The following is a 56,150-nucleotide window of genomic DNA, read 5'->3' on the forward strand; positions in this document are numbered from 1 at the left end:
TCTGTACTGATGCGAACAGTCAGAATCGGGCATTTAGTCCCACCACCCCTTCAAGTCTAACCATACAAGCGGGCTTGACCCGCGATGGCGCACGCCCGCTCCCGCGCTGTTCTCTTCCTGCAGAGGATCCGTTTGCTGACGATCACGCAAATATCCTTTGCTCATCGACTACCTCACATCGCTTCGTCACAGGTGCGACAATATTGCCGTCACATTAAGTGACTTCCCCGCACCTACCCTGCGTCAAGGCTTAGGTTCGGGGCAATCCTGGCACCCGGACCGAGCGATGCCAGCGTACCGTGCTGCGCATTTCTGGACTTTCACCGTCCTATTACTTGAGGTTAGAAGCAAGATGGCCAAGGCCGCCGATGTCGTTGTGCAATGCCTGGAAAACGAAGGTGTCGAGTATGTGTTCGGCATTCCTGGTGAGGAAAACCTCGACCTGCTCGAGTCCCTGCGCAAGTCGAAGATCAAGCTGGTACTGACCCGCCACGAACAGTCCGCGGGCTTCATGGCCGCCACCTATGGCCGCCTGACCGGCAAGACCGGCGTCAGCCTGTCGACCCTCGGCCCTGGCGCGACCAACCTGGTGACCGCCAGCGCCTACGCCTACCTGGGCGGCATGCCGATGATGATGATCACCGGCCAGAAGCCGATCAAGAAGTCCAAGCAAGGCCGCTTCCAGATCATCGACGTGTGCGGCATGATGGACCCCATCACCAAGTACACCCACCAGTTCGCTTCGGCCGACAACATCCCTGCGCGCATGCGTGAAGCCTTCCGCCTGGCCGAGGAAGAAAAACCGGGCGCCGTGCACCTGGAACTGCCGGAAGACATCGCCGCCGAGCAGACCGACGCCCTGCCGATCCCGCGCAGCCTGCACCGTCGCCCGCTGGCCGAGCACGTGGCCATCGAAGCCGCTGTGCAGAAGCTGCAGAACGCCCGCAACCCGATCCTGGTGATCGGCGCCGGCGCCAACCGCAAGATGACCGCCAAGGTCCTCAAGCAACTGATCGACAAGACCGGCATCCCGTTCATCACCACCCAGATGGGTAAAGGTGTGGTCGACGAGCGCCACCCGCGCTTCCTGGGCAACGCCGCGCTGTCCTCCGGCGATTTTGTACATCGTGCGGTTGAAGCCGCCGACCTGATCGTCAACATCGGCCACGACGTGATCGAGAAGCCACCGTTCTTCATGGTCCGTGGCGGTACCGAAGTGATCCACGTGAGCTTCCGTTCGGCCGAGGTGGATGCCGTGTACTTCCCGCAGGTGGAAGTGATCGGCGACATCGCCAACGCCGTGTGGCAGATCAGCGAAGCGCTGACCGACACCAGCCACTGGGACTTCACCCGCCTGATGGCCATCCGCGAAGCCAACGAGGCGCAGATCGCCGAAGGCGCTGACGACAACCGCTTCCCGGTCTACCCGCAGCGCATGGTTGCCGACATCCGCCGCGCCCTGCCGTCCGAAGGCATCGTCGCCCTGGACAACGGCATCTACAAGATCTGGTTCGCCCGCAACTACAAGGCGCACAAACCCAACACCGTGCTGCTGGACAACGCCCTGGCGACCATGGGCGCCGGCCTGCCATCGGCCATGGCATCGCACCTGGTCTACCCGGATCGCCCGGTGATCTCGGTCTGCGGCGACGGCGGCTTCATGATGAACAGCCAGGAGCTGGAAACGGCAGTTCGCTTAGGGATGCACATCACCGTGGTCATCCTGCGTGACGACGGCTACGGCATGATCCGCTGGAAGCAGGCCAACATGGGCTTCACCGATTTCGGCCTGGACTACGGCAACCCGGACTTCGTCAAATACGCCGAAGCCTACGGTGCCAATGGCCACCGCGTGGAGAGCGCCGAAGGCTTCCTGCCGCTGCTCGAACACTGCATCAAGACCCCGGGCGTGCACGTGATCGACTGCCCGGTCGACTACAGCGAGAACGACCGCATCCTCAACAGCGAGCTGCGTGAGCGCGCGCTGGCGGTCTAAACCGTAGCACCCTCATCGCGGGGCAATCCTGCTCCCACGTTGTGCAAGAACAACGTGGGAGCGGGCTTGCCCCGCGATCGTTTTATTGGCGCGGTGAATGTCTGCGTCGCTTTTCCCATGTGTTAGGGTGCACCCATATTTTGTTTCCTCAGGACTCCTACCCCATGCTCCCCCCGCTCAGCGAAAAAGAACTCGACCGCCTCGAAGACCTGCTGATCACCTACGGCAACGATTATTCGGTACTCAACCTCGCCGAGCTCAACGGTTTCTTCACTGCTCTGGCCAGCTCCCCCAGCAAGGTCAACCCTGAGCAGTGGCTGCCTTCTGTCGCCGGTGGCAAGGTGCCCAAGTTCAAGAAGCCTGCCCATGAAGAAGCGTATACCGCGCTGATGCTGCGTTATGCCAGCCAGGTGGCCGAAGAGTTGGCCACCGACCTCGAGGGCTTCGAACCGATGTTCGAAGAGGGCGAGAGTGAAGAGGGCCCGGCGATCATTCTCGAGGAGTGGTGCTTCGGCTACATGCGCGGCACGCAAGTGGCCGAGTGGAGCGAGCTGCCGCCAGAGCAGGATCGTCTGCTCAAGGCCATTTCGCTGCATGGGCTGGAAGACAACTTCGAGCTGCTCGACTCGATGAGCTTCGATGAGCGCCAGGCCTGTGTACCGCTGGTGGTCGAGGCGGCGCGGGGGTTGTACCAGTACCAGAAACAGCACCGGCATTGAGATCGTAACCGCAGGCGCGTGGGAGCGGCGATGCGGCGACCAGACGTGCCCCGCGATTGTGATTATTCCACTTGCCGAAATACTGGATTGCTCCCAGCACTGATTCTGCTGCCGGTCGATCCAGTGCAGCATGTCCTCCAGCAGCGCCACTCCCGGCGCTGACCTGGAGCCCCGCACATGCCAAGCCCGATCAAGCTCTACAACTTCCCCAAGTCCGGCCACGCCCACCGTATCGAGCTGATGTTGTCACTGCTCGAACTGCCTACCGAGCTGGTGTTCGTCGACCTGGCCAAGGGTGAGCACAAGCAGCCCGAGTTCCTCGCCATCAACCCCTTCGGCCAGGTGCCGGTGATCGATGACAACGGCATCGTCATCGCCGACTCCAACGCCATCCTTGTCTATCTGGCCAAGGCCTATGGCGGCAAGCGTTGGTTGCCCGAAGATCCGCTCGGCGCCGCCCGTGTGCAGCGCTGGTTGTCGGTGGCCGCAGGCCCGCTGGCCTTCGGCCCGGCCGCCGCCCGCCTGGTGACTGTATTCGGTGCCTCGTTCAACACAGACGAAGTTATTGGCCGCGCCCACACCCTGCTCAAGGTGATCGACGCCGAACTGGCCAAGGGCCCGTTCCTGGTTGGTGACCAGGCGACCATCGCCGATATCGCCAACTACTCGTACATCGCCCACGCCCCCGAGGGCAACGTGTCGCTGGAGCCGTACGCCAATGTGCGCGCCTGGCTGGCCCGGATCGAGGCGCTGCCGGGCTTCGTGCCGATGCCACGCACCGTCATCGGTTTACAGACCACGCTCTGAACCCAGAGGAATGCCGCCATGCGATCGCCCTGGCATGCAGGTGAAAAACGGCTGCAGGAGCAAGTCGGTGTTGCAGAGCGCATGGAGGTGTTCGGCCAGAAGGTCATCCGCGACTTCATGCCCGACCAGCACCGGGCTTTCTATCACCAGTTGCCGTTCCTGGTGGCCGCTGCCGTGGATGCCGCTGGCACCCCTTGGGCGACGCTGCTCGAAGGCCCGGAAGGCTTCGTCAGCTCGCCCGATCCCCGGCAACTGCTGATCGGCACCGCGCCTGCCGCTGATGACCCAGCCACGCCGGGCCTGGTGGATGGCGGTGCCATTGGCTTGCTGGGGATCGAGCTGCATACCCGGCGACGCAACCGGCTCAATGGCCTGATCCGTCGAGCAGGCAACGGTCAGCTGGAGGTGGTGGTCGAGCAGTCGTTCGGCAACTGCCCCCAGTACATCCAGCTGCGCGAATACACCCGCGTCGACGAATCGCCGCAGGCACGTCGGGATTCATCGGCACTCGATGCCGCGTCCCGCGCCATGATCGAAAACGCCGACACCTTCTTTGTCGCCAGCTACGTCGAGCAGGAAAGCGGCCAACGTGCCGTGGACGTGTCTCACCGCGGTGGCCGCCCTGGTTTCGTCAGGGTCGAAGGCAATCGCCTGACCATTCCGGACTATGCCGGCAACCTGCATTTCAACACCCTCGGCAACCTGCTGGTCAACCCGGTTGCCGGTCTGTTGTTCGTCGACTTCACCTCGGGCGATGTGCTGCAGGTTTCAGGGCGAACCGAGGTGATTCTCGACAGCCCGCTGATCAGCGCTTTCGAGGGGGCCGAGAGGATCTGGACCCTGGACATCGAGCAGGTGGTGATTCGCCCGGCTGCCGTGTCGTTGCGCTGGGCCTTCCAGGAGTACGCGCCCACCAGCCTGATGACCGGTACCTGGAGTGAAGCCCAAGAGCGCCTGCAACAGCGTGAGCGCCAGCGCCAATGGCTGACCTGGCGCGTGCTGCGTGTCGAGCAGGAAAGCCGCGATATTCGTTCGTTCTACCTGCAACCCGAGGAGGGTACGGCGGTGGACTTCGCACCCGGCCAGCATATTCCCGTGCGCTTGCAGGTTGATGGAGAGGCACCGCTGATCCGCACCTACAGCCTGTCCAGCGCACCGTCCGATGGCCATCTGCGCATCAGCGTCAAGGCGCAGGGGCCTGCCTCACGCTACCTGCACCAGCAACTGAAGGTGGGCGACCCTTTGCAGGTGCGCCTGCCCATGGGCAGCTTCACCCTCGATCACACCAGCGACCGCCCCCTCGTGCTGGTCGGGGCGGGCGTCGGCATCACCCCGTTGATCGCCATGCTGCGCGAACAATTGGCCTTGGGGCTGGGGCGGCGCATCTACCTGTTCCACGGTAGCCGTACGCTGGCCGACCTGCCGTTCCAGCACGAGCTTGCCGAACTCCAACAACACGCCGGTGGCCTGCTGAGCATTCACCGCGCCCTGAGCCTGCCCGAACCCCAAGCCGTGCAGGGCCGCGACTATGCGTTCGCCAGCCGCCTGGGCATCGAGCAGATCAAGGCCACGCTGCCATTGGACGACTACGACTTCTACCTGTGTGGCCCGGCCAGCTTCACCCAGGATCTCTACGAGGGGCTGCGCACGGTGCATGTCCCCGATGCCCGCATCCACGCCGAAGCCTTCGGCCCTTCGACCCTGCGCCGCCATACCGACGACAACCAGCCCACGCTGCAACAACCGCCGCCCGCCAGCGAACCGGTGCCGGTGTACTTCGCCAGCTCCGCCAAGGAGGCACGCTGGGCGCCCGGTGGCGGCACCTTACTGGAGCTGGCGGAGAGTCGTGGCCTGTCGCCGGACTTCAGTTGCCGCGGTGGCTCCTGCGGCACCTGCAAGACCAAGCTGGTCAGCGGCCAGGTCCACTACCCGAACCCACCCGCCGAGCTGCCCGAGGCCGGTAGCGTGCTGATCTGCTGCGCCATTCCGGCCCAGGCCGAGGACGGTGTGCAAGCCGTGGTGCTGGAGCTCTAGCGTGCGCACAGGGATAATCGCCCCACGACAACGCGTGGGGCGCGGCATGGACCAGATCCACCTGATGAAAGTGTTCGTGGCCGTCGGCGAGCTGGAAAGCTTCGCCGCCGCCGCCCGCCGCCTGGCCATCTCGCCAGCGGCGGTAACCCGCGCCGTCAGCGCCCTGGAGGAGCAGCTCGGGGTCAAGCTGCTGCTGCGCACCACTCGCAGCGTGCGCCTGACCGAGGCCGGCGGGCGCTATCTGGAAGACACCCGGCATATCCTCGCCAGCATTATCGAAGCCAACGAAGCCGCCGCCGGCATCAATGCCTCGCCCAAGGGCGACCTGGCGGTGACCGCGCCGATCCTGTTCGGCAAGAAGTTCGTCATGCCCTGCATCGTGCGCTACCTGCAGCAGTACCCCGAGGTGGACGTCTCGGCGTTCTTCCTCGACCGCGTGGTGAACCTGGTGGAGGAGGGCATGGACGTGGCCGTGCGCATCGGCCAGTTGCCCGACTCGGGCCTGAAGGCGCTACGGGTGGGCAAGATGCGCCGGTTGCTGTGCGCCTCGCCCGAGTACCTGGAGCGTCATGGCACGCCGCGACACCCCTCGGAGTTGCAGAAGCACGAGGTCATTGCCGCCGGGACGCTGTCACCTCGCACCGACTGGCGCTTCGGCGCCATCGACGACCCGACGCTGATCCGCATGAAGCCGCGCCTGACCGTGACCAGCAACGACGCCGCCATCGCCGCGGCCACTGCCGGGCTCGGGATCGCCCGGCTGCTGTCGTACCAGGTGGCGGATGAGGTCGCGGCCGGGCGCTTGCAGGTGATCCTGGCCGAGTACGAGGAAGCGCCCTGGCCGATCCATATCCTGCATCGCGAGAGCAAGTACGGCTCGACCAAGGTGCGCACCTTCATCGACATGCTGGCCGAGCATCTGCGCAGCCATGCGCACCTGAGCTGACCGAGTGGCCTGTCGGCTCAGCTCAGACAAGGCACCTTCGCCTGCCGCGCACACGCCGCCAGTACCTTCAAACCGCCCATCACCTCCGGCGTAATCACCCGCCCAAGGCACACCCGCAACCCCGTGCCACATTCCCCATCGGCAAAGAACATCCCGCTGTCGCCCACCTTGCATCCGCGCTCGGCGGCAAGCTCTCGCAATACCGCCATATCCGTCCCTTCCGGCAATTCGAGCCAGTGGATGAATCCTCCAGCAGGCGCTACATACCGCGTCCCCGGCGCAAACTCCGAGCGCACCAGCGTCTCCATCACCTCGGCCTGCGCCGCCAGCCGCCCACGCAGCTTCGCGCAGTGCGCCTCCATGTACCCGCGCCCGATGAACTCGTCCAGCACGCGCTGGGCCAGGCTCGACACCGCCAGGTTGCGCGAAAACAGCTGGGCCAGGATCGCGTCCCGATAACGCCCGGCCACGCACCAGCCCACCCGGTAGCCCGGCGCCACGGTCTTGGAGAACGACGAGCAGTAGATCGTCTGCCCGGTCGCGTCGTAGTGCTTGATCGCCTTCGGGCGCTGCGCTTCGTCCACCAGGTCGAAGAAGATGTCGTCCTCGATGATCGGCACATCCGCCGCTTGCGCCAGGCGCGAAAGCTCGGTCCGCGCGGCGTCGGGCATGATGAAGCCGCGAGGGTTCTGCAGCGTCGGGTTGAGGAAGACCACATCGACCTTCTTGCGTTTCAGCGCCCATGCCAGGTGGTCGAGGTCCATGCCGCTGCATGCGTGGGTACGTATGGGCAGGGCGCGCATCCCCAGGCGTTCGATGGTCTGCAGGATGCCGTAGTAGGTGGGGGTCTCGATGGCCACCGTGGCGCCCGGCCGGGCCACGGCCTCGAGGGCCAGCTCCAGGGCCACGGTGTCGCCCGAGGTCACCAGGATTTCATCCGGGCCGCAGGCCACGCCGCGCTGCAGCATCAGCCCGGCGATACGTCGGCGCAGCGAGGCCAGGCCAGGCGGGGCGATCAACCCAGCCAGCGGCTGATCGGCCTTGCTGGCCAGGGTCGTCAGGCATTTGTTCAGCAGCACTTGGGGCGTGAGTTCGTCATGCAGCACCGCCGAGCTCAACGACAACCCGCCGTTGCTGGCGGCCTGGGCGAGCATGGCGACCACCGCGTGGTTGACGTTGACGCTGACACTGGCGAGGTCAAAGCCCTGCACCTGGGCCGCGCCTTTGGCGACGAAGTACCCCACCCGGGGCGTGGCCTGCACATAGGCATTGGCTTCCAACTCGGCGAGTGCCCGTTGCACCGTGGCCAGGCTGCTGTCGAACAGCCGCGCCAGCTCGCGCACCGAGGGCAGTTGCGTGCCGGTGGGCCATTCGCCGCTGTCGATCTGGCGCAGCAGCCAGGTGTTGACGGTGTGCCAGCGTTTGTCGGGCTTGGGGGTGCTGTCCATGGGGGCCTTGTGTCGTGTCAGGCGGGGGCTTCGGAAAGGTAGAGCAAAACCACGCCGGTTGCAGCCACGATGACGATGTTCAGCAGCACCAGGGCAAAGCCGAAGCGGATCAGCCCATGTTCTTCTTCGCGGTTGGCCCCGGCCAGCCCGATGATCAGCGACAGGATCGACAGCGAGCCCAGCGCGCCATGCCCGGCGGCGCTGTTGACCATCGCCGCCAGCCACGGGCCGTGGACCGTGGACAGCGCCGCGATGGAGGGCATCACCAGCGTGTTGCCGCCGACATTGGAGCCGGTGACATAGCCAGCCAACCCCGCCAGCAGCGACACCGTCGAGGCCAGCGACACCCCGGACAGCGCCTGCAACGCCCGCTGTGCCTCGACCAGGAAGCCGGCCTTGACCATCACCTGGGACAGCAGCAGGAACAGGAAGATCGTCGCCACCGGGAACCGCGCCCGAGTGGCCAGCGCCTGCCACGGGAAGCCCGCGCCCTGGCGGCCGACCATCATCAGCACCACCAGCAGCAAGGCCAGCCCCGGCGACGCCAGCGGCTTCCACGACACATTGGCGCCGTGCACCACCCACATCCCGTCCCAGCCCGACAACAGGAACAACGCCCGCGACGCGATAATCACCGCCAACAGGGCCAGGTAAGGCCATGCCGCCTGCGGCCAGCGCACTAGTGCCCCGCGCCGCGCCCAGGAGATACCCAGGCCGACCGCGGCCACTGCAAGCCCGGCCAGCACACCCGAGGCCTCCGGCCCGATCCAGCGGTTGACTGCATACAGCACTGTGCTGAACAGCAGCGAGATCAATCCCAGCCCGAGCCATGCCCGTACACTGCGAACACCCGCCAGGCCCAACGCCACGGCGGCCAGGCAGAGGAACACAGGAGCGCTCACCAACGCCGAATGGCTGCCCAGCTCCTGCGCCGGCACATGCGCCAGCAACGCGCCGATCACCGTCGCCAGCCCAAGCGTGCCCCAAGGCATCACCACCATGCCGGCCAGCGCCATCTTCATGCCGACCTGGCGCGAGAACAGCCCCATCAACAACGGCACGGTAGCGATCAGCGATACGCCGAATCCGGTCATCGCCTCCAGCAGCGGCGCCAGGCCCAGCACGATGAAGATCACCTGCATCGGCGGCGTCCAGCCCAGCTCGCGCACCCAGGCACCAATCGCCTGCGGCGCGCCGGCCCGCTCGACCAGGATGACGAAGGCCAGGCCCGGGACGATCACACAGGCGGTACTGAGGAACAGGATCAGCGTGTCTTGCAGGATCGCGCCGGACACCGCCGTCGACAGCGGCTGCGCGGCGCCCAGGCCCCACAGCAGCAAGACACCGGCCACGCCGGCCAGCGCGGCCTGTACGGGCGGACGGCGCAGCAGCAGGATCAGGGCGATCACCAGGCCTATGGGGGACATTTGCAGCAGCAGGGCAGCCATGATGCGGGTTCCTTTAGCCATCCGGGGGAGTGTGGAAGGGATGGTGGAATGAAGGACTAGGCAGCGACAGATACAGGGGGTGGGGTTTTTTCAATACAACCCCAGGGCTTGTGGCGATGGAGCCACCTGTTTGCACCTCCTCTAACGCCAATGCCTGGATTTCTGGGCACTGAGTGCGATATTGGTCGTTAATGCCTGCAATCCGAGGCATTAGGTGGATCGAGCATTCTGGTTACATGCCACATGCACGCAGCGTGGTTATCTGGCCAGACCTGCCAGCACCTTCTCCAGTTTCAGCACCGCCTCCCTCATCTCAGCGGGCGTCAGTGCCGCAAACCCCATCAGCAAGCCGGCATCGTTCCTCGGCACCGCGTACAAGCTGCCCAGCCCCAACAGATCGATTCCCGCTCCGCGTGCCGCCCTGACCACTGCGTCTTCCGCCAAGTTTTGAATGAAGTGGCAGGGCATCTGCAGCCCACCTACCGGCACTTGCGGGCGCAGGAACGCCCCCAGGTGCCGCTGCACCAGATCTGCCAGCACGTCGCGCCGCTCGGCATAGAGGCTGCGCATGACCCGTACATGGGCGTTGAAGTGTCCGTCCTCCATGAACCTGGCCAGGGTCAGCTGGGCGATGGATGCGTTGTGGCCATCCTGCAGCGTTCGCGCAGCGGTCATTGGCGCGACGAGCTGGGGCGGCAGCAGCAGGTAGCCGATGCGCAGCCCGGCGCCCAGCGACTTGGTGAAGGTGCCGATGTACAGCGTGCGCGCATGCGAATCCAAGCCCTGCACACAGGCGGTGGGGCGGCCGGCATAGTGGAACTCGCTGTCGTAGTCGTCCTCGATGATCCACGCCCGTTGCTGGCGGGCCCATTCGATGGCCAGCAGGCGCCGGTCCAGCGACAGGGTGGCGCCGGTCGGGTATTGGTGCGAGGGCGTGAGGAACAGCGCCCGGGCATCCGGCGCTAGCTGGGCCATGCCGTCCACCTGCAGGCCGTGCGCGTCGACCGGCACCGGCACGCCTTGCAGCCCGGCGGCGCTGATGGCCTTGCGGGTGCCTTGGTACAGCGGGTCCTCGACCAGCACCCGGTCGCCTGCGTCCATGAGTACCTGAGCGCACAGGCCCAGGGCCTGCTGCGAGCTGGTGAGGATCAGGATGCGGTCGGCGGATGCCTGCGCGCCGCGTTCGAGGTTGAGGTAGTCGGCGATTGCACTGCGCAAGGCGAACATGCCCTGTGGCTCGCTGTGTTCCAGGGCGCGAGTGCCGTATTCCTTGTACACCTGCCGCTCCAGCTTCTCCCAGACGGCCAGGGGGAAACGCCGGGTTTCTGCCACGCCCGGGGCGAAGGGGCGGGGTGATTGGAAGTTGTGAACGCCACCGCTGTGCAATAGCGCTTCACCTCGGCGGCTCAACTGCACCGTGGCCTCGCTTTGTGCCGGCCGCTGGCGCTTGCGCGACGGCAGGCAGCGGGCCCGTTGCGACACGAAGCTGCCGCTGCCCACGCGCCGCTCGATAAAGCCCTCGGCGTGCAACTGGCTGTAGGCCGACTCCACGGTATCCCGCGAGACGCCCAGGGAACTTGCCAGCGACCGCGACGCCGGCAGCGGCTTGCCGACCGGCAGGGCACCCTCGAGGATCAACTGGCGGATGGCCCGCTGGATGCGCACATGCCGCGCCAGTGCCCCATGGGCGGGATCCGTTAGCCAGGCTTTTACCGATTCCAGCTGGGCGTGTTTGAACATTGGCCTGGTCCTTGGCGCGTGGATATGAAAGGTGCCTGCCTATCCTGGGCCGGATCGCGTCCCTGAAAATGGTCTGGTAACTACCGAATAATTGGCAGGTAAAAACCAGCCATTTATCCGCTATAAAACCCAGGTCCGCAAGCAATCACCAAGGAAGGCAAGCGCTGCGGACAGGCCGGCCCCCTCACTCATTCAGCTGTGTTGTCCAAAAGGGGTTTGAAGAATGACCACCACCCAACTGCCCGTTTTCGTACGCGAAGTGAAGCAAACCGACCTGCAGCCATGGTCCGACTACTGGGCGCAATACCAGGCCTTCTATCAAGTGGACCTGGGCCCAACCATCACCGATCGTACCTGGGCGCGCTTCTTCGACCCGGCCGAGCCCATGCACTGCGCCGTGGCCACGGATGGCGAGCAAATCTTCGGCTTCGTTCACTACGTGTTCCACCGCTCGACCTGGGGGCGAAATGATTTCTGTTACCTGGAAGACCTGTTCGTGTCGCCAAGGGCGCGGGGGAGGATGATCGGTAAGCGGCTGATCGAGTTCGTCCAGGACCAGGCCCGGCAGCACCGGTGCGACCGGTTGTACTGGCATACCCAGGAGACCAACAAGACTGCGCAGCGGTTGTATGACTGGATTGCCGAGAAGCCGGGGGTGATCGAGTACCGGATGTCGTTGGATGTTGCTCACTAAGTCCATAGTGAGCAGATGAGGGCGTGGGAGTGGAAGGGGGGCACCGGCTTCGGGGTGTAGGTCCCTGTGGCGCACAGCCGCTCCCATGCCCAGGCATCAGAAATTCCCATTCGAAATCTGCCCGAGTCTTACGGTGCTGTCAGACCATTCAGAAAGATGAATCCCTTCCTGGCAGAGGAATACTTAATCCAATATTTTGTGCCTTAACTGCCATCTATTCAGATAACACACATGAATTTGGATTTAAGTCTTACCAAACCCAGTGAACTCATGAGGGCGCTGTGCGAGCGCTTGCGCACCGAGCGGCTCGCTCAACAGATGTCGCAAGCGGAAGTGGCTGCTCGGGCTGGCGTCGGCACCAATACTGTGTCCAACCTTGAAACGGGACGTAATGTCGGTTTTGAGAACCTGATCCGAGTGGCGATGGTTCTAGGCCGAAGAAAAGAGCTTGAGGCGCTGTTTTTGCCGAGGGTGGAGTGCATAGCCGACATTGCTCGCTACGAGCTCGGTGCCAAGCGCCAGCGCATCCGGAAGAAGTCAGGGCAGGGTTGAACAGGGCTGCATGGCAGCCCTTTCAGTGCATCGCAGGGTTCAATCGCCAACCCCATGTAACCTCAATGCCCGCTGCGCACATTCCTTCCAGCTCAGCTTGCGCCGCTCGGGCACCACCACGGGCAACTCCGCCGCCATCACCAACGGCATATCCCGCATCCGTACCCAAGGCTCACTCTGCCAATACAACAGGCTCGCCGTATGCCCACCCGGCCAGCACATCCTGCCCAGGCGCGGCAGGTCTTCCAGCGCCGAGTCCTGCCCATCGCGCAGCACCGCCACCACCTCATGGGTCAGCCAGTGGCGCAGGTGGCGGTTTTCCGGAATGTGATGATGGGCGAGGAGGGTATAGGCCCCGGACTCGCTGACCATGGTGGTTTCGCCGTACTGGCCGTAGCGCAGCAGCTGCACGGTGCGATGCTGGTCCGGGTCGAGCTTGCGGATGCAGTGTTCGTCGAGGAAGCGCCCGGTCATCCGACCGAGTTCGTGGGCGCAGAACCAGGCTTGGGATTCGAGCCAGAGAGTGTGGAGGGGGCGGTTGTGGCGGGTGAAGAGGGTGGAGGAGTAGTGAGTCATGATGGGCTATCCAAGTCAGGGAGAGCCGTTTCTAACGGGAACGGAATTCCGCCATGTGAGCGTTCTTAGCGCTCAAACAAACTACCGTGGTTTTCTCTGGTTAAGTAGAGATACCTATGTAGGAGGTTTCTTGATTTTGAGGCTCGAGAAATAAAAAAGGCTGCCCAAGGGCAGCCTTTCTGGAAAGCTGGACGATCAATCCCAGCTCAGAGCACCACCTGTCTGGTACTCGATAACCCGAGTCTCAAAGAAGTTCTTCTCTTTCTTCAAGTCCATGATCTCGCTCATCCAAGGGAAGGGGTTGGTAGTCCCCGGATACTCTTCCTTCAGACCAATCTGGGTCAGTCGACGGTTGGCAATGAACTTGAGGTAATCCTCCATCATCGCCGCGTTCATGCCCAGCACGCCGCGTGGCATGGTGTCACGGGCGTATTCGATCTCCAGCTGGGTACCCTGCAGGATCATCTGGGTAGCCTCTTCCTTCATCGCGGCATCCCACAGGTGCGGGTTCTCGATCTTGATCTGGTTGATCACGTCGATGCCGAAGTTCAGGTGCATGGACTCATCACGCAGGATGTACTGGAACTGCTCGGCGACGCCGGTCATCTTGTTGCGGCGGCCCATGGACAGAATCTGGGTGAAGCCGCAGTAGAAGAAGATGCCTTCCAGTACGCAGTAGTAAGCGATCAGGTTGCGCAGCAGCTCTTTGTCGGTCTCGACCGTGCCGGTGTTGAACTCCGGGTCCGAGATGGCGCGGGTGTACTTCAGGCCCCAGGCGGCTTTCTTCGCGACCGATGGGATCTCGTGGTACATGTTGAAGATCTCGCCTTCATCCATGCCCAGCGACTCGATGCAGTACTGGTAGGCGTGGGTGTGGATCGCCTCTTCGAAGGCCTGGCGCAGGATGTACTGGCGGCACTCCGGGTTGGTGATCAGGCGGTACACGGCCAGGGCCAGGTTGTTGGCAACCAGGGAGTCGGCGGTGGAGAAGAAGCCGAGGTTGCGCATCACGATGCGGCGCTCGTCTTCGGTCAGGCCGTCCATGCTCTTCCACAGGGCGATGTCGGCGGTCATGTTGACCTCTTGCGGCATCCAGTGGTTGGCGCAGCCGTCGAGGTACTTCTGCCAGGCCCAGTCGTACTTGAACGGGACCAGCTGGTTGAGGTCGGCGCGGCAGTTGATCATGCGCTTTTCGTCAACGGCGACGCGGGCCGAGGAGCCTTCCAGCTCGGCCAGGCCTTCGGCGATGTCCAGGGCGTCCAGGGCAGCCTTGGCGCGCTTGACCGCGTCGGAGTCGGCGGCGGTGGCGGCGCGGGCTTCCAGGGCGGCGGCACCGCCGGCGCTGTCGAGCTTGTCCAGGGTGGTGGTGGCAGCGGCCTGTGCGGCGGTGTTGCCTTTGGCGGCGACTTCGCCGTCTTCTTTGTCGAATTCGTCCCAGCTCAGCATGGTGAGATCTCCTGCTTGAGGGCCATCAATGAGTATGGCCGGTGGATCTTGGTTGCGGTGCGGTGCACGCAAATCTGGAGTGCCCGGGGAGGGCTGACCGGGGCGTTGGGCCCCGGCTTGTTATGTCTGGCTGTGGGGAGGTGCTGGCAGTGCCGGCCTCATCGCTGGCAAGCCAGCTCCCACAGGGTTCTGCGCCGTGGCGCAGAAAAGAGGCTACCCGGGGGTAGCCTCTGCGAAGGCCTTATTGGCAGGCTTCGCAATCCGGCTCGTCGATGGCGCAGGCCTTCGGTACCGGGGCTGGGCCCGCGGCCTGGACCGGGGCGCTGTCGCCGCCGCTCGACACGGCGTTGAGCTTGCCGGTGTTGATGGTCGACTTCTCGGTGCTGGTCGCGGCCAGGGCACGGAGGTAGTAGGTGGTCTTCAGACCACGGTACCAGGCCATGCGGTAGGTCACGTCGAGCTTCTTGCCCGAAGCGCCGGCGATGTACAGGTTCAGCGACTGGGCCTGGTCGATCCACTTCTGGCGACGCGAGGCGGCATCGACGATCCACTTGGTCTCGACTTCGAACGCGGTGGCGTACAGGTCTTTCAGCTCTTGCGGGATACGCTCGATCTGCTGCACGGAACCATCGTAGTACTTCAGGTCGTTGATCATCACCGAGTCCCACAGGCCGCGGGCCTTCAGGTCGCGGACCAGGTACGGGTTGATCACGGTGAACTCGCCCGACAGGTTCGATTTCACGTACAGGTTCTGGTAGGTCGGCTCGATGGACTGCGATACGCCGGTGATGTTGGCGATGGTCGCGGTCGGCGCGATGGCCATGATGTTCGAGTTACGAATACCTTTTTGTACGCGCTCGCGCACCGGTGCCCAGTCCAGGCTCTCGGTCAGGTCGACGTCGATGTACTTCTGGCCACGGGCCTCGATCAGGATCTGTTGCGAATCCAGCGGCAGGATGCCCTTGGACCACAGCGAACCCTGGAAGGTCTCGTAGGCGCCGCGCTCGTCGGCCAGGTCGCAGGAAGCCTGGATCGCGTAGTAGCTGACCGCTTCCATCGACTTGTCGGCGAACTCGACGGCAGCATCGGAGCCGTACGGGATGTGCTGCAGGTACAGCGCGTCCTGGAAGCCCATGATGCCCAGGCCGACCGGGCGGTGCTTGAAGTTCGAGTTACGCGCTTGTGGCACCGAGTAGTAGTTGATATCGATCACGTTGTCGAGCATGCGCACGGCGGTGTTCACGGTGCGTTGCAGCTTGGCGGTGTCCAGCTTGCCATCGACGATGTGGTTCGGCAGGTTGATCGAGCCCAGGTTGCAGACCGCGATCTCGTCCTTGTTGGTGTTCAGGGTGATCTCGGTGCACAGGTTCGAGCTGTGGACCACGCCCACGTGCTGCTGCGGGCTGCGCAGGTTGCACGGGTCCTTGAAGGTCAGCCACGGGTGGCCGGTCTCGAACAGCATCGACAGCATCTTGCGCCACAGGTCTTTGGCCTGGATGGTCTTGAACACCTTGATCTTGTTGTACTCGGTCAGGGCTTCGTAGTACTCGTAGCGCTCTTCGAAGGCCTTGCCGGTCAGGTCGTGCAGATCAGGCACTTCCGATGGCGAGAACAGGGTCCACTTGCCGTCATCGAAGACGCGCTTCATGAACAGGTCGGGGATCCAGTTGGCGGTGTTCATGTCGTGGGTACGACGACGGTCATCACCGGTGTTCTTGCGCAGCTCGATGAACTCTTCGATATCGAGGTGCCAGGTTTCCAGGTAGGCACACACGGCGCCCTTGCGCTTGCCACCCTGGTTCACGGCGACGGCGGTGTCGTTGACCACTTTCAGGAACGGCACGACGCCTTGCGACTTGCCGTTGGTGCCCTTGATGTACGAGCCCAGGGCGCGCACCGGAGTCCAGTCGTTACCCAGGCCACCGGCGAATTTCGACAGCATGGCGTTGTCGTGGATCGCGTGGTAGATGCCCGACAGGTCGTCCGGCACGGTGGTCAGGTAGCAGCTCGACAGCTGCGGACGCAGGGTGCCGGCGTTGAACAGGGTCGGGGTCGAGGCCATGTAGTCGAAGGACGACAACAGGTTGTAGAACTCGATCGCACGGGCTTCTTTGTCTTTCTCTTCCAGCGCCAGGCCCATGGCCACACGCATGAAGAACACCTGCGGCAGCTCGAAGCGCACGCCATCCTTGTGGATGAAGTAGCGGTCGTACAGGGTCTGCAGGCCCAGGTAGGTGAACTGCTGGTCGCGCTCGTGGTTGATCGCCTTGCCCATGCGCTCCAGGTCGTAACCTTTCAGCGCCGGGTCGAGCAGTTCGAACTCGACGCCTTTCTCGACGTAGGCCGGCAGGGCCTTGGCGTACAGGTCGGCCATCTCGTGGTGGGTGGCGCTGTCGGCGACGTTCAGGAAGCCCAGGCCTTCGGCACGCAGGGTGTCCATCAGCAGGCGGGCGGTGACGAACGAGTAGTTCGGCTCGCGCTCGACCAGGGTACGGGCGGTCATCACCAGGGCGGTGTTGACGTCCTTCAGGGCGACGCCGTCGTACAGGTTCTTCAGGGTTTCGCGCTGGATCAGCTCGCCATCGACTTCGGCCAGGCCTTCGCAGGCTTCGCTGATGATGGTGTTCAGGCGCGCCATGTCCAGCGGCGCCAGGCTGCCGTCGGCCAGGGTGATGCGGATGCTTGGGTGCGGCTCGACCACGCTGTCGGCGTTGGAGCGGGTAGCACGCTCCTTGGCACGCTGGTCGCGGTAGATGACGTAGTCACGGGCGACTTTCTGCTCGCCGGCGCGCATCAGGGCCAGTTCGACCTGGTCCTGGATTTCTTCGATGTGGATGGTGCCACCCGATGGCATGCGACGCTTGAACGTGGCGGTGACCTGCTCGGTCAGGCGCGCGACGGTGTCGTGGATGCGCGACGAGGCGGCAGCGGTGCCGCCTTCAACTGCGAGGAACGCCTTGGTGATGGCAACGGTGATCTTGTCGTCGGTGTAGGGGACGACAGTGCCGTTACGCTTGATCACGCGCAGTTGGCCAGGGGCGGTGGCGGCCAGATCCTGGTTCGAATCGGCGGCCTGAGGCGCCTTGGCCTGCGGGTTCTCGCGAGTTGTGTCGGTTTGCATGGGTGGGTGTCTCCACAGTTTCTAGTTTGTTCAGGCGCCGTTGTCGGGCGCCACCGTTCCGTCCACTTGCTCGATGGCCCGGGCGGGGATGCGCGTGAAGCACACGCATCCGCCCGCTCGGGCTTACCGACTTCGGGACAGACTCAGGAATTAGGGGCAGTAACCTGCCGCTCCCTGGCCGAAGTCAAAGGTTCTGGGCGTACCCAAAATCTGTTGCTGATGAGTGCGGGCCTTGCCTGCAACACTCATACCCGAACAAGGCCGTCTGCGGCTTGCCTCGGTCGCCCTCCGCAGGAGCGGTTTGGCTGTTGAAATCACCTTAAGTTCAGCCAGAAAATTCGCTTGAATTTGCCTGTTGACTTGTGTTTGTGATTTTGCGCAAAACCCAATATCTAGTGGTTCGCTGCGATGGGGATACAAGATAATGCGGTCCAGGGGGCTTTGCAAGGTCGGCGCCTGTGGATAACTTGTGGGTACTTTGTGAGTCATCCGTGGGTATTCGCTGTAGGCCTTGTCCCAAGAGGTTTGCACGATTTTTTGCCTGTGCTACGCCGCCGCGAAGATTTTTTAGGGCGCGCACCCTATCACAAAAAACGGTTCAGTCGAGGGCTGTTTGCGGTGGTTGGCAGGGGTGGGGGCGGGACGTAGTATCCGGGGCTGATGTTGCGCTTTGGTGAAGGCGGATTTGCTCTGCAATCAAAGGGTTGTGCTGGCCCCGCGATAAGGCCGGCACGGATAACACAAGGCCAGACAATAAACAGAAGAAGGGGAGGCCATGGACCAACCAATCAATCGCATCCTGATCGTCGAGGACGACCAGCGCCTGGCCGAACTGACTGCCGAATACCTCCAGGCCAACGGCTTCGAAGTGGCGGTGGAGGGCGACGGTGGCCGCGCCGCGCGGCGCATCATCGACAGCCAGCCGGACCTGGTGATCCTCGACCTGATGCTGCCCGGCGAAGACGGCCTGAGCATCTGCCGCCGCGTGCGCGGCCAGTACGCCGGCCCCATCCTCATGCTCACTGCCCGCAGCGACGAGCTCGACCAGATCCAGGGCCTGGACCTGGGCGCCGACGACTACGTGTGCAAACCGGTGCGCCCGCGCGTGCTGCTGGCGCGTATCAATGCCCTGCTGCGCCGCAGCGACGCCCCGGAGCGCCGCCAGGACCTGACCTTCGGGCCCCTGCATATAGACAGCCGCCAGCGCGAGGCGCGCCTGCACGGCCAGCTGGTCGACCTGACCGGCGCCGAATTCGACCTGCTCTGGCTGCTGGCCAGTAACGCCGGACGCGTGCTGTCCCGCGAGGAGATCTTCACCTCGCTGCGCGGCGTCGGCTACGACGGCCAGGATCGCTCCATCGATGTGCGCATCTCCAAGATCCGCCCCAAGATCGGCGACGACCCGATCACCCCGCGGTTGATCAAGACCCTGCGCAGCAAGGGCTACCTGTTCGTCGGCGAGGCGCCATGAACTCGATCTTCCTGCGCATCTATGGCGGCATGCTCGCGGTGCTGGTGCTGGTGGCCGTGCTCGGTGTGCTGAGCCTGCACCTGCTCAACGAAATCCGCGCCGGCCAGCACCGCGAGCGCCTGGCCCAGGGCACCTTCAGCCTGATGGCCGACAACCTGGCGCAGCAGAACGCGGTGGAGCGCACCCGTTCGCTGGTGATCTGGGAGCGCCTGCTCGGCGTGCCGCTGGACCTGCAACCGCTGTCGGCCTTTACCCTCGACGGCGGGCAGCGGGCACGGCTGTACCGTGACCTGGTGGTGGTGGAGAAGACCGGCCCGCATGCCGCCCGGGTGCTGCGCCGGGTTGGCCACGAGGACCTGCTGCTGGTGGCCGAGGTCAAGCAGATCAGCGAGCAGCTGGCCCGCGCCACCCTTTATCTGTTGGCCGACGAACTGGTGCGCTACCCGGTGACCGAGCAGCAGGCGCGCCTGGCGCAGCTGCGGCAGAGCAAGGGCTTCGGTTTCGACATCGCCTTGCAGCGCATCGAGCGCGCCGCCCTGGACGACGACCAGCGCCGCCGGGTGGAGGAGGGCGATACGGTGATGGCCCTGGGCAGGGACGGCGATTCGATCCGCGTGTTCTCGGGGTTGTCCGGTTCGCCCTGGGTGCTGGAGATCGGCCCGTTGTATCAGCTCAACCCCTATCCGCCGCAGTTGCTGATCCTCATCGCCTTTCTCGGCCTGTGCCTGATCGGCCTGGTGGTCTACCTGCTGGTGCGCCAGCTGGAGCGGCGAGTGTCGGGCCTGGAGGTGGCGGCCACGCGCATCGCCCAGGGCAGCCTCGACACCCGGGTGCCGGCCGGCGATGCCGACTCGGTGGGGCGTCTGGCCGAGGCCTTCAACGGCATGGCCGAGCACCTGCAGCGTTCATTGACCATGCAGCGCGAGCTGGTGCGGGCGGTGTCCCACGAGCTGCGCACGCCGGTGGCGCGGCTGCGCTTCGGCCTGGAGATGATCGAGAGCGCCGGCAGCGACGAGGCCCGGGCCAAGCACCTGGCGGGCATGGACGGCGATATCCAGGATCTGGACAAGCTGGTCGACGAGATGCTGACCTACGCCCGCCTGGAGCAGGGCGCGCCGGCCTTGCATTTCCAGGTGGTGGACCTGGACGAGCTGCTGGCGCGGGTGATCGAGGAGCTGGCACCGCTGCGCGCCGAGGTGCGGGTGGTGCGTGGCGTATGCCACGGGCTCGACGGTGGCGACGCCCGGGTCGAGGCCGAGCCGCGCTACCTGCACCGGGCCCTGCAGAACCTGGTGCGCAATGCCATGCGCCATGCCGAGTCCGAAGTGCGCGTGAGCTATCACCTGGGGCAGCAACGTTGCCGCATCGATGTGGAGGACGACGGGCCCGGGATTCCCGAGGGCGTGTGGCACCGCATCTTCACCCCCTTCACCCGCCTCGACGACAGCCGCACCCGGGCCTCGGGCGGGCATGGCCTGGGGCTGTCGATCGTGCGGCGGATCATCTACTGGCACGGCGGCCGCGCCCTGGTCGGGCACAGCGAGCAGTTGGGCGGGGCGTGTTTCAGCCTGAGCTGGCCGCGGGAGCAGCCACGCGACTAAACGCTGATCAGACTGAGCAGGTGGCCGTCCTGCAGGCAGAACTGGCCATCCAGCTCGACGCCGTGGTGCCATTCGGCCGACAGGTCGGTGAGCAGGCGCAGGCGCGCGTGGCCGTCGGCGGACCATTCCAGCAGTTCGGCGTGCTCGAAATAGAAGCGCTTTTTCGTCAGTGGGTAGAGCGTCTTGAACAGGCTTTCCTTGAGCGAGAAGGTCAGGGTCACGGCCAGGGCCTGTTGGCTGCGGTCCAGGCGTTCCAGTTCCGCAGGGGTGAGGATCTCCCCGGCCAGGCGTTCGGCGCGGTCCTCGCCGAGCAGGGTTTCCTGGTCAAGCCCGAGGCCGCGGCATTGGCCGTCAGCGGCGACCACGGCGGCGGCCCAGCCCTGGCCGTGGGTGATCGAGCCGTGGATGCCGGCGGGCCAGATCGGCGAGCGGTCTTCGTGGGTAGCGGGCGCGTAGTCGCGGCCATCCAGATGTTGCAGGGCTGCCCGGGCGCAGACTCGGCCAGCCAGGTACTCGGCCTGGCGCTTGGCCACCGAGCGTTGCAGGCTGGCAGTCTGTTCGATGCCGGCGCGCTGGAAGTCGTCCGGCGCGAGTTTGGCCGGGTCGAAGGCGCAACTGACCAGCACCGCGCCGGGGACCGGGCGCGGCAGGGGCCAATGGTGCTCGAGCGGGGCGCAGCAGTTGGGGAGTCTGTTCATGGTCGGTATTGTGCCAGCCGTGATCGCTGGCGCAAATCACCGGAACGTCATCGCGGGCAAGCCCTTCAGTCAAACGCCGTCTTGAGGAACGCCTGCATATCCTTCCATGAGCTCTCGTCAGCTGCCTTGTCATAGCCGATATCCGGCCCGCCATGCTCGCCATGGCTCAACCGGTCGGCATCCGGGTTGGTGAAGCCATGCTTGGCCCCCGGGATCCCGACGAACTTGTAGTCGGCCTTGGCCGCATCCATCTCCGCCTTGAACGCCGCCACCTGCTGCGGGGTGACCATGCTGTCGGCCTCGCCATGCTCCACAAGGATCTTGGCCCGGATCACCCCCGGCTTGGCCGGCGTCTGGGTCACCAGCGCGCCATGGAAGCTCACCACGCCGTCGAGCTTCTCACCGCGGCGCGCCGCGTCCAGCACCACCTTGCCGCCAAAGCAGTAGCCGATGGCCGCCAGCTGGTGCTTGTTGGTGTTGGGCTGGATCTTCAGCAGCTCCAGCCCGGCATCGAAGCGCCGGGCGGCGGCCGCTGGGTCCTTCATCGCCGCGGCCATGAACGCTTGGGCATCCTGCGGGTGCTCGGTGTTCTTGCCGTCGCCGTACATGTCGATGGCCAGGGCGTTGTAGCCCAGCGCCGCGAGGTCGCGGGCGCGGCGCTTGGCGTAGTCGTTCAGCCCCCACCATTCATGCACCACCACCACGCCCGGGCGCTTGCCCTTGATGGCGTCGTCGTAGGCGTAGTAGCCGATCAGCGCGGTGCCGTCGGCGTCCTGGTAGCGGATCTCGCGGGTCTGCACCGCCGCCTGGGCGAGGGTGGCGCCGCACAACAGGGCCAGTGCAAGCAGGGTACGCATGGTCGAGCTCCTTGTTCGGTTCGTTCAGCCCAGGTTCAGGCCGGGTTCAGCAGGGGTTCAGGGCGCCCTCCCTACTCTAGTCCCCAGACAGAAACAACGCATCCAACCCGGAGTACCTGAACCATGAAAACGCTCAATACCCTGATCGCCGCCATGGCGGTTTGCGCCGCCGGCCTCACCACCGCCGCCCAGGCCGATGACAATTTCGCCAGCCTGACCTACGGCCAGACCAGCGACAAAGTGCGCAAGTCCGGCCTGTTGCAACGCAACACCGACGGCCTGAACGCCGACGGCATCATCGGCAAGGACAGCACCTGGGGCGTGCGCCTGGGCAAGATCAACGACCAGGGCCGCTACTACATGACCTACGACAACGTCTCGGGCGATCACAGCGGCGTCAAGCTGCGCCAGGAAAACCTGCTCGGCAGCTACGACCTGTTCCTGCCGGTGGGCGATACCACCAAGCTGTTCGGTGGCGGCACCCTGGGCATGACCAAGCTGACCCAGGACTCGCCGGGCGCCAGCCGCGACACCGACTACGGCTATGCCGTGGGCCTGCAGGCCGGCGTGATCCAGGAAATCACCGACAAGGCCTCGGTGGAGATGGGCTACCGTTACCTGCGCAGCAACGCCGCCACCGAGATCGGCGCCCACGGCGGGCCGAAGGACGGCACCCTGCGCCTGACCAGCAGCGCACAGACCTACCTGGCGGCGAGCTACAAGTTCTGAGGTCGCTGTTATCCTGTACCGGCCTCATCGCGAGGATGCCCCGCGATGAGGCCGGTACAGGCATTCGCTATTGGAAGGAGAACTGCATGAAATTGCTGGTGGTCGAGGACGAGGCGCTGCTGCGTCATCACCTGTTCACCCGCCTCGGCGAGGGCGGCCACGTGGTGCAGGCGGTGGCCAACGCCGAGGAAGCCTTGTACCAGGCCGAGCAGTACAACCATGACCTGGCGGTGATCGACCTGGGCCTGCCGGGCATGAGCGGGCTGGACCTGATCCGTCAGCTGCGCAACCTTGGCCAGACCTTTCCGATCCTGATTCTCACCGCCCGTGGCAACTGGCAGGACAAGGTCGAAGGCCTGGCCGCCGGCGCTGACGATTACGTGGTCAAGCCGTTCCAGTTCGAAGAGCTGGAGGCGCGCCTGAACGCCCTGCTGCGCCGCTCCAGTGGCTTCACCCAGTCGACCATCGCCGCCGGCCCGCTGGTGCTCGACCTCAACCGCAAGCAGGCGACCCTGGACGAGCAACCGCTGGCGCTGACCGCCTACGAATACCGCATCCTCGAGTACCTCATGCGTCATCACCAGCAGGTGGTGGCCAAGGACCGCCTGATGGAACAGCTGTACCCGGATGACGAGGAGCGCGACCCGAATGTCATCGAGGTGCTGGTCGGCCGCCTGCGCCGCAAGCTCGAGGGCGACAACGGCTTCAAGCCGATCGATACCGTGCGTGGCCTGGGCTACCTGTTCACCGAGCGCTGCCGATGATCCGCTCGCTACGGGTGCGCCTGATGCTGGCGGCGGCGTTGCTGGCGCTGCTGTTCATGCTGGCGCTGCTGCCGGCGCTGCAGAAGGCCTTCAGCTTGGCGTTGCAGGAGTCCATCGAGCAACGCCTGGCCTCGGACGTGACCACACTGATTTCAGCTGCGCGCATAGAGCGTGGCCAGTTGCAGATGCCGGCGCTGCTGCCGGACGAACGCTTCAACCTGCCGTATACAGGCCTGATCGGCTACATCTTCGACCGCCAGGGCAAGCTGGTGTGGCAGTCGCGGGCCACGCGCAACCGCAACATCAACTATCACCCGCGCTATGACGGGCGTGGCAACGAATTCGCGCGTATTCACCAGGACGACGGCGAGGAGTTCTTCGTCTATGACGTCGAGGTCAAGTTGCTTGGCGGCAAGAGTGCGGCGTTCAGCATCGTCGCCCTGCAACCGGTCCGCGAATACCAGGACACCCTCAATGGCCTGCGCGAGAAACTCTACTTCGGCTTCGGCGCGGCGCTGCTGGCGCTGATGGTGCTGCTGTGGGCCGGCCTGACCTGGGGCCTGCGCTCGCTGCGCCGGCTCAGCTCCGAGCTGGATGACGTGGAGAGCGGCGCCAGGGATGGACTGAGCCGCGAGCACCCGCGCGAGCTGCTGCGCCTGACCGGCTCGCTCAACCGCCTGCTGCGCAGCGAGCGCGAACAGCGCCAGCGCTACCGCGACTCGCTCGACGACCTGGCCCATAGCCTGAAGACCCCGCTGGCGGTGCTGCAGGGCGTGGGCGAGAGCATGGAGCAGGGCGACCGCGAGCAGGCGCGGGTGCTGCAGAGCCAGATCGAGCGCATGAGCCAGCAGATCGACTACCAACTGCAACGCGCCAGCCTGCGCAAGAGTGGCCTGGTAAAGCACCAGGTCCAGCTCAAGCCGTTGCTCGACAGCCTGTGCAGCACCTTGGCCAAGGTCTATCGCGACAAACGCGTTGAGGTCGGTTTCGATCTGCCGGCCGATGCGCGGGTGCCGATGGAGCAGGGGGCCTTGCTCGAGCTGCTCGGCAACCTGCTGGAGAACGCCTACCGGTTGTGCCTGGGACAGGTGCGGGTCAGCCTGCGCGAAGCGCCTGGGCAACTGGAGCTGTGGATCGAGGACGACGGCCCGGGTGTGCCGCCCGACCAGCGTGAGCGCATTCTCGAACGCGGCGAGCGGCTGGACCGCCAGCACCCCGGGCAGGGGATCGGCCTCGCGGTGGTCAAGGACATCATCGACAGCTACGACGCCGAGTTGAGCCTGGGCGACTCCAAATTGGGCGGGGCTGCGTTCCGCATCGCTTTCCGGCTCGATTGAAATCGCGCAAGACTTGTAGGCGCGCGCTGGGCGGAAATCCGCCAACCTGCCCTGTACGATTTCCGCCATCGGGCGGAAATCCGCCATTTCCCACCGGCTATTACGCCCCGTACCGGGGCATTCACACCCTGTAATCATTGGCTGTGCACCTCAAGCGGGCACTTTGGCATCGCCCTTGCTATTCACCTGGCAGAGGCCTGCCCAGGCGCTCGAACACAACGACAAATCCCTCCGGGTACAGGAGGGTTCGCGATTCAGGTGCCCCGACATCCTGGGAAGGATGCGCCGGCCCACTTGAGGAAAAACTAGCCATGACGACTCGTCAGCCGCTGTACAAATCGCTGTATGTCCAGGTGATCGTCGCGATCACCATCGGTATCCTGCTCGGCCACTACTACCCGGAAACCGGCGTAGCCCTCAAACCCTTGGGTGACGGCTTCGTCAAGCTGATCAAGATGGTCATCGCGCCGATCATCTTCTGCACCGTAGTCAGCGGCATCGCGGGCATGCAGAGCATGAAGTCGGTCGGCAAGACCGGCGGTTACGCGCTGCTGTACTTCGAGATCGTCTCCACCATCGCCCTGATCATCGGCCTGGTGGTAGTCAACGTGGTGCAGCCGGGCGCCGGCATGCACGTCGACGTCAGCACCCTCAACGCCAGCAGCGTGGCTGCCTATGCCGCCGCCGGCGCGCAGCAGACCACCGTCGGCTTCCTGCTCAATGTCATCCCCAACACCGTGGTCGGCGCCTTCGCCAACGGCGACATCCTGCAAGTGCTGATGTTCTCGGTGCTGTTCGGCTTCGCCTTGCACCGCCTGGGCAGCTACGGCAAACCGGTGCTGGACCTGATCGACCGCTTCGCCCATGTCATGTTCAACATCATTAACATGATCATGAAGCTGGCCCCGATCGGCGCCTTCGGTGCCATGGCCTTCACCATCGGCCAATACGGCGTGGGTTCGCTGGTGCAGCTGGGCTACCTGATGGCCTGCTTCTACATCACTTGCCTGCTGTTCGTCCTGGTGGTGCTGGGCGGTATCTGCCGCGCCCACGGCTTCAGCGTGATCAAGCTGATCCGCTACATCCGTGAAGAACTGCTGATCGTGCTGGGCACCTCCTCCTCTGAGTCGGCCCTGCCGCGCATGCTGGCCAAGATGGAGCGCCTGGGCGCGAAGAAATCGGTGGTTGGCCTGGTGATCCCGACCGGCTACTCGTTCAACCTGGACGGTACCTCGATCTACCTGACCATGGCCGCGGTGTTCATCGCCCAGGCCACCGACACCACCATGGACATCACCCACCAGATCACCCTGCTGCTGGTGCTGCTGGTGGCCTCCAAGGGTGCCGCGGGCGTCACCGGTTCCGGCTTCATCGTCCTGGCCGCCACCCTGTCGGCCGTCGGCCACCTGCCGGTTGCCGGCCTGGCGCTGATCCTGGGTATCGACCGCTTCATGTCCGAAGCCCGCGCCCTGACCAACCTGATCGGCAACGCCGTGGCCACCGTGGTCGTGGCCAAGTGGGTCAAGGAGCTGGACACCGACACCCTGCAGGCCGAATTGGCGTCTGGCGGCTCGCCGCTGATCGACACCCGTCCGACCGACGACCTGGGCGTGGCCGAAGGCCCGGCGCGTTGAGCGTGAGTTGAAATGCGAAAAGGCGACCCTCGGGTCGCCTTTTTGATGCGTTGACGATTATTCGACCCGGGTCTCGCCGCTGTATACCAGGATCTCCCGGCAGCGCCGGCACAAGTAGCGCCGCCCCTGGCGCACCAGCTTGTGGCGCTGGGCGGTGAACGGGAAATCGCTTTCCGGGCACGGGCAACGGTAGATGTAACGTGTCGCCACGCGCCGCTGCACTTCGTAGTTGTGGCAGCGGTTCGGCGGCAGCTCGTACACCCCGCGCATGATCAACTGCCACTCCTCGCCATGGGCCTGGATGCGCTCGCCGAACAGCTGGTGGGCGATCAGGTGGGCGACCTCGTGGGCCACGGTCTGGCGCAGGAAGTCTTCGGCGTTCTCGCGGTACAGCTGCAGGTTGAAGCGCAGCAGGTTCTCGTGCAGGTGGGCGACGCCGGCCTTCTGTCCGCGCAGCTTGAAGCTGACCTGCGGGCGCGGGAAGGGGCGTTTGAAGAAGTTTTCGGCTTGCTGGTAACAGGTTTCGACGCGTTGTCTGAGCAGCTCGGGCATGGCGGGGTAGTTCTCCTGACCGGGCATTATGCCGCAGGCAACGGGCGGCTGCCGAGCCGCCGGTCAGGCACACGAAGCGAGGCCGCCTTGCGGCGGCCCCGGTGATGCCCCAGTGTTGGTTGGATCTGGTTGGTATGCGTTCAGTTGGTATAGACGGGCCCCACGCCCAGTCCCCAGATGATCACGGTCGCGGCCATGATCGCCACCAGAACCACGAGGCCCACCGCCAGCACCGAGCTGGAGAACAGGAAGCCTTCATCCGACGGTATGTTCATGAAGGTCGGCAAGCCGACATACAGCAGGTACACGGTGTAGCAGATCGCCGCCGTGCCGATCAGCATGCCCAGCCACAGGTGTGGGTACAGCGCCGCAAGGCCGCCGATGAACAGCGGAGTGGCGGTGTAGGTGGCAAAGGCGATGCACTGCGCCATGCTCGGGTTGGCGTCGTAGGTGCGCGCCATCCAGTGGATGAAGGCGCCCATCACCGCCACGCCTGCGAGCATCGCCAGGTAGGACATGATGCTCATCCACAATGCGCTTTCCATGGTCAGCATCACGGCTGGCCGCTCGCCGATCACCCAGCCGACCTGGGTGGTGCCGATGAACGCCGACACGGCGGGGATCGCCGCCAGGATCAGCGTGTGTGTCAGGTACATGTGGCTGATGCTTTCATCCTCGCCACGAATCTCCCGCCACTCCTGGTCGGGGTGGGTGAACAGCCCAACAACGTGATGAATCATACGGGTCACTCCTATCGTCGTTGCCAAACGCCCCCCGGATGGAGCGCCTATGGCCCGAGGCCAGGACACCAGGTGCTGCGCCAATGTGGCCTTATGTCGCAGTATAGGAAGCGGATTCCCGCATAAAACCGGCTTTTTAGAGCAAATCGCGCTGTCAGGACGGTTGTTGATTCCCTTGAAGTCTTTATCGGATTCACCTACTGCGCCGCCCGGTTTGTGCGTAAAATAGCCGGCTTTTGTCACACCTCGCGGATCCAAGCGCTATGGGCACCCTCTCGGTCAACCAGAACAAACTGCAAAAACGCCTGCGTCGCCTCGCCGGCGAAGCCATCACCGACTTCAACATGATCGAGGATGGCGACAAGGTCATGGTCTGCCTGTCCGGCGGCAAGGACAGCTACACCATGCTCGACGTTCTGTTGCACCTGCAGAAGGTGGCGCCGATCAAGTTCGAGATCGTTGCGGTGAACATGGACCAGAAGCAGCCGGGCTTCCCCGAGCACGTGCTGCCGGCCTACCTCAAGGAACTGGGCGTCGAGTACCACATCGTCGAGAAGGACACCTACTCGGTGGTCAAGGAGCTGGTGCCCGAGGGCAAGACTACCTGCTCGCTGTGCTCGCGCCTGCGCCGCGGCACCCTGTACACCTTCGCCGACGAGATCGGCGCGACCAAGATGGCCCTGGGGCACCACCGCGACGACATCGTCGAGACCTTCTTCCTCAACATGTTCTTCAACGGCGCGCTCAAGGGCATGCCGCCGAAGCTGCGCGCCGATGACGGGCGCAACGTGGTGATCCGCCCGCTGGCCTACTGCAGCGAGAAGGACATCCAGGCCTACTCGGACATGAAGGAATTCCCGATCATCCCGTGCAACCTGTGCGGCTCGCAGGAAAACCTGCAGCGCCAGGTGGTCAAGGACATGCTGGTGGAGTGGGAGCGCAAGCACCCTGGCCGTACCGAGAGCATCTTCCGCGCCCTGCAGAACGTCGCCCCGTCGCAATTGGCCGACCGCAACCTGTTCGACTTCACCAGCCTGAAGATCGACGAGAGCGCCACCCCGCGTTTCCTCGACGTGCTGAACATCTGACCTTATGCGTGACTACCAGTGGTTGCATGAGTACTGCCTGAACCGCTTCGGTTCGGCCCAGGCGCTGGAAGCCTTCCTGCCGCAGCCGCGCACACCCGCGCAGCTGCGTGACATCACCGACGACCGCTACCTGTCGACCCTGGCCCTGCGCGTGTTCCGCGCCGGGCTCAAGCACAGCCTGGTGGATGCCAAGTGGCCGGCGTTCGAGCAGGTGTTCTTTGGCTTCGACCCGGAGAAAGTGGTGCTGATGGGCGCCGAGCACCTGGAGCGACTGATGCAGGACGAGCGCATCATCCGCCACCTGGGCAAGCTCAAGAGCGTGCCGCGCAATGCGCAGATGATCCTCGACGTGGCGAAGGAGAAGGGCAGTTTCGGCGCGTTCATCGCCGACTGGCCCGAGACCGATATCGTCGGGCTGTGGAAGTACCTGGCCAAGCATGGCAACCAGCTGGGCGGGTTGTCGGCGCCGCGTTTCCTGCGCATGGTCGGCAAGGACACCTTCATCCCCACCGACGACATGGCCGCCGCGTTGATCGCCCAGAAGATCATCGACAAGCCGCCGACCAGCCTGCGTGACCTGGCACTGGTGCAGCAGGCGTTCAACCAGTGGCATGCCGAAAGCGGGCGGCCGCTGTGCCAGTTGTCGGTGATGTTGGCGCATACCGTCAACCATTGAGATCGCCGGGGCCGCAATGCGGCCCCGATACGGTCAGGCACCCTCGCCGGCCAGGCGTCGATCCTGCTGGAACTTCCAGCGCACGAACAGCAAGCCGCTGACGAACAGCCCCAGGCTCACCAGCACTTCGACCCAGCCGAACAGTGCTCGGGCGGGGTCGAAGGCGGCCAGCACGCCCTTGATGAAGTACATATTGACCACGAAGCAGGTCCAGGCATGCGCCCGGGCGCTGCCCATCAGCATGCCCGGCAGCAACAGCAGCAGGGGGATCAGCTCGATGGCCAGGATCACCTCGACCCGCGCCCCGTGCAGGTTGGCGAACCACAGGTTGTTCACCACCAGCAGGGCGATCAGGCCGAAGAAGCAGGCCAGGCTCAGGGCGCGGGTCAGCCGTACGCGTGGGGCGAGCCACTCCAGCGGCGGCAGCACCTTGGGTTTTCTAGCCACGCTGGCCACCCAGGGCCTTGGCGGTGTTGGCCAGGCGTTGGCCGAGGGCGCGGCACAGGGTGATCTCGTGCTGGTCCAGCTCGCGCTTGCCGTCGGCGCCGGCATGGTGGCTGGCGCCGTACGGGGTGCCGCCGCCGCGGGTATCGAGCAGCGCCGACTCGCTGTAGGGCAGGCCGGTGACCAGCATGCCGTGGTGCATCAGCGGCAGCAGCATCGACAGCAGGGTGGTTTCCTGGCCGCCGTGCAGGCTGGCGGTGGAAGTGAACACCGCCGCCGGCTTGCCCACCAGTTCGCCGCCCAGCCACAGGCTGCTGGTACCGTCGAGGAAGTACTTGAGCGGCGCGGCCATGTTGCCGAAGCGGGTCGGGCTGCCCATGGCCAGGCCCGCGCAGTGGCGCAGGTCGTCGAGGGTGGCGTACAGCGCGCCGCTGGCCGGGATGTCCGGGGCCACGGCTTCGCACTCCGTGGAGATCGCCGGCACCGTGCGCAGGCGTGCCTCCATGCCGGCCATCTCGACGCCGCGGGCAATATGCCGGGCCATCTCGCTGGTCGAGCCGTGGCGGCTGTAGTACAGCACCAGGATGTAGGGTTCGCTCACGGCAGGATCTCCAGGACCTTCTCGGGTGGGCGACCGATCACGGCCTTGTTGCCTGCGACCAGGATCGGGCGTTCGATCAGCTTGGGATGCTCGACCATCGCCTTGATCAACTGAGCGTCGCTCAGGGCAGGGTTGGCCAGCTCCAGGGCCTTGTATTCGTCTTCGCCGGTGCGCAGCAGTTGGCGCGCGCCGATGCCCAGCTTGGCAAGCAGCTGTTCGAGGGTGGCGGCGTCCGGCGGGGTCTCGAGATAGCGCACGATGGTCGGTGCGAGGCCGCGTGCCTCGAGCAGTTCCAGGGCGCCGCGGGATTTCGAGCAGCGCGGGTTATGATAGAGGGTCAGATCGGTCATGACGGGTCGCATCCAGCTGGGTGTGGCGGCTATTCTAACCGCAGCGACCGACTTCAATGCTTGAAAACTTCGAGAAGGATTGACCCATGGCAAGGCGTTTGGCAGCTGCACTGGCCATCACCGCGAGCCTGCTGCTCGGCGGCTGCGGTGCGGACTACGGCGTGGACCAGCACGGCAATACGGTGAAGGCCGAACAGGTCGAGGGGCACTGGCTGGTGCTCAACTACTGGGCCGAATGGTGCGGCCCGTGCCGTACCGAAATCCCCGAGCTCAATGCTGCGGCGAAGCAGTGGGATGCCGAGGGCATCAAGGTGCTGGGGGTGAACTTCGATGGCTTGCAGGGCGCCGACCTCAAGGCCGCCGCCGAGACCCTCGGCATCGGCTTCACCGTGCTCGCGCAAGACCCGGCCGAGCGCTATGAGCTGCCGCGCAGCGAGGCGCTGCCGGTGACCTATATCATCGATGACAAGGGCAAGGTGCGCGAGCAACTGCTGGGCGAGCAGACCCTCGAGGGTTTGCAGGCCAAGATCAAGGCGTTGAAAGGCGGCGCCTGAACCCTGCATCGCGGGGCAAGTCGCATCGGCGCACCGTCGCTCCCACGTAGGAGCGGGCTTGCCCCGCGATGGTTTCAGCCTTCCTCAGGCCAGAACCGCAGCGGCTTGCCCTCGGCCGGCCAGAAGCGGATCTGCTCGATTGGCGACACGTCCCAGCGCTGCACCGTTTCCAGCGCCTGCAGGAAGCGTTTCTCCTGGTCCATCAGCGCTGGCGCGCATAGCTTGCGGGTCTTGCCGACCTTGCCGAAGCTTAAGTGCTCGCCGTCCAGCGTATAGGGCGCGAACCAGTGGTTGCAGCCGGCATTGCCATAGGCACGACCATCGCTGGCCAGGGTCAGGGTCAGGTGGCTGTAGTCGATCAGCGGGCGTTCACCGATCCACTCCAGCAGGTAGCTTTGCTCCTGCTGCAGCTTCGAAGGTTGCGACGCGCAGCCCATCAGGCCAGTGGCGATCAGCACGCCGGTCAGCAGCTGTTTCACTCAGGCTCGCTCCTGGCACTGCGGGCACAGGTGCTTGTCGCCCTGGCTGGCCCAGCCCAGCTCCTGGACACGGGCGGTGGCTGCCGGGGCGTGGCCCTTTTTGCCGAGCTTGGCTTCGGTGGCGAACTCGAAGTCCAGCACCGCGTCGCAGCCATCACACTTGACCTGCCACTCGTGGATTTCCAGTTCGTTGAATACTGGCCCCTGGGCCACGGCCACCCACTGCCCGGTGGGGTTGATCAGGTGGCGTACGCTGTCCACGGTCAGGCGCATGGACAGGGTTTTGCTGCCTTTGAGCGAAACCAGCAGTGCGTCGCCTTTCTGGATCGAGCCGCCGTTGCCGGTGACCTGATAGCGGCCCGGTACCAGCGCGCGGCACTCGATCAGGGTGTGTTGCGGGTTGAAAAGGGTGTAGCGGAAATCGTGTTCGACCATGGGTCCTCCAGAAATGCCGCGTATCCTAGCATCATCCCGTGACCAGATTCTGCGGATTGCCTGCCGCCCAGCGGGCGATGTTGTCCAGGGTGATGGCCGCGATGGCATCCAGGGCCTCGCGGGTAAGAAACGCCTGGTGCGCGGTGACGATCACGTTGGGGAAGGTCAGCAGCCGTGCCAGCACGTCGTCCTGCAGCGGCAAGTCGGAGCGGTCTTCGAAGAACAGCTGCGCCTCTTCTTCATACACATCTAGCCCCAGGTAGCCGAGCTGGCCGCTCTTGAGCGCGTCGATCAGTGCCGGGGTGTCGACCAGCGCGCCGCGGCCGGTGTTGATCAGCATGGTGCCGGGCTGCAGCTGGGCCAGGCTCTGGGCATTGATCAGGTGGCGGGTATGTTCGGTCAGCGGGCAGTGCAGGCTGATGATACGTGTCTGGCGCAGCAGCTCGGGCAGCTCCAGGTAGCGGGCGCCGAGGGCGACCAGCTCAGGGTTGGGGTAGGGGTCGTAGGCCAGCAGCTGGCAGCCGAAACCGGCCATGATGCGGGCGAAGGCCGCGCCGATCTGGCCGGTGCCGACCACGCCGACGGTCTTGCCGTGCAGGTCGAAGCCGGTCAGGCCGTGCAGGGTGAAATCACCTTCGCGGGTGCGGTTGTAGGCGCGGTGTAGGCGGCGGTTGAGGGCCAGGATCAGGGCCACGGCATGTTCGGCGACGGCGTGCGGCGAGTAGGCCGGCACGCGCACCACGCTGAGCCCGAGGCGCTGCGCGGCAGCCAGGTCGACGTGGTTGTAGCCGGCCGAGCGCAGGGCGATCAGGCGCGTGCCGCCAGCGGCCAGGCGCTGTAGGACCTGGGCGTCGAGTTCATCGTTAATGAAGGCGCACACCACTTCGAAGCCCTGGGCGAGGGCGGCGGTGTCCAGGGTCAGGCGGGCGGACTGGTAGTGCAGCTCCAGGGCGTCCGCGCTGGCGGCGCGGGTGAAGCTTTCCTGGTCGTAGTGCTGGCTGCTGAACAACAGGGCGCGCATGGGGGCTTCCTTCTGTGAGTCGGCAACAGTCTAGGCCGTCAGGGAGATCGGGTATTGATCTGTGACGGCCCTGTCGCGGGGCAAGTCGCACCCCCGCTCCCACGACTCTTGCAAAGCCTGTGGGGGATTCAGGCGCTTTCGCGTGCCTGCTCGGCCAGTCGGCTGATGGCCTGGTCCAGTTCGTCCAGGGCCTGCAACGCCTGGGGGCTGTCCTGCTTGAGCAAGGTCTCGCTGCGCTGGCAGGCCGCGCGCAACTGCGGTACGCCGCAATAACGCGAGGCGCCGTTGAGCCGGTGCACCCGCTCGATCATGGCGTTGCGGTCGGCAGCGTCGCGGGCGGCCTGGATGGCCTCGCGGTCGGACTCCAGCGAGGCCAGGAGCATGGCCAGCATATCCGCCGCCAGGTCCGGCTTGCCGGCGGCCAGGCGCAGCCCTTCCTCCGGGTCGAGCACCTTCAGCTCGCTGCTGTCGGGCAGGCGCTCACTGGGCCGTTCCTGTGGCGGTGAGCCCAGGCTCAGGCCGGTCCATTTCATCACCACCTGGGCCAACTGGCGCTCGCTGATCGGCTTGGTCAGGTAGTCGTCCATGCCGCTGTGCAGCAAGGCACGCTTTTCGTTGGCCATGGCGTGGGCGGTGAGGGCCACGATGGGCAGGGCCGGACCGCTCTGGCTGGCCTCCCACTGGCGAATCTGTTCGGTGCAGGCACGGCCATCCATGCCTGGCATCTGCACATCCATCAGCACCAGGTCGAAGGGCTCGTCCTGCACGGCCTGCACCGCGGCATAGCCGCTGTCCACCGCCAGTACCTCGGCGCCCATTCCTTCGAGCAGGGTCTGCACCAGCAGCAGGTTGGCCGGGTTGTCGTCGACGCACAGGAGCTTGGGCATGCGTTGGCCGCCGTTGCTGCGTTGCTCGCACACCGGCCGGCGCGGCTGCACCAGTTCCAGCAGCAGGCGACGCAGCTTGCGTGTGCAGGTGGGCTTGGCCAGCAACTGGCCGTGGGCGTTGGGCAGGTAAGGGTGGTAGAGCGGCTGCTCGGTGGTGGGGCACAGCACCACGCACTGGCATCCCAGGCGCTCGAGCTGTTGGTGGTATTGCCCCAGTTGTTCCGGCGCCAGGCTGCCGAGATTGACCCCGAGCACGGCGAAGTCGAACGGCTGCCCGGCCTGGCTTGCCGCCTGCACGCCGTGCAGCAGTTGGTCGCAGGAAGCGAACACGGTGACCGCCAGGCCGCAGTCCTCGAGCTGGTGCTGCAATGCCTGGCGGGCCAGGTCGTGCCCGTCGACGATGGCCACGCTACGGCCGACCAGGGCCTGGGCGGGTTGCTCCTCGGTGTCGTCGTGGGCCTTGGGCAGGTTGAGGCTGATCCAGAACTGCGAGCCTTCGCCCGGCGTGCTGTCGACGCCGATTTCGCCACCCATCTGTTCGATCAGGCGCTTGGAGATCACCAGGCCCAGGCCGGTACCGCCGGGCTGGCGTGACAGCGAGTTGTCGGCCTGGCTGAAGGCCTGGAACAGGGTGCGCACATCCTGCGGCGACAGGCCGATGCCGGTGTCCTGGACGCTGATGCGCAGTTGCACGCTGTCTTCCTGCTCGTCCTCGAGCATGGCGCGCACGACGATGGTGCCTTCGCGGGTGAACTTGATGGCATTGCTCACCAGGTTGGTGAGGATCTGCTTGAGCCGCAAGGGGTCGCCCACCAGCGACAGCGGGGTGTCGCGGTAGACCAGGCTGAGCAGCTCCAGCTGCTTGGCATGGGCGGCCGGGGCAAGGATGGTCAGGGTGTCCTGGATCAGGTCGCGCAGGTTGAGCGGGATGCTGTCGAGTACCAGCTTGCCGGCCTCGATCTTGGAGAAGTCGAGGATCTCGTTGATGATCCCCAACAGGTTGTCGGCGGATTTCTCGATGGTGCCGAGGTAGTCGAGCTGGCGAGGGCTCAGCTCGCTCTTCTGCAACAGATGGGTGAAGCCGAGGATGCCGTTGAGCGGGGTGCGGATCTCGTGGCTCATGTTGGCGAGGAACTCGGACTTGATGCGGCTGGCCTCCAGGGCCTCCTTGCGCGCCATGTCCAGCTCGATGTTCTGGATCTCGATGGTTTCCAGGTTCTGGCGCACGTCCTCGGTGGCCTGGTCGATGCTGTGCTGCAGCTCTTCGTGGGCGCTATGCAGGGTCTCGGCCATGCGGTTGATGCCAGCGGCCAGTTCGTCGAGCTCGTGGCTGCCCATGGCTGGCAGGCGTTCGTCGAGGTGGCCGTCCTTGAGCTGGTTGACCGCGTGCTTGATGCGGTTGATCGGGTCGTTGATGGTGCGGCTCATGCGCAGGGCGAGCAGCGCGGTCAGGCTCAGGCAGGCGAGGATCAGCAGCAGGCTGGTGAACAGGTTGCGGTAGCCGCGCAGCAGGGTGCCGTCGTGGGATAGCTCGATCTCCACCCAGCCGAGCAGGCGCTCGGCTTCGGCGGGTACGGCGTCGGTGGCCAGGTCGCGGTGATGGCCGAACACCGGCATCAGGTAACGGGTGGCATCGTTGCCGGTGCGCTGGAGCAGTTGCGTGCCGGTGCCGCCGCTGGGCGGCTGGTTGAGCATGCTGGGGCCGGCGTGGGCCAGGCGCGTGCGGTCGGCGGCGAGGAACGCCACGGCGCGCACGTCGACCTGCTCCAGGGCCTGGGCCGCGATGCGCTCCAGCTGCGCCGGGGACTGGCGGGCCAGGGCCGGCGCCGCCAGGGGCGCCAACTGCTCGGCGATCATCTTGCCGCGTTGCAGCAGCTGCGTGCGCAGGTCGCTCTGCTGCAACCAGGTGAAGTAACTGCCCAGCACCAGGGCCATCAGGCTGGCGGGGAGCAAGGCCAGCAGCAGGACGCGGCTGCGGATTCCCAAACGGTCGAGCACACCTGTCTCCTGTCATGTGCCTTGAAAAGCGCTGTTCGCGCATCAGCGGGAACGTTACTCCGCGCCGCAGGCATTTGTAAGGCTTTTGTTTGCCAAGTAAGGCCGGCTGTACGATGGCGCGTCAGTCGGGCGACGGTTGCCTTGCCAGGAGCGCTTGCCCAATAATCACGCAACTGAGAATCGATGGCAGTTGCCAATGCATCCTGAAGCTATTCACGCCACCCACATCCTGGCCATCGAGGACGATCCCGTGCTCGGTGCCTACCTGCGCGAAGAATTGCGTCGCGGCGGCTTCCAGGTGACTTGGTGCCGTAGTGGTCTGGAGGGGCTTGAGGAGGCGGGACGACAAGCCTTCGACCTGGTCCTGCTGGACATCCTGCTGCCCGGCATCAATGGCCTGGATGCGCTGACCAGCCTGCGCCGACGCAGCGCCACGCCGGTCATCCTGATGTCGGCGCTGGGGGCCGAGGCCGATCGTATCAATGGTTTTGAACGCGGCGCGGACGACTACCTGCCAAAGCCTTTCAGTTTCGCCGAGCTGCGGGTGCGCATCGAGGCCATCCTGCGCCGAGTGGCTTTCGAACGACGGGCGTTGGCGCCGCGCAAGGAGGCGGAGCCGCTGTTGCGCTTTGACGAGCAAGCGGCCGATATCTGCCTTGCCGGCCAGTGGGCCGGGCTGACCCCCAGCGAATACCGCCTGCTCGACACCTTGTATCGCAGCGAGGACGAGGTCCTCAGCAAGCCGTTCCTGTACCAGCAGGTGCTGCAGCGCGGATACTCGCGCCATGACCGCAGCCTGGACATGCACGTCAGCCAGATTCGCCGCAAGCTCAAGGCCATCGGTTATCACGAGCGGCAGATCCGCACCGTCTGGGGCAAGGGCTATGTATTCGGCGTGGGCGAGGTCGACTGAGTCGTGCTCGATCGCCATTCGCTGTTCTGGAAATTGGCCGTCCTGCTGGTGGGCTTCTGCCTGCTGATGATCGGCCTCAGCTACAGCTGGGGTCGCCATATGGAAACCCAGGACGCCTTCCTTTCCGAACCCGCGCGTCAGGTGCTGCGTGGTTACGCGGCCGAGGCGGAGCTGGCCTGGCGCAGGGGCGGCGCTGATGGTGTCGATGCCTGGCTGGCCGAGATGCGTGGGCGCGAGCAAGGCTGGGCGGGGGTGCTTGATGGCGACCTGCAGCCGTTGGGCAACGCTGATCTCACTGCCCGGCAGGCCCAGCGCCTGACCCGCCTGCGCGGCGTTGACTGGCCGATGAGCCGGCGCAGTATCGGCCAGCCCTGGTTGCGCCTGCCGTTCCCCGGCGCGCCGGAGCAGGGCATGTTGGTGATCGAACTGCCGGAGCGCTTCAACCCGGGCCAGTACCGGTTGTTCTGGCGCATCGTCACCAACGGCATCATTCCTGGACTGTTTACCCTGCTGTTGTGCGTCGGCCTGTACCGCATGCTGATCGTGCCGCTCAACCAATTGCGTGAACAGGCCAGCGCCTGGCGCGCCGACCAACTGGCGGCGCGCCTGGATCCGCGCACCACCCGGCGCAAGGACGAGCTGGGCGAACTGGCCAGGGCCTTCGACCAGATGGCCGAGCGCCTGCAGGGCACCGTGGCCTTGCAGCAGCAGTTGCTGCGCGACCTGTCCCACGAGATGCGCACGCCGCTCAGCCGCCTGCGCGTGGCCTGCGACGGCGAAACCGACCTGCAGCGCCTGCGTGAACGCCTGCACCGCGAGGTGGACGGCATGCAGCAACTGGTCGAGGACACTTTGCAACTGGCCTGGCAGGACGCCGAGCGCGCCCCGGTGAACCTGGAACCGATCCAGGTGCCGGCGCTGTGGGACCTGCTCAGCGAGAATGCCTGTTACGAAAGCGGCTGGACACCTGGGCAGTTGCGCTGTGCGTTGCCGGCGGACTGCTGGGTGCGGGGCAGCCTCAACGACCTTGCCCAGGCGCTCGAGAACATGCTGCGCAACGCCATCCGTCACTCGCCGGAGGCGGGTGTGGTGCGCCTGGGCGGCTGGCGTGAAGGCGGGTATTGGCGTATCGACCTGGAGGATGACGGCGGTGGCGTGGCCGAGGAAGACCTCGAGCGGATCTTCGCGCCGTTTTCCCGGTTGGACGGGGCGCGGCCCGGGGACGGTGGCTTCGGCTTGGGCTTGAGCATTGCCCGCAATGCGATCCGCCGCCAGGGTGGGCTGGTGTGGGCGGTCAATGGCGAGCGTGGCCTGCGCCTGTGCATGCGCCTGCCTGCCCATGAAGCGGGGCCGTCGGTTGGTCCGGCGCGGACAAGCCCGGTGCCAGGGAACAATTGCTTATAGCTACCCGCTATAACCACCGACAATTGCGTGATATGGCCGCGCCGGGTTTGCCGGTATGATAGGCGCCCCTGCCGTCCGGATTGCGAAAACGCCCATGACCCTGCAGTACCCAACCATCGCCGACTGCGTCGGCCATACGCCGCTGGTTCGCCTGCAGCGCATCGCCGGGAACACCAGCAATACCTTGCTGCTCAAGCTCGAAGGCAACAACCCGGCAGGTTCGGTCAAGGACCGCCCGGCGTTGTCGATGATCACCCGTGCCGAACTGCGTGGCCAGATCAAGCCCGGCGACACCCTCATCGAAGCCACCTCCGGCAATACCGGCATCGCCCTGGCCATGGCCGCGGCGATCAAGGGCTACAAGATGATCCTGATCATGCCGGACAACTCCACCGCCGAACGCAAGGCGGCCATGACCGCCTATGGCGCCGAGCTGATCCTGGTGACCAAGGAAGAGGGCATGGAAGGCGCCCGCGATCTCGCGGAAAAACTGCAGGCCGAAGGCCGTGGGCTGGTGCTTGACCAGTTCGCCAACGGCGACAACCCGATCGCGCACTACAACAGCACGGGCCCGGAGATCTGGCAGCAGACCCAGGGCACGATCACCCACTTCGTCAGCTCCATGGGCACGACCGGCACCATCATGGGTTGTTCGCAATACCTCAAGGAGCAGAACCCGGCGGTGCAGATCGTTGGCCTGCAGCCGATGGAAGGCTCGGCCATTCCGGGCATTCGCCGTTGGCCCCACGAGTACCTGCCGAAGATCTTCGACGCCACCCGGGTCGACCGCGTGGTCGACATGTCCCAGCAGGAGGCCGAGGAAACCACCCGTCGCCTGGCCCGCGAAGAGGGCATTTTCTGTGGCGTATCCTCCGGCGGGGCGGTGGCGGCGATGTTGCGTCTGTCCCGTGAAGTCGAGAACGCGGTGATGGTCGCCATCATCTGCGACCGCGGCGACCGTTACCTTTCCACCGGCCTGTTCGATCCGACCTGATGTCCAGAAAGAAAAGCAATACCGGCCTGCGTTTTCAGCCGGCCGGCGGCAACCGTGCCGCACAAGTGCCGGTGGGCAAGAAGCAGCGCTTGCTGATCGAGCGCGTGGCCGGTGACGGCCGTGGCATCGCCTTCAGCGAGGGTCGTACCTGGTTCGTCAGCGGCGCGCTGGGCGGCGAAGACGTCGAGGCGCGGGTGCTTGCCGCACGCGGCAAGGTGGTCGAGGCGCGCCTGGAACGGGTGTTCCAGGCCAGCGCCGAGCGCCGCGAAGCGCCCTGCCGTCACTACGCCCGCTGTGGCGGCTGCAACCTTCAGCACCTACCCCATGACGGCCAGCTGGCGCTCAAGCAGCGCCTGCTCGCCGAGCAGTTGCAGCGGGTGGCCGGCGTGCAGCCCGAAGAGTGGGCTGTTCCCTTGTGCGGACCGGAATTCGGCTACCGTCGCCGGGCGCGGGTAGCGGTACGCTGGGACACCAAGGCGCGTCAGCTGGAGGTCGGTTTCCGCGCCGAGGCCAGCCAGGACATCGTTGCCATCGACGACTGCGCGGTGCTGGTACAGCCCTTGCAGGCGATCATGCGCCACTTGCCGACCGTGTTGCGCAGCTTGAGCAAGCCGCAGGTGTTGGGGCATGTGGAGCTGTTCAGTGGTACCGCGGAGGCAGTGATGGTCCGGCATGTGGCGCCCTTGCCAAGTGAAGACCTGGCGCGGCTCGAGGCATTCTGCCGCGAGGCCGGCGCCCAGTTATGGCTGCAGGGCGAGGGCGAGCCGGCGCCAGTAGACGCCGCGGCGCAACTGGGCTTTGCTTTGGAGCCCTGGGGCCTGGAACTGGCCTGGCGGCCGGGGGATTTCGTCCAGGTCAATGCCCAGGTCAACACTTCGATGATCCAGCAGGCTTTGGCCTGGCTGGCGCCCCAGGCGCATGAGCGGGTCCTGGACCTGTTCTGCGGCCTGGGCAACTTTGCCTTGCCACTGGCCCGCCAGGCGCGCGAGGTGGTGGCGGTGGAAGGCGTGCAGGCCATGGTCAGCCGTGCCGAGGCCAACGCCCACGCCAACAATGTGCATAACGCACGGTTTTTTCAGGCCGATTTATCGCAGCCTTTGGCAGGCGCTGGATGGGGTACCGAGGGCTTTTCTGCGGTACTCTTGGATCCACCGCGCGACGGGGCTTTCGAGGTAGTGCAGGGCCTCGCCCGGCTGGGTGCGAAACGGCTGGTCTATGTATCGTGCAACCCCGCCACGCTGGCGCGTGATACGCAAGTGCTGGTCGGGCAGGGGTACCGGTTAAAAAGGGCCGGGATTCTCGACATGTTTCCTCAGACGGCGCATGTCGAAGCCATGGCGTTATTCGAAGCGGGCTAGCCGGGCTGGCCCTCTTGGTGCGGCCATCAGGGATTGAGGGACGCACAGGTGATAGCCAGTGCACCCGCGTGGTGCGCTGTATGGAAAGGTAAAGCAAAGATGGTACAGGTGAGAGTGCACCAGCCGGTCAACAACGACGGCAGTATCAATCTCGAAGCATGGCTCGATCATGTGGTGAGCGTCGATTCGCAACTCGATCGCCCGGGGTTGAAGGAGGCCTGCGAGTTTGCCCACGAGGTCGAGAAGAAAGGCAACCCGGCCAAGCATTCCTGGGCCGATGGCACGTCCAGTTTCCAGGCGGGGCTCGAGATCGCCGAAATCCTCGCCGACCTCAAGCTCGACCAGGATTCCCTGGTGGCGGCTGTCATCTACCGTTCGGTGCGCGAAGGCAAGGTGACCTTGGCCGAGGTCGGCCAGCGCTTCGGGCCGGTGGTGTCCAAGCTGATCGACGGCGTACTGCGCATGGCGGCCATCAGTGCCAGCCTCAGCCCGCGCCAGTCGCTGGTGCTCGGCTCCCAGGCGCAGGTCGAGAACCTGCGCAAGATGCTGGTGGCGATGGTCGACGATGTACGCGTGGCGCTGATCAAGCTGGCCGAGCGTACTTGTGCCATTCGGGCGGTCAAGGCGGCCGATGACGAGAAGCGCCTGCGTGTGGCGCGCGAGGTGTTCGATATCTATGCGCCGCTGGCGCACCGCCTGGGTATCGGCCATATCAAGTGGGAACTCGAGGACCTGTCGTTCCGCTACCTCGAGCCCGACCAGTACAAGCAGATCGCCAAGTTGCTGCACGAGCGCCGGCTGGACCGCGAGCGCTTCATCAGCGACGTGATGAACCAGTTGCAGAACGAGCTGCTGGCCACCGGCGTCAACGCCGATATCAGTGGCCGGGCGAAACACATCTATTCGATCTGGCGCAAGATGCAGCGCAAGGGCCTGGAGTTCAGCCAGATCTACGACGTGCGCGCGGTGCGCGTGCTGGTGCCGGAAGTGCGTGACTGCTACACCGCGCTGGGCATCGTGCACACCCTGTGGCGGCACATTCCGAAAGAGTTCGACGATTACATCGCCAACCCCAAGGAAAACGGCTATCGCTCCCTGCACACCGCGGTGATCGGCCCCGAGGGCAAGGTGCTCGAGGTGCAGATCCGCACCCATGGCATGCACGAGGAAGCCGAGCTGGGTGTCTGCGCCCACTGGCGCTACAAGGGCACCGATGTCAAGCCCAGCTCGAACCACTACGAAGAGAAGATCTCCTGGTTGCGCCAGGTGCTGGAGTGGCACGAGGAACTGGGCGACATCGGCGGCCTGGCCGAACAGCTGCGCGTCGATATCGAGCCGGATCGCGTCTACGTGTTCACCCCCGACGGCCACGCCATCGACCTGCCCAAGGGCTCGACGCCGCTGGACTTTGCCTATCGGGTACACACCGAGATCGGCCACAACTGTCGCGGCGCCAAGATCAACGGGCGCATCGTGCCGCTGAACTACAGCCTGCAGACCGGCGAGCAGGTGGAGATCATCACCAGCAAGCACGGCAGCCCGAGCCGCGACTGGCTGAACTCCAACCTGGGCTACGTGACCACCTCGCGGGCCCGGGCCAAGATTGTCCATTGGTTCAAGCTGCAGGCTCGCGACCAGAACGTCGCCGCCGGCAAGACCCTGCTCGAACGTGAGCTGTCGCGCCTGGGCCTGCCGCAGGTGGACTTCGAGCGCCTGGCCGAGAAGGCCAACGTCAAGACCGCCGAGGACATGTTCGCCGCCCTCGGTGCCGGCGACCTGCGCCTGGCGCATATGGTCAACGCCGCCCAGCAGTTGCTCGAACCCGAGCGCCTGGAGCCGGTCGAGCTGATCCCGCGCCAGGCGCGGGGCATCCGTTCGGGCAAGCGCAACGACATTCAGATCCAGGGCGTCGGCAACCTGCTCACGCAGATGGCCGGCTGCTGCCAGCCGCTGCCGGGCGATGCCATCGTCGGCTACATCACCCAGGGCCGTGGCGTGAGCATTCACCGCCAGGACTGCGCCTCGGTGCTGCAGTTGGCGGGCAAGGAGCCGGAGCGCATGATCCAGGTCAGCTGGGGACCGATCCCGGTGCAGACCTACCCGGTCGACATCATCATCCGTGCCTACGACCGCCCGGGTTTGCTACGCGACGTTTCGCAGGTGCTGCTCAACGAGAAGATCAACGTGCTGGCGGTAAACACCCGCTCGAACAAGGAAGACAACACCGCCTTGATGTCGCTGACCATCGAGATCCCTGGCCTGGACGCCCTGGGGCGCTTGCTCGGCAGGATCTCGCAGTTGCCCAACATCATCGAGACGCGGCGTAACCGTACCCCTTGAGACAGAACGGGGCCGCTGTGCGGCCCATCGCTGGCAAGCCAGCTCCCACAGGTTCGGCATAACCCTGTGGGCGCCGGCTTGTCGGCGATCGAGGGCAAGGCCCTCGCTGAGGAAAGATATTCATGACCTACACCCTCGACGACCTGCTGCACCTGATGGCCCGCCTGCGTGACCCGCAATACGGTTGCCCCTGGGACCTCAAGCAGGACTACGCCAGCATCGTCCCGCACACGATCGAAGAGGCCTACGAAGTGGCCGACACCATCGAGCGCGGCGACTTCGAGCACCTGCAGGGCGAGCTGGGCGACCTGCTGTTCCAGGTGGTCTACTACAGCCAGCTGGCAAGGGAAGAAGGGCGTTTCGAGTTCGACGGCGTGGTCGATGCGATCACCCGCAAGCTCATCCGCCGCCACCCCCATGTATTCCCCACCGGCGAGCTCTATGCGCCGCTGGACACCCCCATGCTGGACGAGGCCCAGGTCAAGTCGCGCTGGGAAGAGATCAAGGCCGAGGAGCGCGCCGAGAAGAGCGAGCCTGAACAGCTCTCGCTGCTCGACGACGTGCCGGCGGCCTTGCCTGCGCTGTCACGGGCGGCCAAGCTGCAGAAGCGCGCCGCCACGGTCGGCTTCGACTGGCCGGACGCGCTGCCGGTGCTGGACAAGGTCCGTGAAGAGCTCGACGAAGTGCTGCAGGCCATGGCCGATGGCGACAGCGATGCGCTGGAAGATGAGCTGGGCGACCTGTTGTTCGCCACCGTCAACCTGGCCCGCCACCTGCGCCACGACCCGGAAAACGCCCTGCGCCGCGCCAATCGCAAGTTCGAGCGGCGCTTCCGATTCATCGAACAGGCATTGCGCGAGCAGGGCCTGAACATCCAAGATCGTACCCTCGACGAGCTGGACGCCCTGTGGGGCGAGGCCAAGCGTCAGGAAAAGAACCTGCCCAGCTGCGGCTGAGCTGATGCATAAGTGAGTGAACTTCCATGAGCCTTTCCCTTCGCGACCAATTGCTCAAAGCCGGTCTGGTCAACCAGAAACAGGTTTCTCAGACCAACAAGGCCGAGAAAAAACAGAAACGCCTGGAGCACAAAGGCCAGGTCGAGGTGGACGACAGCCAGCAGCGCCTGGCCAAGGAAGCCCAGGCCGAGAAGGCCCGAAAAGACCAGGAGCTGAACCGCCAGGTCCAGGAGAAGGCCGAGCAGAAGGCCCGTGCCGCGCAGATCAAGCAGTTGATCGAGGCGACCCGCCTGCCCAAGCTGAATACCGAGGACTACTACAACTTCGTCGATGACAAGAAGGTCAAGCGCATCGCCGTCAACGCCCTGATGCGCAGCAAGCTGAGCAACGGCGCGCTGGCGGTCGTCGCCCATGGCGGTGGCTACGAAGTGATTCCACGCGAGGCGGCGGTGAAGATCCAGGAGCGCGACCCCAAGCGCATCCTGCTGCTCAACACCCATGTCGAGGAGGCGGACGAGGACGACCCGTACGCAGCCTACAAGATCCCTGACGATCTGATGTGGTAAGCATGAAAAACCCCGCCTAGGCGGGGTTTTTCGTTTGAAGAGGGTGTTATTGCGACGGTCGCTGGTTCTCTAGGTATTCCAGCTCCATGCGGTATTGCTGGGCCTGGTGCTCATCATGGAACATGCCGACCAGTTGGCCCTGTTGATGCACATCCCAGATCCGCACACCAGCGGCCAGGCCTTCGTGGGACATTTTCGATTCGTCGCGTTCGGTTACTTGGACTGTCATCGTTAAACTCCACTGCTTCAGTTGGCTGCGACAGCGTGTCGCACACCCTCTTTATAGAGTTTGTTAGCAGGCTAAGTAAATAAAACAGCGATGAAACAAGTTTCATGAAGAGGCCAGTCGCGGGGCAAGCCCGCTTCCACGAATCGAACACAAATACGTGCGGGCTTGGCCCGCGATTGGGCGGTGCAGGCACTCACCGAAAAAGAAGCCCCGCACAAGGCGGGGCTTCGGGTATTGCAGGCAGCGCCATCAGTTACCCTTGACCGCCTTGCCGTCTACCGTGCCATCCTGCAGCACGATCACGTATTCCTTGCCATCGGTCTCGACCTGGCGCAGTTGCACCAGCAGGTAATCCCAGTCCTTGGCGAACCATAGCTCGGTGATGCGCTTGCTCTGGCTAGGATCGCGCACGCGCTCGACCTTGACCGCATCGACCTGGCCGGTCTTGGTGGCCACTTTCTCGGTGCCCAGCACGCGGAAGTCGTAGGTGTCGATCTCGTCACCGTCGACCACCTGGTAGGTCATGCTTTTCTTGCCGGCGGCCACGTCATGCTGCAGCGCCAGTTGATAGGACGACTTGTCCAGCACGCCGCGGTTGAGCGGCAGGCTGATCGCGTCGCCACGGTCGCTGCCGGTCACCTTCTTGCCGGTCCAGTCGAAGGTGAGGTCGACTTTCTTCGCCTTGCCCAAGCCGCCACGCTCGAAGTGGTACTTCTGCGGCAGCAGGGTGTCATTGTCGAGCTTGAGGGTGCTTTGCTCGGTCAGGCTGGCGATCATCATGGAGGCCTTGAAATTAAGGTCCCAGGTACCGTTGGCGTTCTTCACCAGGCTGCGCTCGGCAGTGCCGCTCATGGGCAGCTGCTTCCAGTCGGCGGTGTAGCTGGCCGCGAAAGGCTTCAGATCAGCTGCCTGGAGGGGCAGGGCGAGCACGGCGAGAGCCAAGAGCAGGGCGCGACGCATAAATTCTCCTAGGATCGAATCAAGTGACCGCTGGCCGCCAGCGGCTGGCCATCCAGTAATGCACCGTGCTCGCCCAGACGCAAGCGTCCTTCGGCGAACCAGCGCACCGCCAGCGGGTAGATCTGGTGTTCCTGCAGGTGCACGCGCTGGGCGAGCGTCTGCTCGGTGTCGTCCGTTGCAACCGGCACCACAGCCTGTACGACCAAAGGCCCGCCATCGAGTTCCTCGGTGACGAAGTGCACGCTGCAGCCGTGCTCGGCATCGCCAGCCTCCAGCGCGCGCTGGTGGGTGTGCAGCCCTTTATACTTGGGCAACAGTGACGGATGTATGTTGAGCAGGCGGCCTTGATAGTGGCGCACGAAGCCGCCACTCAAGATGCGCATGAAACCGGCCAGCACCACCAGGTCGGGGGCGAAGCCGTCGATCAGCGCCATCAGCGCCGTATCGAAGGCTTCGCGACCGTCGAAGCCGGTGTGCGCGAGCACCGCGGTGTCGATACCGGCGGCCTTGGCGCGTTCCAGGCCGTAGGCATCGGCGCGGTTGGAAATTACCGCGCGGATGCGTACCGGGCTGTCACTGGCGCTGTTGCTGTCGATCAGCGCTTGCAGGTTGCTGCCGGAGCCCGACAGCAGTACCACGACGTTGCAGGTCTTGCCCGGCATCAGTGTGCCTTGAGGTTCTTGAGCTCGACCTGGGCGGCGCCTTCGGCGGCTTCGGCGATCTGGCCGATGACCCACGGCTGCTCGCCGGCGGCGCGCAGCACGTTCAGGGCGTTGTCGACCTGGTCCTGGGCCACGCAGATGACCATGCCCACGCCGCAGTTCAGCACGCGGTGCATTTCATGTTCGTCGACGTTGCCTTTTTCCTGCAGGAAGTCGAACACCACCGGGCGCTGCCAGCTGGCCACGTCGACCACGGCCTGGGCGCCTTTTGGCAGTACGCGCGGGATGTTGTCCAGCAGGCCGCCGCCGGTGATGTGGGCCATGGCCTTGACCGCGCCGGTCTGTTTGATCAGCTGCAGCAGGGGCTTGACGTATATGCGGGTCGGCGCCATCAGCAGGTCGGCCAGCGGCTTGCCATCGAGCTGGGTGTTGTCGATGTCGGTGCCGGACACTTCGAGGATCTTGCGGATCAGCGAGTAGCCGTTGGAGTGCGGGCCGGAGGATGGCAGGGCGATCAGGGCGTCGCCGGTGACCACTTTCGAGCCGTCGATGATCTCGGCCTTTTCCACCACGCCGACGCAGAAGCCGGCCAGGTCGTAGTCTTCGCCTTCGTACATGCCTGGCATCTCGGCGGTTTCACCACCGACCAGCGAGCAGCCGGCCAGTTCGCAACCGGCGCCGATGCCGGTGACCACGGTGGCGGCCACGTCGACGTTGAGCTTGCCGGTGGCGTAGTAGTCGAGGAAGAACAGCGGCTCGGCGCCGCACACCACCAGGTCGTTGACGCACATGGCGACCAGGTCCTGGCCGATGCTGTCGTGCTTGTTCAGGTTCAGCGCCAGGCGCAGCTTGGTGCCGACGCCGTCGGTGCCGGAGACCAGCACCGGCTGCTTGTAGCCGGCCGGGATCTCGCAGAGGGCGCCGAAGCCGCCCAGGCCACCCATGACTTCAGGGCGTGCGGTGCGCTTGGCGACGCCCTTGATGCGTTCGACCAGTGCTTCGCCGGCGTCGATGTCTACACCGGCGTCTTTGTAGCTCAGGGAGGGTTGCTTGCTCATTGATCCAGGCCTTTAGGAGGGAGGGATTCAGAAAAACGACCGGGACGGCCAAGGCCACTTTCAGAAACGGCGGCTGCCTGTACGTCACTGGTCTGCGAAGGCGCGCGATTTTATCAGGGTTGCCCCAAGGCGGCCATCCTCAGGCCGACGGGCAGGCGGGAAATCTGGGCAAAAAACGCTGTTTCACCCTGTGCGACTGGTTGCCGCGTCGGCGCCTGTATAAGGTATAGGCATGGCGACGCGCGCAAAGGCGTGGCGCGGCGGAGCATTTTCCGGCGTGGCGCGGTCACAGCCCACAGGCAAGGGCGCGTCGCCCCAAGGTCATCTGGACAGGAATCCTCAATGCGTCTTCTCAATTTCCTTGCTGGCGCCTGCCTCGTCGTGGCCGGCACCCTCGCGCAGGCCGAAACCGTCTCGGGCCTGTATCAGGTTCGCGAGCCCGTCGAAGGGCAGGGCAGCGAGGCCCGCGCCCAGGCGACCGGCAAGGCGCTCGACACCCTGGTGTTGCGCCTGACCGGCGACCCCAAGGCCGCGCAGAACCCGGCACTGGCCGCGCTGCGCAAGGACCCGCAACAGATCATCAATCAGGTCGGTACCGAGTCAGGTCCACCGGAGTCGGTGTTGGTCGAGTTCGACCCCGGCAGCACCGAGCGCGCCCTGCGCCAGGCGGGGCTGGCATTGTGGGGCAGCAACCGGCCGTCGGTCCTGGGCTGGTGGCTGAACGACAGTGTCGAGGGCAGTAGCCTGGTCGGCGATGGCCAGAGCGCCGCCGAGCCATTGCGTCGGGCAGCCCAGCATCGCGGCCTGCCCCTGCGCCTGCCATTGGCCGATCTGCAGGAGCAATTGGTGGCCAATGCCAAGCTGCTCGAGGGTAACGACCCCGCGCCGCTGCGCGAGGCGTCCGAGCGCTATGGCGCCGACGCCTTGCTGGCGGTGCACGCCCATGAGGCCGACGGCAAGTGGCAGGGCAAGTGGCAGTTGTGGCTGGGCGACCAGCGCGAACAGGGCAGCGCCGAGGGCAGCGACCAGGCGGCCCTGGCCGATGCGGTGCTGCTGGCGGTGAGCAACCGCCTGGCGCCGCGTTATGTCACGCGGCCCGGCGCCAGCAGCGACCTGCAGGTACAGGTGCAGGGGATGAACCTGCAGCGTTACGCCGAACTGAGCCGGGTGCTGGAACCTTATGGCGCCCGCTTGCAGATGGCAGAAGGCGACACCCTGACCTACCAGGTCAGCGGCAATCGCGAGCAATTGCGCGCCCAGCTGGGCCTGGCCAAGCTACAGGAGCTGCCTGCGGAGCCAGCCGCCGCCACGCCTGCGCCGAGCGCGCAGGGCGATACCGGCACACCGCCGCCCACCACTGCCGCAACGCCGTTCGACGGCCTGCGCTTTCGCTGGTAAGGAGTGGCGCGAATGACTGACATGCGTCGTTGGATCTGGCTGGGCGCGGCCCTGGTGATTGCCGTGCTGCTGTACTTCCTGCACAACATCCTCTCACCGTTCCTGGTGGGCATCCTGCTGGCCTACCTGGCCGACCCGCTGGTCGATCGCCTGGAGCGGCTCGGGCTGTCGCGCACCTGGGGCGTGGTGGTGGTGTTCAGCCTGTTCACCCTGATCTTCCTGGCCCTGCTGCTGGTGCTGGTGCCGATGCTGGCCAAGCAGCTGCTGCGCCTGTACGAGCTGGCGCCGCAAATGCTCGATTGGCTGCAGCACGTGGCGCTGCCCTGGGTGCAGAGCCGCCTGGGCCTGGCGGATGGCTTCTGGAAATTCGACAAGATCAAGGCCGCGATCGGCGAGCACATGGGCCAGACCACCGACATCGTCGGCGTGCTGTTGTCCCAGGCCACCGCCTCGAGCCTGGCGCTGATCGGCTGGCTGGCCAACCTGGTGCTGATCCCGGTGGTGGGCTTCTACCTGCTGCGCGACTGGGATCTGATGATGGCCAAGCTGCGCAGCCTGCTGCCGCGCCAGCGTGAGCCGCAGGTGGTGGGGTTGGCCGGCGAGTGCCACGAGGTGCTCGGGGCGTTCGTGCGCGGGCAGCTGCTGGTAATGCTGGCGTTGGGCGTCATCTATTCCTCGGGGCTGATGCTGGTGGGCCTGGAGCTGGGCCTGCTGATCGGCATGCTGGCGGGGCTGGCGGCGATCGTGCCGTACATGGGCTTCATCATTGGCATTGGCGCGGCGCTGGTCGCCGGGTTGTTCCAGTTCGGCGGCGACCTCTATCCCATGCTCGGTATCGTCGCGGTGTTCATGGTCGGGCAGGCGCTGGAGGGCATGGTGCTGACGCCACTGCTGGTGGGCGACCGTATCGGCCTGCATCCGGTGGCGGTAATCTTCGCGATCCTGGCTGGCGGCGAGCTGTTCGGCTTTACCGGGGTGCTGCTGGCGCTGCCGGTGGCGGCAGTGATCATGGTGCTGCTGCGCCATGTCCACGACCTGTACAAGGAATCGGACATGTACGCCGGGGAAGTAGACCCGGATCTGTGAGCGATCACGGGGCAAGCGCGCTCCCATGCCCGGAGTCTTGAACACTAGAGGGCGTGGCAGCGGGCTTGCTCCGCAACGCAACTGCTTGATTTTACTTGTGCTATTCCCCTGCCGGATTGTGCCGCCCGCGTTGCGGGTATAGACTTTGCACACTGTTCATCAAAGGCCCCCTGTGGTCCCCGCGACCGCCCGCGAGCATGAAACCGATCCAGTTGCCCCTGGGTGTGCGTCTGCGCGACGACGCCACCTTCATCAACTACTACCCCGGCGCCAATGCCGCGGCACTGGGCTATGTCGAGCGGCTCTGCGAAGCCGACGCCGGCTGGACCGAAAGCCTCATCTACCTGTGGGGCAAGCAGGGCGTGGGCCGTACCCACCTGTTGCAGGCCGCCACCCACCGCTTCCAGCAACTCGGCGAGCCCGCCGTGTACCTGCCCCTGGCGCAATTGCTCGAGCGTGGCGTCGAACTGCTCGACCATCTCGAGCAATACGAGCTGGTATGCATCGATGACCTGCACGTGATCGCGGGCAAGGCCGACTGGGAAGAGGCCATGTTCCACCTGTTCAATCGCCTGCGCGACAGTGGCCGGCGCCTGCTGCTGGCAGCCTCCAGCTCGCCGCGGGAGTTGCCGATCAAGCTGGCCGACCTCAAGTCGCGGCTGACCCTGGCGCTGATCTTCCAGATGCGCGGGATGTCCGACGAGGACAAGCTGCGCGCCCTGCAACTGCGCGCCTCGCGCCGCGGCCTGCACCTGACCGACGAAGTCGGCCACTTCATCCTCACCCGTGGCACGCGCAGCATGAGCGCGCTGTTCGACCTGCTCGAGCGCCTCGATCAGGCCTCCTTGCAGGCCCAGCGCAAGCTGACCATTCCGTTCCTCAAGGAAACCCTCGGCTGGTAGCGCTGAAAACACGGTGCCAGAGCGTCGAATCAGAAAAGTCACATGTTTTTCGATAAAATTTGCAAATGGGTCCGATAGAAGGCATAGTTTCCCCCTTCTAAAGGACTACAGACACGGTCGTGCCCATGCTGAAGCGCTTCGCACCCCTCGTGCCACTTGCACTTGTCACCCTTCTTTACGGCTGTGCCTCCACCGGTCCGGTCGCACCTTCGCAGGATCAACGCATGGCCACCGAGCAATCGGTCAAGGCCAAGGCCTCTGCCTCTTCCGTATTCACCGAGGAAGAGCTGGCCAGCGAAGATGACCTCGAGGCATTTTCCAGCAACAGCAAGCCGTACCAGTTGCCCGTATTGGCCGACAGCATTCTCGAACGCGGCATGGCCCTGATCGGTACTCGCTACCGCTTCGGTGGCACCTCCGAGAAGTCCGGCTTCGACTGCAGCGGTTTCATCGGCTACCTGTTCCGCGAAGAGGCCGGCATGAACCTGCCGCGTTCGACCCGCGAGATGATCAACGTCGACGCACCGAAAGTCGCCCGCAACAAACTCAAGCCCGGCGACCTGCTGTTCTTCAGCACCAACGGTCGTGGTCGGGTCAGCCACGCTGGCATCTACCTGGGTGACAACCAGTTCATCCATTCCAGCAGCCGCCGCAGCGGTGGCGTGCGCATCGACAGCCTTGGCGATCGCTACTGGAGCAAGACCTTCATCGAGGCCAAGCGCGCGCTCGCCATGGCGCCGACCACGATCTCGCGCAATTGAATTGATATCAAAATGCTGTACCCTGCCACGGCGGCGTAGCTAAAAAGCTCGCCGCCGTGCGCATTTACAGAAAGCGTCTAATCTAAATTCTCAACTCTTTTTACCTTCGGCCATGGCCGGGGCTTCCCGACAGGACGTTTACATCATGGCGATGTTGGCGCGCTTCGCATTCCTCTCCCTCGTGGCCCTGCTCGCGGCCTGTTCCAGTCGTGCTCCCGCTCCGGCGACAATGCCCACGGCGCCGGTGGTGTTCAATTCGTCGCCGTCTTCGCCCGCGGCGGATGATGTGCTGTTTCGTGCCATCGGGCTGGTGGGCACGCCCTATCGCTGGGGCGGCAACACTCCAGACTCTGGTTTTGATTGCAGTGGCCTGATCGGCTACGTATATCGTGATGCCGCGGGTATCAGCCTGCCACGCACCACCCGCGACATGATCGTCATGCGTGCGCCGAACGTGGATATCAATGCGCTGCAGTCCGGCGATCTGGTGTTCTTTGCCACCAGTGGCGGCTCGCATGTCAGCCACGCCGGGATCTACGTGGGTGAGGGGCGTTTCGTCCATGCGCCCTCCACGGGGGGCACCGTGCGTCTGGACTACCTGTCGAACAGCTACTGGGCCAAGGCCTATCTTCAGGCCAAACGGGTGCTACCCCCTGAACATCTGGCGCAGAATCCCTGACTGCTGTTCGCTAGATAAGGACGCGGACAGCGTCTGGTTGTTCATTGGCCTGTGCCAGGGGCATCAAGCTTGCTTGAGCAGTAATGCCACGCCGGGATAGTACTGGCCCAATTCGTTGTGCAGTTTGCGGTAGCCATAGGGGAAGTACCAGGCGATCGCGCAAGCAGTGTGTTTCTGCAGGTCATCGACCAGGTCCTGGAGTTCCTCGGGGCTGGCATGCTGGCCGGCCTTCCACGGAGTGACGAACAGCGCCCCGGCCTTGAATTGGCTGGCGTAGGCGATCGTCTTGGCGTGGTTGGCGGTTTCCTGCAAGGCCGGGCCCATGTCGAGACGGGCCATGCGCGGCCAACGTTGGCTGGTGTGCAGGTGGATCGACTCTTCGGCGCTGTTGATACTCAGGTCGCCGCGGGCCTCACGCTCGCCTTCGTCACGCTGTTTCTTGCTCGTGTACTGCTGCAGCGCCGTCAGCTCGGCCTGCCAGGCGGCCGCTGCGAGCAGTCCGGTGTTGGCGGCGGCGCCATGCCAATAGGGGGCTTCGTTGTCGCCCTGGAACTGGTTGAAGCGGTCGATGCAGTCGACCCAGCGTTCCAGGGCCGGGCGCAGGAATTCCAGGCGCGGGTTATTGATGATCAGGCCTTGCATGCTGCGCTCCTTGTCATTGTGATTGAGGCCAGCCGAAATGGTGGCTAAGTGATATCACTGCTTTGAGTGTGGCACAAGCTGGCGGATCGGCCATTGACCCAGGCCAGAACGGTCTTCGTTCGATTGACGCTCCCGGTGCAACCCTCTAACCTTCGCGGCGTGTTTCAGGTGCCCGGCGAACTGCGGTTCGGCAGGGTGAAACTGGGAAGCCGGTGAGCGTCAGCAGGCGCGAGTCCGGCGCTGCCCCCGCAACGGTAGGTGAGTAAAAGACGGCGCATGGCCACTGGGTAAAGGTATCCGGGAAGGCGCGTCGTCCGGGCATGTCCCGCTCGCGAGCCCGGAGACCGGCCTGTCACTGCCAACGGCATCACGGAGGGTGATGTGCGGTGCGATGTGGCCTGGGGCCACGGCCCCTGCGCGTTCTCCGTCTGCCCGCCTTTTCCCTGTCGCCAACCGGCGACAGCCTGCGGAGACCCCTGATGAGCGAATCCACCGAACGCGACGAACGTCACCTGGCGCGCATGCTGCGCAAGAAGGCGATCATCGACGAGCGCATCGCCAATTCCCCCAACGAGTGCGGCCTGCTGCTGGTACTGACCGGCAATGGCAAGGGCAAGAGCAGTTCGGCCTTCGGCATGCTCGCCCGCGCCCTGGGCCATGGCATGCAATGCGGTGTGGTGCAGTTCATCAAGGGCCGCAACAGCACCGGCGAAGAGCTGTTCTTCCGCCGCTTCCCCGAGCAAGTGCGCTATCACGTGATGGGCGAGGGCTTCACTTGGGAGACCCAGGACCGCCAGCGCGACATCGCGGCCGCCGAAGCGGCCTGGGCGGTATCGCGCCAGTTGCTGCAGGATCCGTCGATCCAGTTCGTGGTGCTCGATGAGCTGAACATCGCCCTCAAGCATGGCTACCTCGACCTCGACCAGGTGCTGTCGGACATCCAGGCCCGCCCACCGATGCAGCATGTGATCGTCACCGGCCGTGCGGCCAAGCCCGAAATGATCGAACTGGCCGATACCGTCACCGAGATGGGCATGCTCAAGCACGCCTTCCAGGCCGGTATCCGCGCACAAAAGGGCGTCGAGCTGTGAGTGACTCGCGCCAATGCCCCGCCGTACTGATCGCGGCCCCGGCCTCGGGCCAGGGCAAGACCACGGTCACCGCTGCCCTGGCCCGCCTGCACCGCAACCTCGGGCGCAAGGTGCGGGTGTTCAAGTGCGGGCCTGACTTTCTCGACCCGATGATCCTCGAGCGTGCCAGTGGCGCGCCGGTCTACCAGCTGGACCTGTGGATGATCGGTGCCGAGGAGAGTCGTCGCCTACTGTGGGAAGCGGCGGGGGAAGCCGACCTGATCCTGATCGAAGGCGTGATGGGGCTGTTCGACGGCACGCCGTCGAGCGCCGACCTGGCCCGCCATTTTGGCGTGCCGGTGCTGGCGGTGATCGATGGCACGGCCATGGCCCAGACCTTCGGCGCCCTGGCCCTGGGCCTGGCACGTTACCAGCCCGACCTGCCGTTCGCCGGGGTGCTGGCCAACCGGGTTGGCAGCCTGCGCCATGCGCAGTTGCTCGAAGGCAGCCTCACCGAAGGCCTGCGCTGGTACGGCGGGTTGTCCCGCGAGCGTGGCATCGAGCTGCCCAGCCGCCACCTCGGCCTGGTCCAGGCCAGTGAACTGAACGACCTGGATGCGCGCCTGGATGCCGCCGCCGAAGCGCTGGGTGCCAGCTGCGATGCCGCATTGCCGCCACCGGTCGGTTTTGCCCGACCTGAGCTGCTGGGCGTGACCACGCCGCTTGCCGGGGTGCGCATCGGGGTGGCCCACGACGAAGCCTTCGCCTTCACCTATGGGGCCAACCTGGATCTGCTGCGCAGCCTCGGCGCGCAGCTCGAATTCTTCTCGCCGTTGCATGATCGTGAGTTGCCTGATGTAGACAGCCTGTACCTGCCAGGCGGCTACCCGGAGCTGCACCATCAGGCCCTGGCCGCCAACTCACCGATGCTGGAGGCGATCCGAGGCCACCACGCCGAGGGCAAGCCGTTGCTGGCCGAATGTGGCGGCATGCTCTACCTGCTCGACGCACTGACCGATGTGGCCGGTGTGCGTGCGCCGTTGGCAGGCCTGCTGCCGGGCGAGGCGACCATGCAGAAGCGCCTGGCGGCCCTGGCCCTGCAGGCCGTCGAGTTGCCCGAAGGCACCCTGCGCGGCCACACCTATCACCATTCGCTGACCAGCACCGAGCTGCAACCGATAGCCCGGGGCCTGAGCCCCAACGGCGGCCGCGGCAACGAGGCGGTCTACCGCCTGGGGCGGCTGACCGCTTCCTACGTGCACTTCTATTTTCCGTCCAACCCCGACGCGGCGGCGGCGCTGTTGCGACCATGAGCGAACACGCGTACAGCGCCGTTGAACGCGCGGCTATCTACCGGGCCATCGGTGAGCGCCGCGACATGCGCCATTTCGCCGGCGGCGAGGTGGCGCCCGAGTTGCTCGGGCGTCTGCTGGCCGCGGCTCACCAAGCCCCCAGCGTGGGCCTGATGCAGCCCTGGCGCTTCATTCGTATCAGCCAGCGCGGTTTGCGCGAACGTATCCAGGCTTTGGTGGAGGAAGAGCGGGTGCGCACCGCCGAAGCCCTGGGCGAACGCTCCGATGAGTTCATGAAGCTCAAGGTCGAAGGCATCAACGACTGCGCCGAGGTGCTGGTGGCAGCGCTGATGGACAAGCGCGAGGCGCATGTCTTCGGCCGTCGCACCCTGCCGGAGATGGACCTGGCTTCGCTGGCCTGCGCCATCCAGAACCTG

At 65.0% G+C, this 56,150-nt stretch carries 53 protein-coding genes and 1 riboswitch (1 of these 54 running past the window's edge); of the genes, 31 read left to right on the forward strand and 22 right to left on the reverse strand.

Going from position 1 to position 56,150, the window contains the following annotated elements; genetic code table 11:
- Positions 1–352: 352 nt before the first annotated feature.
- The 5 genes from OH705_RS14090 to OH705_RS14110 all read left to right on the forward strand — a co-directional run bounded on the left by OH705_RS14090 (position 353) and on the right by OH705_RS14110 (position 6,502).
- Positions 353–1,996 carry an acetolactate synthase large subunit gene (locus tag OH705_RS14090; RefSeq protein WP_023629316.1) on the forward strand — a complete coding sequence of 548 codons (1,644 nt, stop codon included), beginning with the start codon at positions 353–355 and terminating at the stop codon, positions 1,994–1,996.
- A 164-nt stretch (positions 1,997–2,160) separates the two neighbouring features.
- Entirely contained in the window at positions 2,161–2,715 is a 555-nt protein-coding gene (locus tag OH705_RS14095) for a UPF0149 family protein (protein ID WP_267302383.1), read from the forward strand.
- A 177-nt stretch (positions 2,716–2,892) separates the two neighbouring features.
- Positions 2,893–3,522, forward strand: a complete 630-nt coding sequence (locus OH705_RS14100) for a glutathione S-transferase family protein (RefSeq protein WP_267302384.1) — start codon at positions 2,893–2,895, stop codon at positions 3,520–3,522.
- 18 nt (positions 3,523–3,540) lie between these two features.
- Positions 3,541–5,556 (forward strand): pyridoxamine 5'-phosphate oxidase family protein, encoded by a 2,016-nt coding sequence (locus OH705_RS14105; RefSeq protein ID WP_267302385.1) that lies wholly within the window; start codon positions 3,541–3,543, stop codon positions 5,554–5,556.
- Between the two features lie 46 nt (positions 5,557–5,602).
- Complete coding sequence (locus tag OH705_RS14110) at positions 5,603–6,502, forward strand: LysR family transcriptional regulator (protein ID WP_267302442.1); 900 nt, start codon at positions 5,603–5,605, stop codon at positions 6,500–6,502.
- A gap of 17 nt (positions 6,503–6,519) precedes the next feature.
- Here OH705_RS14110 and OH705_RS14115 read toward each other — a convergent pair whose 3' ends face one another.
- The 3 genes from OH705_RS14115 to OH705_RS14125 form a co-directional block, all read right to left on the reverse strand.
- On the reverse strand, positions 6,520–7,950 hold the full coding sequence (locus OH705_RS14115; RefSeq protein WP_267302386.1) for a PLP-dependent aminotransferase family protein: 1,431 nt from the start codon (positions 7,948–7,950) through the stop codon (positions 6,520–6,522).
- Between the two features lie 17 nt (positions 7,951–7,967).
- Positions 7,968–9,398, reverse strand: coding sequence for an L-lactate permease (locus tag OH705_RS14120; RefSeq protein WP_267302387.1), 1,431 nt, complete (start codon positions 9,396–9,398; stop codon positions 7,968–7,970).
- A 258-nt stretch (positions 9,399–9,656) separates the two neighbouring features.
- The gene (locus OH705_RS14125) at positions 9,657–11,138 is read right to left on the reverse strand and encodes a PLP-dependent aminotransferase family protein (RefSeq protein WP_267302388.1); all 1,482 of its coding nucleotides are present in this window, start codon (positions 11,136–11,138) and stop codon (positions 9,657–9,659) included.
- Positions 11,139–11,361: 223 nt separating this feature from the next.
- Here OH705_RS14125 and OH705_RS14130 point away from each other — a divergent pair, with 223 nt between their 5' ends.
- Together OH705_RS14130 and OH705_RS14135 are read left to right on the forward strand one after the other, a co-directional pair.
- Positions 11,362–11,832: a GNAT family N-acetyltransferase gene (locus tag OH705_RS14130; RefSeq protein ID WP_267302389.1), complete on the forward strand. Its 471-nt coding sequence runs from the start codon at positions 11,362–11,364 to the stop codon at positions 11,830–11,832.
- Positions 11,833–12,063: 231 nt separating this feature from the next.
- Entirely contained in the window at positions 12,064–12,384 is a 321-nt protein-coding gene (locus OH705_RS14135) for a helix-turn-helix domain-containing protein (RefSeq protein ID WP_094011795.1), read from the forward strand.
- A gap of 39 nt (positions 12,385–12,423) precedes the next feature.
- On the opposite strand, the gene OH705_RS14140 is transcribed toward OH705_RS14135, so the two are convergent.
- The 3 genes from OH705_RS14140 to OH705_RS14150 all read right to left on the reverse strand — a co-directional run bounded on the left by OH705_RS14140 (position 12,424) and on the right by OH705_RS14150 (position 17,527).
- Positions 12,424–12,960: a Bro-N domain-containing protein gene (locus OH705_RS14140; RefSeq protein WP_267302390.1), complete on the reverse strand. Its 537-nt coding sequence runs from the start codon at positions 12,958–12,960 to the stop codon at positions 12,424–12,426.
- 195 nt (positions 12,961–13,155) lie between these two features.
- The gene (locus OH705_RS14145) at positions 13,156–14,406 is read right to left on the reverse strand and encodes a ribonucleotide-diphosphate reductase subunit beta (protein WP_038706634.1); all 1,251 of its coding nucleotides are present in this window, start codon (positions 14,404–14,406) and stop codon (positions 13,156–13,158) included.
- 241 nt (positions 14,407–14,647) lie between these two features.
- Positions 14,648–17,527, reverse strand: coding sequence for a ribonucleoside-diphosphate reductase subunit alpha (locus OH705_RS14150; RefSeq protein ID WP_038706633.1), 2,880 nt, complete (start codon positions 17,525–17,527; stop codon positions 14,648–14,650).
- Between the two features lie 775 nt (positions 17,528–18,302).
- On the opposite strand from OH705_RS14150, the gene OH705_RS14155 reads away from it, so the two are divergent.
- Entirely contained in the window at positions 18,303–18,998 is a 696-nt protein-coding gene (locus OH705_RS14155; protein ID WP_038706632.1) for a response regulator transcription factor, read from the forward strand.
- Positions 18,995–20,599 (forward strand): ATP-binding protein, encoded by a 1,605-nt coding sequence (locus OH705_RS14160; RefSeq protein WP_110605702.1) that lies wholly within the window; start codon positions 18,995–18,997, stop codon positions 20,597–20,599. Before OH705_RS14155 ends, OH705_RS14160 begins: the two co-directional genes overlap by 4 nt.
- Here OH705_RS14160 and OH705_RS14165 read toward each other — a convergent pair.
- The gene (locus OH705_RS14165; protein WP_267302391.1) at positions 20,596–21,297 is read right to left on the reverse strand and encodes a 4'-phosphopantetheinyl transferase family protein; all 702 of its coding nucleotides are present in this window, start codon (positions 21,295–21,297) and stop codon (positions 20,596–20,598) included. The two genes, OH705_RS14160 and OH705_RS14165, sit on opposite strands and share 4 nt — an antisense overlap.
- A 65-nt stretch (positions 21,298–21,362) precedes the next feature.
- Entirely contained in the window at positions 21,363–22,154 is a 792-nt protein-coding gene (locus OH705_RS14170) for a dienelactone hydrolase family protein (RefSeq protein WP_110605704.1), read from the reverse strand.
- Between the two features lie 123 nt (positions 22,155–22,277).
- Between OH705_RS14170 and OH705_RS14175 the strand changes: the two genes are divergently transcribed.
- From OH705_RS14175 to OH705_RS14190, 4 genes are all read left to right on the forward strand, one after another.
- Complete coding sequence (locus OH705_RS14175; RefSeq protein WP_023632176.1) at positions 22,278–22,883, forward strand: outer membrane beta-barrel protein; 606 nt, start codon at positions 22,278–22,280, stop codon at positions 22,881–22,883.
- A gap of 86 nt (positions 22,884–22,969) precedes the next feature.
- Positions 22,970–23,647: a response regulator gene (locus OH705_RS14180; protein ID WP_023632177.1), complete on the forward strand. Its 678-nt coding sequence runs from the start codon at positions 22,970–22,972 to the stop codon at positions 23,645–23,647.
- A complete protein-coding gene (locus tag OH705_RS14185) occupies positions 23,644–24,984 on the forward strand; it encodes an ATP-binding protein (RefSeq protein ID WP_267302392.1) in 1,341 nt (446 codons plus the stop codon). Before OH705_RS14180 ends, OH705_RS14185 begins: the two co-directional genes overlap by 4 nt.
- Before the next feature lie 311 nt (positions 24,985–25,295).
- Positions 25,296–26,618, forward strand: coding sequence for a dicarboxylate/amino acid:cation symporter (locus tag OH705_RS14190; RefSeq protein ID WP_023630780.1), 1,323 nt, complete (start codon positions 25,296–25,298; stop codon positions 26,616–26,618).
- A 57-nt stretch (positions 26,619–26,675) separates the two neighbouring features.
- On the opposite strand, the gene OH705_RS14195 is transcribed toward OH705_RS14190, so the two are convergent.
- Together OH705_RS14195 and OH705_RS14200 are read right to left on the reverse strand one after the other, a co-directional pair.
- Positions 26,676–27,170: a SprT family zinc-dependent metalloprotease gene (locus tag OH705_RS14195; protein WP_023630779.1), complete on the reverse strand. Its 495-nt coding sequence runs from the start codon at positions 27,168–27,170 to the stop codon at positions 26,676–26,678.
- Positions 27,171–27,310: 140 nt separating this feature from the next.
- Complete coding sequence (locus OH705_RS14200; RefSeq protein ID WP_023630778.1) at positions 27,311–27,910, reverse strand: Yip1 family protein; 600 nt, start codon at positions 27,908–27,910, stop codon at positions 27,311–27,313.
- Positions 27,911–28,173: 263 nt separating this feature from the next.
- Here OH705_RS14200 and ttcA point away from each other — a divergent pair, with 263 nt between their 5' ends.
- Together ttcA and OH705_RS14210 are read left to right on the forward strand one after the other, a co-directional pair.
- Positions 28,174–28,998: a tRNA 2-thiocytidine(32) synthetase TtcA gene (ttcA, locus tag OH705_RS14205; RefSeq protein ID WP_023630777.1), complete on the forward strand. Its 825-nt coding sequence runs from the start codon at positions 28,174–28,176 to the stop codon at positions 28,996–28,998.
- 4 nt (positions 28,999–29,002) lie between these two features.
- Positions 29,003–29,674: a DNA-3-methyladenine glycosylase I gene (locus tag OH705_RS14210; RefSeq protein WP_023630776.1), complete on the forward strand. Its 672-nt coding sequence runs from the start codon at positions 29,003–29,005 to the stop codon at positions 29,672–29,674.
- Between the two features lie 33 nt (positions 29,675–29,707).
- On the opposite strand, the gene OH705_RS14215 is transcribed toward OH705_RS14210, so the two are convergent.
- Genes OH705_RS14215 through arsC form a run of 3 tightly spaced genes read right to left on the reverse strand, consistent with a single transcriptional unit; the run spans position 29,708 to position 31,069 of the window.
- Entirely contained in the window at positions 29,708–30,121 is a 414-nt protein-coding gene (locus tag OH705_RS14215) for a DUF2069 domain-containing protein (RefSeq protein WP_267302393.1), read from the reverse strand.
- Complete coding sequence (gene wrbA / locus OH705_RS14220) at positions 30,114–30,719, reverse strand: NAD(P)H:quinone oxidoreductase (protein WP_038706629.1); 606 nt, start codon at positions 30,717–30,719, stop codon at positions 30,114–30,116. Before wrbA ends, OH705_RS14215 begins: the two co-directional genes overlap by 8 nt.
- On the reverse strand, positions 30,716–31,069 hold the full coding sequence (gene arsC, locus OH705_RS14225) for an arsenate reductase (glutaredoxin) (protein WP_023632208.1): 354 nt from the start codon (positions 31,067–31,069) through the stop codon (positions 30,716–30,718). The genes wrbA and arsC overlap by 4 nt, the downstream gene beginning before the upstream one ends.
- A gap of 86 nt (positions 31,070–31,155) precedes the next feature.
- On the opposite strand from arsC, the gene OH705_RS14230 reads away from it, so the two are divergent.
- On the forward strand, positions 31,156–31,623 hold the full coding sequence (locus OH705_RS14230; RefSeq protein WP_023632209.1) for a TlpA disulfide reductase family protein: 468 nt from the start codon (positions 31,156–31,158) through the stop codon (positions 31,621–31,623).
- A 74-nt stretch (positions 31,624–31,697) separates the two neighbouring features.
- Here OH705_RS14230 and OH705_RS14235 read toward each other — a convergent pair whose 3' ends face one another.
- The 4 genes from OH705_RS14235 to OH705_RS14250 all read right to left on the reverse strand — a co-directional run bounded on the left by OH705_RS14235 (position 31,698) and on the right by OH705_RS14250 (position 36,443).
- A complete protein-coding gene (locus OH705_RS14235; RefSeq protein ID WP_023632210.1) occupies positions 31,698–32,102 on the reverse strand; it encodes an META domain-containing protein in 405 nt (134 codons plus the stop codon).
- Positions 32,103–32,537, reverse strand: a complete 435-nt coding sequence (locus OH705_RS14240; protein WP_023632211.1) for a hypothetical protein — start codon at positions 32,535–32,537, stop codon at positions 32,103–32,105.
- A gap of 31 nt (positions 32,538–32,568) precedes the next feature.
- Positions 32,569–33,558, reverse strand: coding sequence for a 2-hydroxyacid dehydrogenase (locus OH705_RS14245; protein WP_038706628.1), 990 nt, complete (start codon positions 33,556–33,558; stop codon positions 32,569–32,571).
- A 128-nt stretch (positions 33,559–33,686) separates the two neighbouring features.
- Positions 33,687–36,443, reverse strand: coding sequence for a response regulator (locus tag OH705_RS14250; protein ID WP_094011803.1), 2,757 nt, complete (start codon positions 36,441–36,443; stop codon positions 33,687–33,689).
- Between the two features lie 196 nt (positions 36,444–36,639).
- Here OH705_RS14250 and OH705_RS14255 point away from each other — a divergent pair, with 196 nt between their 5' ends.
- The 7 genes from OH705_RS14255 to OH705_RS14285 all read left to right on the forward strand — a co-directional run bounded on the left by OH705_RS14255 (position 36,640) and on the right by OH705_RS14285 (position 44,974).
- Positions 36,640–37,356 carry a response regulator transcription factor gene (locus OH705_RS14255; protein WP_267302395.1) on the forward strand — a complete coding sequence of 239 codons (717 nt, stop codon included), beginning with the start codon at positions 36,640–36,642 and terminating at the stop codon, positions 37,354–37,356.
- Positions 37,357–37,359: 3 nt separating this feature from the next.
- On the forward strand, positions 37,360–38,760 hold the full coding sequence (locus tag OH705_RS14260; RefSeq protein ID WP_267302396.1) for a sensor histidine kinase: 1,401 nt from the start codon (positions 37,360–37,362) through the stop codon (positions 38,758–38,760).
- A gap of 94 nt (positions 38,761–38,854) precedes the next feature.
- A complete protein-coding gene (cysM, locus tag OH705_RS14265; protein ID WP_023631413.1) occupies positions 38,855–39,754 on the forward strand; it encodes a cysteine synthase CysM in 900 nt (299 codons plus the stop codon).
- Positions 39,754–41,112: a 23S rRNA (uracil(1939)-C(5))-methyltransferase RlmD gene (gene rlmD / locus OH705_RS14270; protein WP_267302397.1), complete on the forward strand. Its 1,359-nt coding sequence runs from the start codon at positions 39,754–39,756 to the stop codon at positions 41,110–41,112. Before cysM ends, rlmD begins: the two co-directional genes overlap by 1 nt.
- 99 nt (positions 41,113–41,211) lie before the next feature.
- Complete coding sequence (gene relA, locus OH705_RS14275; protein ID WP_038706624.1) at positions 41,212–43,452, forward strand: GTP diphosphokinase; 2,241 nt, start codon at positions 41,212–41,214, stop codon at positions 43,450–43,452.
- Between the two features lie 122 nt (positions 43,453–43,574).
- A complete protein-coding gene (gene mazG / locus OH705_RS14280) occupies positions 43,575–44,408 on the forward strand; it encodes a nucleoside triphosphate pyrophosphohydrolase (protein WP_023630168.1) in 834 nt (277 codons plus the stop codon).
- 26 nt (positions 44,409–44,434) lie between these two features.
- Complete coding sequence (locus OH705_RS14285; protein ID WP_023630169.1) at positions 44,435–44,974, forward strand: DUF2058 domain-containing protein; 540 nt, start codon at positions 44,435–44,437, stop codon at positions 44,972–44,974.
- Between the two features lie 46 nt (positions 44,975–45,020).
- Here the strand turns inward: OH705_RS14285 and OH705_RS14290 are convergent, their stop codons facing one another.
- The 4 genes from OH705_RS14290 to purM all read right to left on the reverse strand — a co-directional run bounded on the left by OH705_RS14290 (position 45,021) and on the right by purM (position 47,883).
- On the reverse strand, positions 45,021–45,203 hold the full coding sequence (locus OH705_RS14290; protein ID WP_023630170.1) for a hypothetical protein: 183 nt from the start codon (positions 45,201–45,203) through the stop codon (positions 45,021–45,023).
- 249 nt (positions 45,204–45,452) lie between these two features.
- On the reverse strand, positions 45,453–46,163 hold the full coding sequence (locus tag OH705_RS14295; RefSeq protein WP_023630171.1) for a DUF3108 domain-containing protein: 711 nt from the start codon (positions 46,161–46,163) through the stop codon (positions 45,453–45,455).
- An 8-nt stretch (positions 46,164–46,171) separates the two neighbouring features.
- Positions 46,172–46,825, reverse strand: a complete 654-nt coding sequence (gene purN, locus OH705_RS14300) for a phosphoribosylglycinamide formyltransferase (RefSeq protein ID WP_267302398.1) — start codon at positions 46,823–46,825, stop codon at positions 46,172–46,174.
- Positions 46,825–47,883, reverse strand: a complete 1,059-nt coding sequence (purM, locus tag OH705_RS14305) for a phosphoribosylformylglycinamidine cyclo-ligase (protein WP_038706623.1) — start codon at positions 47,881–47,883, stop codon at positions 46,825–46,827. Before purM ends, purN begins: the two co-directional genes overlap by 1 nt.
- A 342-nt stretch (positions 47,884–48,225) precedes the next feature.
- Between purM and OH705_RS14310 the strand changes: the two genes are divergently transcribed.
- From OH705_RS14310 to OH705_RS14330, 5 genes are all read left to right on the forward strand, one after another.
- The gene (locus tag OH705_RS14310) at positions 48,226–49,281 is read left to right on the forward strand and encodes a DUF2066 domain-containing protein (protein ID WP_267302399.1); all 1,056 of its coding nucleotides are present in this window, start codon (positions 48,226–48,228) and stop codon (positions 49,279–49,281) included.
- A gap of 12 nt (positions 49,282–49,293) precedes the next feature.
- Positions 49,294–50,367 carry an AI-2E family transporter gene (locus OH705_RS14315; protein ID WP_038706621.1) on the forward strand — a complete coding sequence of 358 codons (1,074 nt, stop codon included), beginning with the start codon at positions 49,294–49,296 and terminating at the stop codon, positions 50,365–50,367.
- A 197-nt stretch (positions 50,368–50,564) separates the two neighbouring features.
- Positions 50,565–51,269: a DnaA regulatory inactivator Hda gene (gene hda, locus OH705_RS14320; protein ID WP_031314897.1), complete on the forward strand. Its 705-nt coding sequence runs from the start codon at positions 50,565–50,567 to the stop codon at positions 51,267–51,269.
- Between the two features lie 125 nt (positions 51,270–51,394).
- Positions 51,395–52,030, forward strand: a complete 636-nt coding sequence (locus OH705_RS14325; RefSeq protein ID WP_031314898.1) for a C40 family peptidase — start codon at positions 51,395–51,397, stop codon at positions 52,028–52,030.
- 145 nt (positions 52,031–52,175) lie between these two features.
- A complete protein-coding gene (locus tag OH705_RS14330) occupies positions 52,176–52,709 on the forward strand; it encodes a C40 family peptidase (RefSeq protein ID WP_023630052.1) in 534 nt (177 codons plus the stop codon).
- A gap of 63 nt (positions 52,710–52,772) precedes the next feature.
- Here the strand turns inward: OH705_RS14330 and OH705_RS14335 are convergent, their stop codons facing one another.
- Positions 52,773–53,351, reverse strand: coding sequence for a hypothetical protein (locus tag OH705_RS14335; RefSeq protein ID WP_023630053.1), 579 nt, complete (start codon positions 53,349–53,351; stop codon positions 52,773–52,775).
- Positions 53,352–53,500: 149 nt separating this feature from the next.
- Positions 53,501–53,719, forward strand: a riboswitch (cobalamin riboswitch).
- Between the two features lie 111 nt (positions 53,720–53,830).
- Between OH705_RS14335 and cobO the strand changes: the two genes are divergently transcribed.
- The 3 genes in view from cobO to bluB are tightly spaced (each overlapping or abutting the next) and all read left to right on the forward strand, a layout consistent with a single transcriptional unit that may run on beyond the window.
- Positions 53,831–54,442: a cob(I)yrinic acid a,c-diamide adenosyltransferase gene (gene cobO, locus OH705_RS14340; RefSeq protein WP_046854540.1), complete on the forward strand. Its 612-nt coding sequence runs from the start codon at positions 53,831–53,833 to the stop codon at positions 54,440–54,442.
- A complete protein-coding gene (locus OH705_RS14345) occupies positions 54,439–55,734 on the forward strand; it encodes a cobyrinate a,c-diamide synthase (RefSeq protein ID WP_267302400.1) in 1,296 nt (431 codons plus the stop codon). The genes cobO and OH705_RS14345 overlap by 4 nt, the downstream gene beginning before the upstream one ends.
- On the forward strand, positions 55,731–56,150 hold the 5' portion of the coding sequence (gene bluB, locus OH705_RS14350) for a 5,6-dimethylbenzimidazole synthase (protein WP_094011810.1). Its footprint extends 231 nt past the window's final position; only the first 420 of its 651 coding nucleotides appear in the window; its start codon is at positions 55,731–55,733; its stop codon lies off the right edge, out of view. Before OH705_RS14345 ends, bluB begins: the two co-directional genes overlap by 4 nt.

This window comes from Pseudomonas sp. BJa3 (assembly GCF_026343815.1).
Lineage (GTDB): Bacteria > Pseudomonadota > Gammaproteobacteria > Pseudomonadales > Pseudomonadaceae > Aquipseudomonas > Aquipseudomonas soli.

Excerpts from the sequence above, each read along its gene's own strand:
- OH705_RS14240 (WP_023632211.1), bottom strand. The coding sequence starts at position 32,537 with ATGGTCGAACACGATTTCCGCTACACCCTTTTCAACCCGCAACACACC.
- OH705_RS14230 (WP_023632209.1), top strand. The coding sequence starts at position 31,156 with ATGGCAAGGCGTTTGGCAGCTGCACTGGCCATCACCGCGAGCCTGCTG.
- OH705_RS14190 (WP_023630780.1), top strand. The coding sequence starts at position 25,296 with ATGACGACTCGTCAGCCGCTGTACAAATCGCTGTATGTCCAGGTGATC.
- OH705_RS14110 (WP_267302442.1), top strand. The coding sequence starts at position 5,603 with ATGGACCAGATCCACCTGATGAAAGTGTTCGTGGCCGTCGGCGAGCTG.
- OH705_RS14160 (WP_110605702.1), top strand. The coding sequence starts at position 18,995 with ATGAACTCGATCTTCCTGCGCATCTATGGCGGCATGCTCGCGGTGCTG.
- ttcA (WP_023630777.1), top strand. The coding sequence starts at position 28,174 with ATGGGCACCCTCTCGGTCAACCAGAACAAACTGCAAAAACGCCTGCGT.
- OH705_RS14125 (WP_267302388.1), bottom strand. The coding sequence starts at position 11,138 with ATGTTCAAACACGCCCAGCTGGAATCGGTAAAAGCCTGGCTAACGGAT.
- relA (WP_038706624.1), top strand. The coding sequence starts at position 41,212 with ATGGTACAGGTGAGAGTGCACCAGCCGGTCAACAACGACGGCAGTATC.
- OH705_RS14145 (WP_038706634.1), bottom strand. The coding sequence starts at position 14,406 with ATGCTGAGCTGGGACGAATTCGACAAAGAAGACGGCGAAGTCGCCGCC.
- OH705_RS14310 (WP_267302399.1), top strand. The coding sequence starts at position 48,226 with ATGCGTCTTCTCAATTTCCTTGCTGGCGCCTGCCTCGTCGTGGCCGGC.
- OH705_RS14115 (WP_267302386.1), bottom strand. The coding sequence starts at position 7,950 with ATGGACAGCACCCCCAAGCCCGACAAACGCTGGCACACCGTCAACACC.
- rlmD (WP_267302397.1), top strand. The coding sequence starts at position 39,754 with ATGTCCAGAAAGAAAAGCAATACCGGCCTGCGTTTTCAGCCGGCCGGC.
- OH705_RS14295 (WP_023630171.1), bottom strand. The coding sequence starts at position 46,163 with ATGCGTCGCGCCCTGCTCTTGGCTCTCGCCGTGCTCGCCCTGCCCCTC.
- OH705_RS14195 (WP_023630779.1), bottom strand. The coding sequence starts at position 27,170 with ATGCCCGAGCTGCTCAGACAACGCGTCGAAACCTGTTACCAGCAAGCC.
- OH705_RS14245 (WP_038706628.1), bottom strand. The coding sequence starts at position 33,558 with ATGCGCGCCCTGTTGTTCAGCAGCCAGCACTACGACCAGGAAAGCTTC.
- OH705_RS14170 (WP_110605704.1), bottom strand. The coding sequence starts at position 22,154 with ATGCGTACCCTGCTTGCACTGGCCCTGTTGTGCGGCGCCACCCTCGCC.
- OH705_RS14135 (WP_094011795.1), top strand. The coding sequence starts at position 12,064 with ATGAATTTGGATTTAAGTCTTACCAAACCCAGTGAACTCATGAGGGCG.
- OH705_RS14130 (WP_267302389.1), top strand. The coding sequence starts at position 11,362 with ATGACCACCACCCAACTGCCCGTTTTCGTACGCGAAGTGAAGCAAACC.
- OH705_RS14330 (WP_023630052.1), top strand. The coding sequence starts at position 52,176 with ATGGCGATGTTGGCGCGCTTCGCATTCCTCTCCCTCGTGGCCCTGCTC.
- cysM (WP_023631413.1), top strand. The coding sequence starts at position 38,855 with ATGACCCTGCAGTACCCAACCATCGCCGACTGCGTCGGCCATACGCCG.
- OH705_RS14140 (WP_267302390.1), bottom strand. The coding sequence starts at position 12,960 with ATGACTCACTACTCCTCCACCCTCTTCACCCGCCACAACCGCCCCCTC.
- purN (WP_267302398.1), bottom strand. The coding sequence starts at position 46,825 with ATGCCGGGCAAGACCTGCAACGTCGTGGTACTGCTGTCGGGCTCCGGC.
- OH705_RS14210 (WP_023630776.1), top strand. The coding sequence starts at position 29,003 with ATGCGTGACTACCAGTGGTTGCATGAGTACTGCCTGAACCGCTTCGGT.
- OH705_RS14285 (WP_023630169.1), top strand. The coding sequence starts at position 44,435 with ATGAGCCTTTCCCTTCGCGACCAATTGCTCAAAGCCGGTCTGGTCAAC.
- OH705_RS14150 (WP_038706633.1), bottom strand. The coding sequence starts at position 17,527 with ATGCAAACCGACACAACTCGCGAGAACCCGCAGGCCAAGGCGCCTCAG.
- OH705_RS14255 (WP_267302395.1), top strand. The coding sequence starts at position 36,640 with ATGCATCCTGAAGCTATTCACGCCACCCACATCCTGGCCATCGAGGAC.
- OH705_RS14315 (WP_038706621.1), top strand. The coding sequence starts at position 49,294 with ATGACTGACATGCGTCGTTGGATCTGGCTGGGCGCGGCCCTGGTGATT.
- hda (WP_031314897.1), top strand. The coding sequence starts at position 50,565 with ATGAAACCGATCCAGTTGCCCCTGGGTGTGCGTCTGCGCGACGACGCC.
- cobO (WP_046854540.1), top strand. The coding sequence starts at position 53,831 with ATGAGCGAATCCACCGAACGCGACGAACGTCACCTGGCGCGCATGCTG.
- OH705_RS14095 (WP_267302383.1), top strand. The coding sequence starts at position 2,161 with ATGCTCCCCCCGCTCAGCGAAAAAGAACTCGACCGCCTCGAAGACCTG.
- purM (WP_038706623.1), bottom strand. The coding sequence starts at position 47,883 with ATGAGCAAGCAACCCTCCCTGAGCTACAAAGACGCCGGTGTAGACATC.
- OH705_RS14100 (WP_267302384.1), top strand. The coding sequence starts at position 2,893 with ATGCCAAGCCCGATCAAGCTCTACAACTTCCCCAAGTCCGGCCACGCC.
- arsC (WP_023632208.1), bottom strand. The coding sequence starts at position 31,069 with ATGACCGATCTGACCCTCTATCATAACCCGCGCTGCTCGAAATCCCGC.
- OH705_RS14290 (WP_023630170.1), bottom strand. The coding sequence starts at position 45,203 with ATGACAGTCCAAGTAACCGAACGCGACGAATCGAAAATGTCCCACGAA.
- OH705_RS14120 (WP_267302387.1), bottom strand. The coding sequence starts at position 9,398 with ATGGCTGCCCTGCTGCTGCAAATGTCCCCCATAGGCCTGGTGATCGCC.
- OH705_RS14165 (WP_267302391.1), bottom strand. The coding sequence starts at position 21,297 with ATGAACAGACTCCCCAACTGCTGCGCCCCGCTCGAGCACCATTGGCCC.
- OH705_RS14335 (WP_023630053.1), bottom strand. The coding sequence starts at position 53,351 with ATGCAAGGCCTGATCATCAATAACCCGCGCCTGGAATTCCTGCGCCCG.
- OH705_RS14155 (WP_038706632.1), top strand. The coding sequence starts at position 18,303 with ATGGACCAACCAATCAATCGCATCCTGATCGTCGAGGACGACCAGCGC.
- OH705_RS14325 (WP_031314898.1), top strand. The coding sequence starts at position 51,395 with ATGCTGAAGCGCTTCGCACCCCTCGTGCCACTTGCACTTGTCACCCTT.
- OH705_RS14200 (WP_023630778.1), bottom strand. The coding sequence starts at position 27,910 with ATGATTCATCACGTTGTTGGGCTGTTCACCCACCCCGACCAGGAGTGG.
- OH705_RS14105 (WP_267302385.1), top strand. The coding sequence starts at position 3,541 with ATGCGATCGCCCTGGCATGCAGGTGAAAAACGGCTGCAGGAGCAAGTC.
- mazG (WP_023630168.1), top strand. The coding sequence starts at position 43,575 with ATGACCTACACCCTCGACGACCTGCTGCACCTGATGGCCCGCCTGCGT.
- OH705_RS14090 (WP_023629316.1), top strand. The coding sequence starts at position 353 with ATGGCCAAGGCCGCCGATGTCGTTGTGCAATGCCTGGAAAACGAAGGT.
- OH705_RS14175 (WP_023632176.1), top strand. The coding sequence starts at position 22,278 with ATGAAAACGCTCAATACCCTGATCGCCGCCATGGCGGTTTGCGCCGCC.
- OH705_RS14180 (WP_023632177.1), top strand. The coding sequence starts at position 22,970 with ATGAAATTGCTGGTGGTCGAGGACGAGGCGCTGCTGCGTCATCACCTG.
- OH705_RS14185 (WP_267302392.1), top strand. The coding sequence starts at position 23,644 with ATGATCCGCTCGCTACGGGTGCGCCTGATGCTGGCGGCGGCGTTGCTG.